General features: G+C 70.7%; 47 protein-coding genes, 1 tRNA gene and 1 other RNA gene (1 of these 49 running past the window's edge). 36 read left to right on the plus strand and 13 right to left on the minus strand.

The features are described from left to right. Window positions 1-246: 246 nt before the first annotated feature. On the plus strand, window positions 247-615 hold the full coding sequence (locus tag HNR28_RS08620) for a DUF4870 family protein (protein WP_052355966.1): 369 nt from the start codon (window positions 247-249) through the stop codon (window positions 613-615). Between the two features lie 39 nt (window positions 616-654). Here the strand turns inward: HNR28_RS08620 and HNR28_RS08625 are convergent, their stop codons facing one another. Then, complete coding sequence (locus HNR28_RS08625) at window positions 655-927, minus strand: SWIB/MDM2 domain-containing protein (RefSeq protein WP_043684703.1); 273 nt, start codon at window positions 925-927, stop codon at window positions 655-657. Window positions 928-1,094: 167 nt separating this feature from the next. Here HNR28_RS08625 and pyrC point away from each other — a divergent pair, with 167 nt between their 5' ends. Further along, window positions 1,095-2,177: a dihydroorotase gene (gene pyrC, locus HNR28_RS08630; RefSeq protein ID WP_151024904.1), complete on the plus strand. Its 1,083-nt coding sequence runs from the start codon at window positions 1,095-1,097 to the stop codon at window positions 2,175-2,177. A gap of 70 nt (window positions 2,178-2,247) precedes the next feature. On the opposite strand, the gene HNR28_RS08635 is transcribed toward pyrC, so the two are convergent. Continuing rightward, complete coding sequence (locus tag HNR28_RS08635; protein ID WP_043687824.1) at window positions 2,248-4,152, minus strand: ATP-binding cassette domain-containing protein; 1,905 nt, start codon at window positions 4,150-4,152, stop codon at window positions 2,248-2,250. A gap of 232 nt (window positions 4,153-4,384) precedes the next feature. On the opposite strand from HNR28_RS08635, the gene rnpB reads away from it, so the two are divergent. From rnpB to HNR28_RS08660, 5 genes are all read left to right on the plus strand, one after another. Next, window positions 4,385-4,788: RNase P RNA component class A (gene rnpB / locus HNR28_RS08640), an RNA gene on the plus strand. Between the two features lie 198 nt (window positions 4,789-4,986). Continuing rightward, a complete protein-coding gene (locus HNR28_RS08645) occupies window positions 4,987-5,838 on the plus strand; it encodes an ABC transporter ATP-binding protein (RefSeq protein ID WP_242404219.1) in 852 nt (283 codons plus the stop codon). Next, entirely contained in the window at window positions 5,819-6,526 is a 708-nt protein-coding gene (locus tag HNR28_RS08650) for an ABC transporter ATP-binding protein (protein WP_043684700.1), read from the plus strand. Before HNR28_RS08645 ends, HNR28_RS08650 begins: the two co-directional genes overlap by 20 nt. Window positions 6,527-6,530: 4 nt before the next feature. Next, the gene (locus tag HNR28_RS08655) at window positions 6,531-7,664 is read left to right on the plus strand and encodes a branched-chain amino acid ABC transporter permease (protein WP_084330741.1); all 1,134 of its coding nucleotides are present in this window, start codon (window positions 6,531-6,533) and stop codon (window positions 7,662-7,664) included. Between the two features lie 33 nt (window positions 7,665-7,697). Beyond that, entirely contained in the window at window positions 7,698-8,903 is a 1,206-nt protein-coding gene (locus HNR28_RS08660) for a branched-chain amino acid ABC transporter permease (protein WP_052355965.1), read from the plus strand. 55 nt (window positions 8,904-8,958) lie between these two features. Here the strand turns inward: HNR28_RS08660 and HNR28_RS08665 are convergent, their stop codons facing one another. Next, entirely contained in the window at window positions 8,959-10,308 is a 1,350-nt protein-coding gene (locus HNR28_RS08665) for an ABC transporter substrate-binding protein (RefSeq protein WP_151024903.1), read from the minus strand. 620 nt (window positions 10,309-10,928) lie between these two features. On the opposite strand from HNR28_RS08665, the gene mraZ reads away from it, so the two are divergent. The 15 genes from mraZ (at window position 10,929) to lpxC (ending at window position 29,026) form a co-directional block, all read left to right on the plus strand. Continuing rightward, a complete protein-coding gene (gene mraZ / locus HNR28_RS08670; RefSeq protein WP_043684694.1) occupies window positions 10,929-11,357 on the plus strand; it encodes a division/cell wall cluster transcriptional repressor MraZ in 429 nt (142 codons plus the stop codon). Between the two features lie 8 nt (window positions 11,358-11,365). Next, the gene (gene rsmH / locus HNR28_RS08675; protein WP_043684691.1) at window positions 11,366-12,424 is read left to right on the plus strand and encodes a 16S rRNA (cytosine(1402)-N(4))-methyltransferase RsmH; all 1,059 of its coding nucleotides are present in this window, start codon (window positions 11,366-11,368) and stop codon (window positions 12,422-12,424) included. Then, the gene (ftsL, locus tag HNR28_RS08680; protein WP_043684688.1) at window positions 12,421-12,711 is read left to right on the plus strand and encodes a cell division protein FtsL; all 291 of its coding nucleotides are present in this window, start codon (window positions 12,421-12,423) and stop codon (window positions 12,709-12,711) included. Before rsmH ends, ftsL begins: the two co-directional genes overlap by 4 nt. Then, window positions 12,708-14,444: a peptidoglycan D,D-transpeptidase FtsI family protein gene (locus HNR28_RS08685; protein WP_043684685.1), complete on the plus strand. Its 1,737-nt coding sequence runs from the start codon at window positions 12,708-12,710 to the stop codon at window positions 14,442-14,444. Before ftsL ends, HNR28_RS08685 begins: the two co-directional genes overlap by 4 nt. Then, on the plus strand, window positions 14,441-17,227 hold the full coding sequence (murF, locus tag HNR28_RS08690) for a bifunctional UDP-N-acetylmuramoyl-L-alanyl-D-glutamate--2,6-diaminopimelate ligase MurE/UDP-N-acetylmuramoyl-tripeptide--D-alanyl-D-alanine ligase MurF (protein ID WP_043684682.1): 2,787 nt from the start codon (window positions 14,441-14,443) through the stop codon (window positions 17,225-17,227). Before HNR28_RS08685 ends, murF begins: the two co-directional genes overlap by 4 nt. Next, window positions 17,217-18,389, plus strand: a complete 1,173-nt coding sequence (gene mraY, locus HNR28_RS08695) for a phospho-N-acetylmuramoyl-pentapeptide-transferase (RefSeq protein WP_043684679.1) — start codon at window positions 17,217-17,219, stop codon at window positions 18,387-18,389. Before murF ends, mraY begins: the two co-directional genes overlap by 11 nt. Beyond that, on the plus strand, window positions 18,386-19,924 hold the full coding sequence (gene murD / locus HNR28_RS08700; protein ID WP_052355964.1) for a UDP-N-acetylmuramoyl-L-alanine--D-glutamate ligase: 1,539 nt from the start codon (window positions 18,386-18,388) through the stop codon (window positions 19,922-19,924). The genes mraY and murD overlap by 4 nt, the downstream gene beginning before the upstream one ends. Next, window positions 19,921-21,147: a putative lipid II flippase FtsW gene (ftsW, locus tag HNR28_RS08705; RefSeq protein WP_052355963.1), complete on the plus strand. Its 1,227-nt coding sequence runs from the start codon at window positions 19,921-19,923 to the stop codon at window positions 21,145-21,147. The genes murD and ftsW overlap by 4 nt, the downstream gene beginning before the upstream one ends. Further along, a complete protein-coding gene (gene murG / locus HNR28_RS08710; protein WP_151024899.1) occupies window positions 21,144-22,217 on the plus strand; it encodes an undecaprenyldiphospho-muramoylpentapeptide beta-N-acetylglucosaminyltransferase in 1,074 nt (357 codons plus the stop codon). Before ftsW ends, murG begins: the two co-directional genes overlap by 4 nt. Beyond that, window positions 22,214-23,620, plus strand: a complete 1,407-nt coding sequence (gene murC, locus HNR28_RS08715; protein ID WP_151024900.1) for a UDP-N-acetylmuramate--L-alanine ligase — start codon at window positions 22,214-22,216, stop codon at window positions 23,618-23,620. The genes murG and murC overlap by 4 nt, the downstream gene beginning before the upstream one ends. After that, window positions 23,617-24,558, plus strand: coding sequence for a D-alanine--D-alanine ligase (locus HNR28_RS08720; protein ID WP_151024901.1), 942 nt, complete (start codon window positions 23,617-23,619; stop codon window positions 24,556-24,558). Before murC ends, HNR28_RS08720 begins: the two co-directional genes overlap by 4 nt. 15 nt (window positions 24,559-24,573) lie before the next feature. Beyond that, entirely contained in the window at window positions 24,574-25,377 is an 804-nt protein-coding gene (locus HNR28_RS08725; RefSeq protein WP_043684670.1) for a cell division protein FtsQ/DivIB, read from the plus strand. Further along, on the plus strand, window positions 25,374-26,600 hold the full coding sequence (ftsA, locus tag HNR28_RS08730) for a cell division protein FtsA (protein WP_043684668.1): 1,227 nt from the start codon (window positions 25,374-25,376) through the stop codon (window positions 26,598-26,600). The genes HNR28_RS08725 and ftsA overlap by 4 nt, the downstream gene beginning before the upstream one ends. A gap of 76 nt (window positions 26,601-26,676) precedes the next feature. Beyond that, window positions 26,677-27,846, plus strand: coding sequence for a cell division protein FtsZ (ftsZ, locus tag HNR28_RS08735; protein WP_043684665.1), 1,170 nt, complete (start codon window positions 26,677-26,679; stop codon window positions 27,844-27,846). A gap of 256 nt (window positions 27,847-28,102) precedes the next feature. Next, window positions 28,103-29,026, plus strand: a complete 924-nt coding sequence (gene lpxC, locus HNR28_RS08740) for a UDP-3-O-acyl-N-acetylglucosamine deacetylase (protein ID WP_043684662.1) — start codon at window positions 28,103-28,105, stop codon at window positions 29,024-29,026. Between the two features lie 107 nt (window positions 29,027-29,133). On the opposite strand, the gene HNR28_RS08745 is transcribed toward lpxC, so the two are convergent. After that, window positions 29,134-29,604, minus strand: coding sequence for a DciA family protein (locus HNR28_RS08745; protein WP_043684659.1), 471 nt, complete (start codon window positions 29,602-29,604; stop codon window positions 29,134-29,136). Window positions 29,605-29,625: 21 nt separating this feature from the next. Between HNR28_RS08745 and HNR28_RS08750 the strand changes: the two genes are divergently transcribed. Then, on the plus strand, window positions 29,626-30,792 hold the full coding sequence (locus tag HNR28_RS08750) for a M23 family metallopeptidase (protein ID WP_242404218.1): 1,167 nt from the start codon (window positions 29,626-29,628) through the stop codon (window positions 30,790-30,792). Window positions 30,793-30,885: 93 nt separating this feature from the next. Further along, window positions 30,886-33,645, plus strand: coding sequence for a preprotein translocase subunit SecA (gene secA / locus HNR28_RS08755; protein WP_043684657.1), 2,760 nt, complete (start codon window positions 30,886-30,888; stop codon window positions 33,643-33,645). A 94-nt stretch (window positions 33,646-33,739) separates the two neighbouring features. On the opposite strand, the gene mgtE is transcribed toward secA, so the two are convergent. The 4 genes from mgtE to HNR28_RS08775 all read right to left on the minus strand — a co-directional run bounded on the left by mgtE (window position 33,740) and on the right by HNR28_RS08775 (window position 37,815). Then, window positions 33,740-35,227: a magnesium transporter gene (gene mgtE, locus HNR28_RS08760; RefSeq protein WP_052355961.1), complete on the minus strand. Its 1,488-nt coding sequence runs from the start codon at window positions 35,225-35,227 to the stop codon at window positions 33,740-33,742. A 13-nt stretch (window positions 35,228-35,240) separates the two neighbouring features. Further along, window positions 35,241-35,633: an acyl-CoA thioesterase gene (locus tag HNR28_RS08765; protein WP_043687809.1), complete on the minus strand. Its 393-nt coding sequence runs from the start codon at window positions 35,631-35,633 to the stop codon at window positions 35,241-35,243. A gap of 123 nt (window positions 35,634-35,756) precedes the next feature. After that, a complete protein-coding gene (locus HNR28_RS08770) occupies window positions 35,757-36,950 on the minus strand; it encodes a M20 aminoacylase family protein (protein WP_043684654.1) in 1,194 nt (397 codons plus the stop codon). 13 nt (window positions 36,951-36,963) lie between these two features. Next, window positions 36,964-37,815, minus strand: a complete 852-nt coding sequence (locus HNR28_RS08775; RefSeq protein ID WP_043684651.1) for an inositol monophosphatase family protein — start codon at window positions 37,813-37,815, stop codon at window positions 36,964-36,966. A 116-nt stretch (window positions 37,816-37,931) separates the two neighbouring features. On the opposite strand from HNR28_RS08775, the gene mnmC reads away from it, so the two are divergent. Then, on the plus strand, window positions 37,932-39,770 hold the full coding sequence (mnmC, locus tag HNR28_RS08780) for an FAD-dependent 5-carboxymethylaminomethyl-2-thiouridine(34) oxidoreductase MnmC (protein ID WP_244978246.1): 1,839 nt from the start codon (window positions 37,932-37,934) through the stop codon (window positions 39,768-39,770). 177 nt (window positions 39,771-39,947) lie between these two features. After that, window positions 39,948-42,083, plus strand: coding sequence for a glycoside hydrolase family 31 protein (locus HNR28_RS08785; RefSeq protein ID WP_043687807.1), 2,136 nt, complete (start codon window positions 39,948-39,950; stop codon window positions 42,081-42,083). Window positions 42,084-42,227: 144 nt separating this feature from the next. On the opposite strand, the gene HNR28_RS08790 is transcribed toward HNR28_RS08785, so the two are convergent. Continuing rightward, window positions 42,228-43,028: a metallophosphoesterase gene (locus HNR28_RS08790; protein WP_242404217.1), complete on the minus strand. Its 801-nt coding sequence runs from the start codon at window positions 43,026-43,028 to the stop codon at window positions 42,228-42,230. A 69-nt stretch (window positions 43,029-43,097) separates the two neighbouring features. Here HNR28_RS08790 and HNR28_RS08795 point away from each other — a divergent pair. Continuing rightward, window positions 43,098-43,173 (plus strand) — tRNA-Lys (locus HNR28_RS08795). A gap of 369 nt (window positions 43,174-43,542) precedes the next feature. Here HNR28_RS08795 and HNR28_RS08800 read toward each other — a convergent pair. Beyond that, on the minus strand, window positions 43,543-45,084 hold the full coding sequence (locus tag HNR28_RS08800; protein ID WP_052355959.1) for a bifunctional aminoglycoside phosphotransferase/ATP-binding protein: 1,542 nt from the start codon (window positions 45,082-45,084) through the stop codon (window positions 43,543-43,545). 222 nt (window positions 45,085-45,306) lie between these two features. On the opposite strand from HNR28_RS08800, the gene HNR28_RS08805 reads away from it, so the two are divergent. The 6 genes from HNR28_RS08805 to glnQ all read left to right on the plus strand — a co-directional run bounded on the left by HNR28_RS08805 (window position 45,307) and on the right by glnQ (window position 50,425). Continuing rightward, on the plus strand, window positions 45,307-46,320 hold the full coding sequence (locus tag HNR28_RS08805) for a methionine ABC transporter ATP-binding protein (protein WP_043684648.1): 1,014 nt from the start codon (window positions 45,307-45,309) through the stop codon (window positions 46,318-46,320). Continuing rightward, the gene (locus tag HNR28_RS08810) at window positions 46,317-46,973 is read left to right on the plus strand and encodes a methionine ABC transporter permease (protein ID WP_043684645.1); all 657 of its coding nucleotides are present in this window, start codon (window positions 46,317-46,319) and stop codon (window positions 46,971-46,973) included. Before HNR28_RS08805 ends, HNR28_RS08810 begins: the two co-directional genes overlap by 4 nt. Window positions 46,974-46,995: 22 nt before the next feature. Then, window positions 46,996-47,781: a MetQ/NlpA family ABC transporter substrate-binding protein gene (locus tag HNR28_RS08815; protein WP_052355958.1), complete on the plus strand. Its 786-nt coding sequence runs from the start codon at window positions 46,996-46,998 to the stop codon at window positions 47,779-47,781. Window positions 47,782-47,922: 141 nt separating this feature from the next. After that, window positions 47,923-48,678, plus strand: coding sequence for a glutamine ABC transporter substrate-binding protein GlnH (glnH, locus tag HNR28_RS08820; protein ID WP_043687796.1), 756 nt, complete (start codon window positions 47,923-47,925; stop codon window positions 48,676-48,678). Window positions 48,679-48,860: 182 nt separating this feature from the next. Beyond that, window positions 48,861-49,700 (plus strand): ABC transporter permease subunit, encoded by an 840-nt coding sequence (locus HNR28_RS08825; protein WP_043684642.1) that lies wholly within the window; start codon window positions 48,861-48,863, stop codon window positions 49,698-49,700. Continuing rightward, on the plus strand, window positions 49,697-50,425 hold the full coding sequence (gene glnQ / locus HNR28_RS08830) for a glutamine ABC transporter ATP-binding protein GlnQ (RefSeq protein ID WP_043684639.1): 729 nt from the start codon (window positions 49,697-49,699) through the stop codon (window positions 50,423-50,425). Before HNR28_RS08825 ends, glnQ begins: the two co-directional genes overlap by 4 nt. Window positions 50,426-50,560: 135 nt before the next feature. Here glnQ and HNR28_RS08835 read toward each other — a convergent pair whose 3' ends face one another. The 3 genes from HNR28_RS08835 to HNR28_RS08845 form a co-directional block, all read right to left on the minus strand. Next, complete coding sequence (locus HNR28_RS08835) at window positions 50,561-51,283, minus strand: hypothetical protein (protein WP_043684635.1); 723 nt, start codon at window positions 51,281-51,283, stop codon at window positions 50,561-50,563. 121 nt (window positions 51,284-51,404) lie between these two features. Then, window positions 51,405-52,247 carry a nucleotidyltransferase family protein gene (locus tag HNR28_RS08840; RefSeq protein ID WP_184142785.1) on the minus strand — a complete coding sequence of 281 codons (843 nt, stop codon included), beginning with the start codon at window positions 52,245-52,247 and terminating at the stop codon, window positions 51,405-51,407. Then, entirely contained in the window at window positions 52,247-53,296 is a 1,050-nt protein-coding gene (locus HNR28_RS08845; protein ID WP_151025404.1) for an aminoglycoside phosphotransferase family protein, read from the minus strand. The genes HNR28_RS08840 and HNR28_RS08845 overlap by 1 nt, the downstream gene beginning before the upstream one ends. Before the next feature lie 161 nt (window positions 53,297-53,457). On the opposite strand from HNR28_RS08845, the gene HNR28_RS08850 reads away from it, so the two are divergent. The 3 genes from HNR28_RS08850 to rsmA all read left to right on the plus strand — a co-directional run. Next, window positions 53,458-55,824, plus strand: a complete 2,367-nt coding sequence (locus HNR28_RS08850; RefSeq protein WP_244978247.1) for an LPS-assembly protein LptD — start codon at window positions 53,458-53,460, stop codon at window positions 55,822-55,824. Next, a complete protein-coding gene (locus HNR28_RS08855) occupies window positions 55,821-57,368 on the plus strand; it encodes a peptidylprolyl isomerase (RefSeq protein WP_043684625.1) in 1,548 nt (515 codons plus the stop codon). The genes HNR28_RS08850 and HNR28_RS08855 overlap by 4 nt, the downstream gene beginning before the upstream one ends. A gap of 64 nt (window positions 57,369-57,432) precedes the next feature. Beyond that, window positions 57,433-57,671, plus strand: the beginning of a protein-coding gene (rsmA, locus tag HNR28_RS08860) for a 16S rRNA (adenine(1518)-N(6)/adenine(1519)-N(6))-dimethyltransferase RsmA (protein WP_043684623.1). The gene runs 613 nt beyond the window's last position; only the first 239 of its 852 coding nucleotides appear in the window; the start codon lies at window positions 57,433-57,435; its stop codon lies off the right edge, out of view.

Genomic DNA, 57,671 nt, shown 5'->3' on the forward strand with positions numbered 1-57,671 from the left:
CTTGAGTTCCTGGCTATAGGTGGACATGAATTCATTCCGATCGCTCCCTCAACTTCTGTTTTCAGAGGACCGGACATCTATTGTGACCGAGGGGGCCACGGCGCGTCTCCGGACCTGGCACGGGCGGCCAGACCGGCCTCCCGGCCACCCACGAGCGAGCGGCCCTCCACGGCGTGGCGGGCCGCATCCCTGCTAGAATGAACTTTTCAAACGCCGGCGCCCGCCCGCGCCTACGCAGGAGACTTCATGATCCAAGGCGACGACACTCCCGACATGGACAAGGGCCTGAATCAGCGGCAGCTCGTCCACCTGATGTATGCCCTGTTCGCCGTGGGCATCCTGTCCGCGGGGATCTTCGGTGCGGCCGTCCTGGCCGCCGTGGTGCTGGCCTATCTGAAGCGCGGCGACATGGTCGGCACCGTGTATGCCGGCCACATCGACTGGATCATCCGGACGTTCTGGTGGGGTCTGCTGTGGCTGGCGCTGAGCGCACTGGCCAGCCTGATCTTCGTCGGCTTCGTCACGGGTCTGGTGGCCGTGATCTGGATCATCTACCGCATCGCCAAGGGCTGGCTGGCGCATTGGGCCGGGGAAACGCCGCTTCCGGGCCTGTGATCCCGGCGGGGCTGCCGCGACAGCCCGCCGCAACCCCGTTTATTTCAGGTGTTGGCTGACCAGCTTGGTCAATTCAAACATCGAAACCTGGTCCTTGCCGAACAGGGGGCGCAGCTTGGCATCCGCATTGATGTTGCGGCGATTGGCGGGATCCTGGAGATCGTGCTTCTTGATATAGTCCCAGACGCGCTTGGTGACTTCGGTACGGGGCACGGCTTCGTTGCCGATCACGGCCGCCAGGGTGGCGCTGGGGGTCAGGGGCTTCATGAATGCCGCATTGGGTTTGCGACCTGATTTTTCGGTGGTTGCCATGTATGCAGGCTCCTATACAGTGCAGTGTTGAGTGAATTGCCCTCGCAGCATACCGCGTGTTTCCCCGAAAGACAAAACAGGATTGTCAGACCGTGTCACAGAGTTCTCCACTTGCTTCTCCGAATGTCGATGCGCCGCAGGCCGGGGTTTCCCCCGCGCCGGCGCGCATCCGCCTGACCCGTCCCGACGACTGGCATCTGCATCTGCGCGACGGCGCGGTGCTGCGCAGCGTGGTGATGGATTCGGCGCGGCAGTTCGGGCGCGCCATCATCATGCCCAACCTGAAGCCGCCGGTGCTGACGACCGAGGACGCGCGCGCCTACCGCGACCGCATCCTGGCCGCCCTGCGCCAGGCGCATGAACAGGCGGATGGACGGGGGCGGGCGGACGGGGGCGAGGCGTTGTCCTTCGAGCCCCTGATGACCCTGTACCTGACCGACCGGACCGCGCCCGACGAGATCCGCCGGGCGCGCGACAGCGGCTTCGTGCACGGGGTGAAGCTCTATCCGGCCGGGGCGACGACCCATTCCGACGCCGGCGTGACGGATCTGCTGGGCCAGTGCGCGGCCACGCTCGCCGCCATGCAGGACTGCGGCATGCCGCTGCTGGTCCATGGCGAGGTCACCGATCCCGCGGTCGACGTGTTCGACCGCGAGGCGGTCTTCATCGAGCGGGTCATGGTGCCCTTGCGGCGGGCCTTTTCCGCACTGAAGGTGGTGTTCGAGCACCTGACCACGGCCGACGGCGCGGCCTACGTCGCCGAGGCCGACGGCCCCATCGGCGCGACGCTCACGCCGCAGCACCTGCTGTACAACCGCAACGCCCTGTTCAAGGGCGGGCTGCGGCCCCACTGGTACTGCCTGCCGATCCTGAAGCGGGAAACCCACCGCCAGGCCCTGCTCGCGGCGGCCACCAGCGGCAATCCGCGCTTCTTCCTCGGGACGGACAGCGCGCCGCATCCGCGCGGCGCCAAGGAACAGGACTGCGGCTGTGCGGGCTGCTACACGGCCCGCCACGCCATGGCGCTGTACGCGGCGGCCTTCGAGTCCGTCGGCCGCCTGGACCGCCTGGAGGCCTTCGCCAGCCTGCACGGCCCGGCGTTCTACGGCCTGGCGCCCAATGCCGGCACCTTGACGCTGGAACGGGTCGCGGACCCGGTTCCCCGCGACCTGCCGCTGGGCGACGACGTGGTCGTGCCGCTGGCCGCCGGGGAGTCCCTGGCGTGGCGGGTGAGTCGGGACGCGGAATAGTCCCTGCGGGCGATTCCACGCCCGACGGATCGGAGACGCGGCTCAGTCGCCGACAGTCGGTCGTCGACACTCAGTCGCCGCGCTTGTCCTCCAGCAGGGTCCAGCGCTCGAACAGGGCTTCCAGCCTGCCTTCCAGCTCGCCCAGGGCCTGCTGGACGCGCTGCGCCTCGTCGGCGCCCTGGCTGTACAGGCCGGGGTCGGACAGGCGGGCGGCGAGGGCCGCCTGTTCCGCTTCCAGGGCGGAGATCCGGTCGGGCAGCCCGGCCAGTTCCTCGGCTTCCCAGGGGGCCAGGCGGTTCTTGCGCGGCTTGTCGGCGGCCCCGGCCGGGGCCGAAGCCGGGGCCGGGGTCTGGGTCGAAGTCTGGGCCGAAGTCGGGAGCCGGTCCGGGGCCTGGGCCGGTTGGCCCGCCGGCCGCTCCTTCGCGGTATCGGCCGCGCCGGCGCGGGCGGTCCGGGCCGGGGGCGCTTCCGCTGCGGCGGGACGCGGCCGCTGGGCCTCCCAGTCGTCGTAGCCGCCCACGTATTCCTGCCAGCGGCCGTCGCCCTCGGCGGCGATGGTCTGCGTGACCACGTTGTCCAGGAAGGTGCGGTCGTGGCTGACCAGCAGGACGGTGCCCTGGTAGTCCTGCAGCAGGCCTTCGAGCAGCTCCAGGGTGTCGATGTCCAGGTCGTTGGTGGGCTCGTCCAGCACCAATACGTTGTGGGGCTGGGCGAACATGCGCGCCAGCGCCAGGCGGGCGCGCTCGCCGCCGGACAGGCTGGAGACGGGGGAATGGGCGCGCGCCGCCGGGAAGAGGAAGTCCTCCAGGTAGCTCATGACGTGCTTGCGCTGGCCGCCGATCTCCACCCATTCGCTGCCCGGGCTGATGGTGTCGGCCAGGGTGGCGGATTCGTCGAGCCGGTCGCGCATCTGGTCGAAGTAGCCGATCGACAGGTTGGTGCCCAGGCGCACGCTGCCCTGCAGAGGCTGGAGCTCGCCCAGCAGGATGCGCAGCAGCGTCGTCTTGCCGGCGCCGTTGGGGCCGATCAGGCCGATGCGGTCGCCGCGCTGGATCAGGGTGCTGAAATCCCGGATCAGGATGCGGTCGTCGTAGCCGTGGGTGACGTTCTTCAGTTCGGCCACGAGCTTGCCGGAGCGCTGGCCGTCGGCCAGGGAGAACCGCACCTGGCCCTGCTGGTCGCGCCGCGCGGCGCGTTCGCGGCGCAGGGCCTCCAGGCGGCGCACCCGGCCTTCGTTGCGCGTGCGGCGCGCCTCGATGCCCTTGCGGATCCAGACTTCCTCCTGGGACAGCAGCTTGTCGAAGCGGGCGTTGGCCTGCTGCTCGGCGTCGAGCCACTGGGCCTTGCGCGCCTGCCAGGCGGAGAAATTGCCGGGGAAGCTGAGCAGCCGTCCGCGGTCGAGCTCGACGATGCGGGTGGCCACGGCGTCCAGGAAGCGGCGGTCGTGGGTGATCAGCACCACCGCCGCGCGTGTGGCGCGCAGCAGATTTTCCAGCCAGGCGATGCCGGCGAAGTCCAGATGGTTGGTCGGCTCGTCGAGCAGCAGCAGGTCGGGCTCCTGGACCAGAGCGTGGGCCAGGGCCACGCGCTTGCGCGTGCCGCCGGACAGGCCGCGGATGGGCAGGCCGGGATCGAGCCCCAGCGCGTCGATCAGCGCCCCGGCGCGGGCCGAGCGCTGCCAGTCCTCGGTCGCCAGCGGATCGCCGGACAGGTAGCCGAGCACGGTCTCGTCCTCCGGCAGCGCGGGCTCCTGCTCGACGGTGGCGATGCGCAGGCCGCCGCGCCGCCGGATCTCGCCGTCGTCGAGGCGCACGCGGCCGTCCAGGACGCGCAGCAGGGAGGACTTGCCGGCGCCGTTGCGGCCGATCAGGCCGATGCGCTCGCCGGCCAGCAGGGTCAGGTCGGCGTGGTCGAGCAGGGGATGGTGGCCGTAGGCGAGCTGGGCCTGGGCGAGGGAGAGCAGGATGTCGGACATGATGCGGGCAACGGTGGTGCGGCCGGTGGAGCGGCCGCCGGCGTCGCGGGCGGCCGGGGCCAAAAGGCTATTGTCGCAGGTTGGCCGGGGGCGTGCCCGGCGGACCGCCCGCAGCGGCGGATGCGCGTGGTGCGGCGCTCGGGCCGCCCGGGGCGGCCGGCCCCGCGATCCGGATCGGCGGATGCGCGTGGACGCCTCCGGCGGCTCCCCCGCTGTCGTACAATGCCGACGCGGGGCAGATCGGGCGATCGCGGTGCCGTCAGGCATCGAGGAAGGTCCGGACTCCATCGGGCGCGATAGCGGCTAACGGCCGTCCGGCGATCCTTTCGGGGAAAGCCGAGGAACAGGGCCACAGAGACGAGTCTGCCGCGGGGGTGCGCCGCGAGGTGCACACCGGTACGGCCATCTCCGTACCGTCCGTCCGGCCCGTCCGGGCGGTCCGCGGCAGGGTGAAACGCGGCAACCTCTATCGGGAGCAACATCAAATAGGCATGCGCCGGCTTCGTGCCGACAGGGCGGCCCGTCCGAGCATGCGGGTAGATGGCTAGAGCGGTCCAGCAATGGCCCGCCCAGAGGAATGATCGCCCGCCGGGGCAACCCGGCGTACAGAATCCGGCCTACAGATCTGTTCCGCTTCTTTCTCCGCTTTTCCGGCCCGGCCTGGCGCGACCTGGCGCGGCCTGTTCCGGCCCTCCGCGGACGCGGCCGCGGGGCGGCGGCCATAGGGACTTATGCGCATTCGGCCGCCGGGGCGGCTGTGATACCCTGAATCCTCATATCCAACCGACGGCCCGCCGCGCGCAGGCGCGGGGGTACGCCGGCCGGATTCCCGTCGTGGAAATCCAGGAGGCATCGGTGGCGGATTCGGCAGCATCGTCCCTGTCGGAAACGGATGTCGGCCAGCGGCATCCGCTGCTCGAGGTCCGGGACCTGAGCAAGAGCTTCGGCGGCCTGCGCGCCGTGGACCAGTGCTCGTTCCAGGTGGAACGCGGCACCATCACCGGCCTGATCGGCCCCAACGGCGCCGGCAAGACCACGGTGTTCAATCTCATTACCGGCTTCATCCCCCCCGATTCGGGGCGCATCCTGCTGGACGGCCAGGACATCGGCCACCAGCGTCCGGACCAGGTCTTCGCCCGCGGCCTGTGCCGCACCTTCCAGATCCCCCGCGAGCACGGCACCATGAGCGTCCTGGAAAACCTCATGCTGGTGCCGCCCGGGCAATCGGGCGAGCGCTGGTGGAACGCCCTGCTGCGCCCGGGCCGCGTCCGCGCCGAGGAAGCCGGCCACCTGCGCAAGGCGCGGGAAGTCCTGGAATACCTGCAGCTTGGCCACGTCCAGCACGAGTACGCGGCCAACCTGTCGGGCGGGCAGAAGAAGCTACTGGAAATGGGCCGCATGCTGATGGCGGACCCGCGGATCATCCTGCTGGACGAGCCGGCGGCCGGGGTCAACCGCACGCTGCTGCAGAGCATCGTGCGCAACATCCAGACCCTGTCACGCGAACGCGGGATCACTTTCCTGCTGATCGAGCACGACATGAACATGGTCATGAGCCTGTGCGATCCGGTCATCGTCATGAGCGAAGGACGCAAGCTGGCCGAAGGCGCGCCCGAGGCGGTGCGCAGCGACCCGGCGGTGCTGGAGGCCTACCTGGGAGGGCAGTATGCCGCTGCTGCAGGTTGACGCCGTCACGGCGGGCTATGGCGACACCGAGATCCTGCGCGCGGTGTCCATCCGGGTCGAGGCCGGCGAGATCGTCGCCATCATCGGCCCCAACGGGGCGGGCAAGTCCACCCTGATGAAGACGATCTTCGGCCTGCTGCATCCGCGCCAGGGCTCGATCGCCTTCGACGGCCACGACATCGCGCGCGAGGCGCCGCACCGCATCGTGCGGCTGGGCATGTGCTACGTGCCGCAGGTGGCCAACGTCTTCACCTCGCTGACGGTCGAGGAAAACCTGGAGATGGGCGCCTTCCCGATGGGCAGGATCGATCTGTCGGACAACAAGGAGCGCGTCTACGCGATGTTTCCCAAGCTGCGCCAGCGCCGCCGCCAGCTGGCGGGCCGGATGTCCGGCGGCGAGCGGCAGATGGTCGCGATGGGCAGCGCGCTGATGATGAGCCCCCGGCTGCTGCTGCTGGACGAGCCCACGGCCGCCCTGTCCCCCAAGCTGGTGGACGAGATCTTCGAGCGCATCGCCCGGATCAACGAGAGCGGCGTGGGCATCCTGATGGTCGAGCAGAACGCCCGCCAGTCGCTGGGGATGGCCCACCGCGGCTACGTGCTGGCCAACGGCGAGAACCGCCACGAGGGCACGGGCCGGGACCTGCTCGACGATCCGAACGTCGGGCGCCTCTACCTGGGAGGATGACGCGATGAGCGATACGGCGCGGCCCGCGGCGGACGAGGGCATGCCTCCGGATGTTCCAGGCATTTCGACGGCACCGGGCGCCCCGGCGGTCCGGGCGGCCGCGCCGCCCGCCGCGGATGCCGATGCGGTGGACGCCCGCGATGCGGGCGGGGCGCGCAGCAGCCGCTTCGTCGGCGGCGTGCTGCTGCTGGTGCTGGCCGGCATGTGGCTGGCGGGCTGGCTCTCGGGCACCAGCGTCGAGGACATGCTGTCCCTGACCGCGTGGGGCGTGATGCTGGGCGGCATCATCGCGCTGGGCGGCATCGGCCTGACGCTCTGCTACGGCGTGCTGAAATTCCCCAATTTCGCCCACGGCGAATTCCTCACCCTGGGGGCGTACGTGACCTACGGCATGGTGCTCGTCCTGCCGCAGTCCAATCCCATCTGGCGGTTTTCCTTCGGCTGGGAACTCCTCGTCGGCCTGCTGGTGGCGGCGGCGGTCACCGCCGTGGTGGCGATCGTGATCGACCGGCTGCTGTACCGGCCGCTGCGCCGGCACCAGTCGCCGCTGGTGCTGCTGGCCATGGCCTCGCTGGGCATGGAGTTCCTGCTGCGGGGCATCGTCTATCTCGTCTGGGGATCGGACTTCCATTTCTATTATTCGGGGCGCTCCAATCCGGCGCTGGCCCTGCCCTTCGGCCTGCGCCTGCAGGCGGACCAATTCTTCGTCTTCGCCCTGGCCGTCGTCCTGGTGGCGCTGCTGTACTGGATGCTGACCCGCACGCGCATCGGCAAGGCCATGCGCGCGACGGCCGACAACCCCGACCTGGCCCAGGTGCGCGGCATCGACACCGAGCAGGTCGTCGCCTGGACCTGGGCCATCGGCGCGGGACTGGCCGCCATCGGCGGGGTCATGTACGGGCTGGCGTCGCAGATGCGCCCGGACATGGGCTTCGTGCTGCTGCTGCCGCTGTTCGCGGCGGTGATCATGGGCGGGATCGGCAGCGCCTGGGGGGCGCTGGTCGGCTCGGTCATCATCGGCATCGCCATGCAGCTCACTTCCGCCTTCCTGAACCCGGCCTACGGGCCGGCGGTCGCCTTCGTCCTGATGGTGCTGGTGCTGCTGATGCGGCCCCAGGGGCTGTTCGCCCAGCGCTAGGGCCGTCACACACACGCATCGAGGAGCCGGACCATGGACCCCCTGCATCTGCTCAAAGCCTGCTTCCTGCTGGTGCCGGCCTTCCTGCTGGGCTGCCTGCTGTTTTCCGCCCTGCGCTGGCGCGCGCGCCTGCCGGCGGCCCTCGTCCTGGCGTGCGTCCTGGCCTTCGGCATCGCGGGCCTGCTGCCCGGCAGCATGGATTACCTGGTGTCCTTCAGCATCATGGCGATCATCTACTCGATCCTGTCGCTGGGCCTGAACGCGCAATGGGGCTACAACGGCCACCTGAACTTCGGCGTGGCCGGCTTCTTCGCCGTGGGGGCGTTCATCATGGCGCTGTTCGTCACCGCGCCGCCCTCGGGGATGATGGCGGCCTACGCCCAGCAGTGGTTCGGCCTGGAGGCGCCCTATCTGCTCGGGGTGGCGGCCGCGGGCGTCATGGCGGGCGTGGTGGCCTGGCTGATCGCCCAGCCCATCCTGCACCTGCGGGCGGATTTCCTGGCGATCGCCACGCTGGGGATCGCCGAGATCATCCGCCTCGTCTTCCAGAACGAGCGCTGGCTGGCCAACGGGCCGCAGCCCATGTCCGGCATCCCGCAGCCCCTGTCCTGCGTCTTCGACCGCGAAGGCTGCGGCTGGCTGCCCGACGCCCTGCAGACCGTGCTGTCCATCATGCAGCCGCGGGACTACGGCTACCTGTACCTGGTGATCGTCGCGCTCGCGCTGGCCCTGACCTACGCCGTGCTGGAAGCCATGGTGCGCTCGCCCTGGGGCCGCGCGCTGCGCGCCGTGCGCGACGAGGAGGATTCGGCCGCCATGAGCGGCAAGCCCGTCAAGTCCCTGCGCGTGCAGTCCTTCGTGCTGGGCGCCGTCGTCATCGGCGTGGCTGGCGCGCTGTACGCGCCGTACATGGTCACGATCGACTACAGCCACTTCAAGCCGCTGTTCGCCACTTTCCTCGTCTGGGTGATGCTGATGCTGGGCGGCAGCGGCAACAACAAGGGCGCCATCCTGGGGGCCTTCGTGATCTGGGCCGTCTGGAGCGGCACGGGCTTCGTCACCGACTCTCTGCAGGTCGCCCTGCAGGGGGTGGCCCCCGACGTGGCTTCCCGCATGTCCTTCCTGCGCTGGGCCTTCGTCGGGCTGCTGCTGGCGCTGATCGTGCTGTATCGCCCGCAGGGCATCCTGCCCGAGAAAAAGCGCGTGTCCCGCTTCCTGGACGGAGAGCCGGAGGATTAGCCGCGCGGTTCCCGGCGGGGCGCGCGGAGATCCGGCGGCCCCGCAGCCTTGCGCCTCAGCCGGCCGGGATGTCCTTGGCGGCGACCATCTTCACCGTCTCGATCTGGCCGCCCGCGTACTTCCAGATGTTGACGGGCGTGATGACGTCGCCGTTCTTGTCGAAGTCGCACGGGCCGGCGACCCCGTTGTAGTTGATCTTCTTCTTGTCCTTCAGGGCCTGGAGCATCCGGGTGACGCGCTCCTGGCTGCCGCCGTCGATCATCTCGCCCGGCGGATTGGCGACCTTGCGCAGCTCGTCGCGCAGCATCGTGCCCGTGATCTTCGAGGCGTCGGTGGCCCCGCCGGCCACGACGGCGGCCATGGCCAGGCCCGCCACCAGGCCGGCGTCGTACGAGCAGGTGGTGAAGGGCGGGAAGTGGTCGTATTTGTAGGTGGACAGGTAGGTCTTGGCGAAATCGCGGTAGGACTGCGTGCTGGTGTCCTCGCCCGGCGCCGTGCCGTAGAGGCCGTCCATGTCCTTGGCGCCGACTTCCTTGATGATGTCGATGCTGGCGTTGCCGTCGGTGAACTGCCAGCGGGTGAAGTTGAAGGTGTCGCGGGATTCCTTGCAGATGGCGATGGTGTGCGCCGGGTAGCTGACGATGAGGAGCAGGTCGGGCTTGTCCTTCAGGGCCTGGGACAGCATGGACTTGTAGGTGGGCTGGACTTCCTCGGGGTGCGGGACTTCCGCCAGGACGGTGCCGCCGCGCTTCTTGAAGGCGGCGGCGAAGGCGTTGGACAGGCCCTGCCCGTAGGGATTGTTGATATAGATGGTGGCCACGCGCTTGAACTTGTAGGCCGGGTCGAGCTCGCCGTTGACGAACTGGGCGGCCACCACGCCCTGCATGGCGTCCGACGCGCTGGTGCGGAACAGCAGGTCGGCCTTGGCGTCGGCGGGCAGCACGCTGACCAGCGGGGACGTGGTGCCGTTGCCGATCTGCAGGACGCCGGACGGGATGGTGACCGAAGTCGCCACGGCGACCGTGACGCCGCTGGACCAGCCGTTGATGATGACCGGCGTGTGCTGGGTGTCGATCATCTGGCGGGCCGCCTGCACGCCGACCGTCGGCAGGGTCGCGCTGTCGGCCGTGACGTGGTGGGCGATGAGGGGGCCGCCGAAGACCTCCTTGGCGGCGGTGTTGATCTGGTCGACGGCCAGCCGCACCGCGTCGCGGTAGTAGGGACCGAACTCGGCCGCGGAGCCCGTCATGGGCAGGACCTGGCCGAGGTTGATGGCGGGCGGGGCGCCGGCGGCCAGGGCGCGTCGCAGCGGCAGGATGCCGCCGAGCATCATCACGCCGCCCGCGGTCCCGACGGACTGCAGGAAATGACGGCGCGACGAGGGGGAATGGGCTTGATCCGACATGCGAAATCTCCTTTCTGGTGACTGACGAGACGACAGGCAAACGCAAAAATGGCCCCTGCGCTACGCAGCCTGCGGCCGCTTGCATCCACCTCGCGGCCTGCATGCCGCTCGGATTCGTCAGGCACGGAATGGTCCGCAGGGACTATCCCGTGTCCTGACTCATCCCCCCGAGGGGGGCGCTTTTTGCCTTGGGGCGGCCCGGCGGCAAAGAAGGCTCGGATGCTTTCGAGTCCGGCGCCCGGGGACATGCCGGTGCTGTGGCCGGTGTTTCGGCCCGGGAGGTGAAAGTTCATTACATCGGCTGGCCCGGGGCCTGTCAATCGGGAATTGATGCAGGTGGGGACCGGCGGCCGCGCCCGTCCGCCGCGGGGAGCACGCGGGAGGCGTCCCCGGGGCCGTCCGGAGGCCCCGGGCAAAGGCCCCGACCTGATAAAGGACTTTCAGTTTGGTTTCCAATATATTGATTTTTCAGGCGTTTGTTTATCGGTGAATTCTCCGGAACAGTTGTAAGTGCTTGTTGTCATTGAAGAAAATTCAATTTTTGCCTTGACCGGTGCCGATCCATCCCGTAGAGTGGGACAAAGTAGATTTTTGTGTCATGAAGTGGGAGGAACCCCCTCGTGTTTCAGGGAAGCAGCGCGCTCACGCTGGATGCCAAGGGTCGGATGTCCATTCCGGCCCGGTATCGCGACGCCCTGCTGGCCCAGGAACAGGGGCGCCTGACCCTGACACGGCATCCGGACGGCTGCCTGATGATCTATCCCCGCTCCACCTGGGAGGCCAAGCGCGAGCAGATCGCCGCGCTGCCGGCCTCGGCGCGGCCGCTGCAGCGCCTGCTGCTGGGCAACGCCCAGGACGTGGAGATGGACGGGGCGAGCCGCATCCTGGTGGCGCCCGAATTGCGCACGGCGGCCGGCCTGAACCGCGACGTCATGCTGCTCGGGCTCGGGTCCAACTTTGAACTGTGGGATCGCGCCCAATGGGAGGCGCGTTGCATGGCGGACGTGGGCAACCTCGATCCGGCCATTCTTGAACAGATCTCTTTCTGAACCCGCACATGGCGTATTCCCATCGCACCGTTCTGCTGGAACCGGCCATCGACGCATTGTTGAGCCCGGCGTTCGGCCGCCGGTCGGCGGTGCCCGCGGCGGACGCCCCGCCGCCGGACGGCATCTACGTGGACGGCACCTTCGGGCGCGGAGGCCATAGCCGCCTGCTGCTGAGCCGGCTGGGCCCGCGCGCGCGCCTGCTGGTGTTCGACAAGGATCCGGCGGCCATCGCCGAGGCGCAGGCGCTGCGCGCCGCCGACGGGCGGGTCGAGGTCGTGCACGACGGTTTCGCCACCCTGGACGCGCAGCTGGACCGCCTGGGCATCGACCGGGTGGACGGCGTGCTGCTGGACCTGGGCGTGTCCTCGCCCCAGATCGACGAGGCGGAACGCGGGTTCTCGTTCATGCGGGACGGCCCGCTGGACATGCGCATGGACACCAGCCGGGGTCAGACGGCGGCGCAATGGCTGGCCGAGGCCGACCAGGAACAGATCAAGGAGGTCATCGCAGATTATGGCGAAGAACGGTTTGCTTTCCAGATTGCAAAGGCGATTGCTGTGCGCCGCCAATCCGGGCCGCTGCGCACCACGGGCGAACTTGCCCAGCTCGTCGCCGGTGCCGTCCGTACGCGCGAAAAGGGCCAGCACCCGGCCACCCGCACCTTTCAAGCTATACGGATTCACATCAATGAAGAGCTCGCGCAGCTCGCGCACGCCCTCCCGGCAGCGCTGACGCGCCTGCGCGCGGGCGGGCGCCTGGCCGTGATCAGCTTCCACTCGCTGGAAGACCGCATGGTCAAGCAGTGCTTCGCCGCCGCCGCCCACCCGGGCCGCGACCGGGCGCGGCTGCCGATCCCCGAGCGCGACATGCCGCAGCCCTATGTCACCCTGCTGGGCCGCGTCCTGGCGGACGAGGCCGAGGTGGCGGACAACGTGCGCGCGCGCTCGGCCGTGCTGCGGGTGGCCGAGCGCACCGGCGCGCCCCTGTCGCCGGAGCAGGCCGCGGGCTTCGTGCGCCTGCCGGGCCGTCCGTCCGCGCCGCGCCGGGCGGGGAGGGCCGCGCGATGATCCGGCTGAACCTCTTCCTGGCGTTCCTGCTCATGGCCTCGGCCATTTCGCTGGTCACGGTGCGCTTCCAGACGCGCGAACTGTTCGTCGCGTCCGAGCGGCTGAAGTCCCACGCGCACGAGCTGGACGCGGAATGGCGCCGCCTGCAGCTCGAACGGGCGGAACTGGCGCGCAACGCGCGCATCGATTCGATCGCCCGCGCCGACCTGCATCTGGTGTCGGTGACGCCCGACCGCACGATCTACCTGCAGCAGCCGGCTCCCGCCGCGCAGGAGAGCCGTCCGTGAAGCGCTTCGGTTTCCACGAAAGCCCCGTGCTGGCGGGCCGCCCGGCCTTCTGGCGGGCGCGGCTGGTGGTGATCGTGCTCATGCTGGGTTTCGCCGCGCTGGCGGCCAAGGCGCTGAACCTGCAGATCCTGTCCAACGAATTCCTCCAGCGCCAGGGCGAGCGCCGCTACGAGCGCACCCTGGTGCTGCCGGCTTCGCGCGGCAAGATCCTGGACCGCAGCGGCTCGGTGGTGCTGGCCTCCAGCGTGCCGGCCAAGGCCATCTGGGCGATCCCCGAGGACTTCCACAAGGCCTCCGAGGCTCAGGTCGCCGAACTGGCGCGCCTGCTGGACATCGCCCCGGCCGAACTGCGCCAGCGCACCCAGGACGAGGACAAGAATTTCGTCTACCTGCAGCGGCAGGTGGCCGCCGACAAGGCCAAGGCCATCCATCAGCTGAAGATCCCCGGGGTCCAGCAGCTCGCCGAGACGCGCCGCTTCTATCCGGAAGGCGAGGTCATGGCGCACATCGTCGGCTTCACCAACATCGAGGACCGCGGCATCGAAGGCATCGAGCTGGCGTTCAACGACCGGCTGTCGGGCCAGCCGGGCTCCCGGCGCGTGATCCGGGACCGCCTGGGCCGCGTGGTCGAGGACGTCCAGGCCGTGGTGCCGCCGGTCGACGGCCAGAACCTGCAGCTGTCCATCGACGCCGGCATCCAGTTCGACACCTACGCCGCGCTCAAGACCGCCATGAAGGAGCACCAGGCGCGCGCGGCGGCGGCCATCGTGCTGGATGCCCGCTCGGGCGAGATCCTGGCGATGGTCAATCTGCCGTCCTACGACCCGAACGACAACTCGGCGCGCACGGGCGAGGCGCTGCGCAACCGCGTCGTGACTGACACCTTCGAGCCCGGCTCCATCATGAAGCCGTTCACGGCCGCGCTGGCCCTGGACGAGGGCAAGATCACGACCCGCACGCTGTTCGACACCGGCAACGGCCGCTACAGCTACCAGGGCGCCGTGATTTCCGACGTCAGCCGCAACGGCGTGCTGGACGTGGGCGGCATCATCCAGCGCTCCAGCAACATCGGCATGACCATGATCTCGGAGCGCCTGACGTCCCAGTCGATGTGGGAAAAGTTCTCGGCGCTGGGGTTCGGGCGCGTGCCCCAGACGCATTTCCCCGGCATGGCCTCGGGGCGGTTGCGGCCCTGGCAGCGCTGGCGGCCGATCGAGCGCGCCACCATGGCCTACGGCTACGGCCTGTCCGTCTCCCTGCTCCAGGTCGCGCACGCCTACACCGTCTTCGCCCGCAACGGCGACATGGTGTCGCTGTCCCTGCTGCGCCGCGAGGGCCAGCCCACCAGCGTCCAGGTCTACACGCCCGAGATCGCCCAGCTGATGCGCGGCATGCTGGAGGCCGCCGCCGGCCCGGACGGCGCCAAGCTCGCCCGCGTCCAGGGCTACCGGGTGGCCGGCAAGAGCGGCACCGCGCGCAAGATCGTCAACGGCCAGTACAGCAAGACCAAGTACCGCGGCTCCTTCGTCGGACTGGCGCCGGTGTCCGATCCGCGCATCGTCGTGGCCGTGTCCATCGATGAGCCGGGCGCCGGGGGGTATTATGGCGGCCGCGTGGCCGCACCCGTCTTTTCCGACATCGTTTCAAGCACCCTGCGCCGCCTCGGCGTGCGGCCCGACGCCCCCGTGGATTCCCTGGTGGCGGTGGCGGCGCAGGGGGGACGCACACAATGATCATGTTAGACATCATGGCCTGGCTGGACGAGCGGGTCGATCGCAGGGCGGATCTCTGCCTGGATTCGCGCCAGCTGCGGCCGGGCGACGTGTTTTTCGCCTGCCCCGGGATCGCCGCGGACGGCCGCGCCTATATGGAAGCGGCCGTGGCGGCCGGCGCGGCCGCCATCGTCCGGCAGGCCGGCGGCGGCCATCCTTCGCCCGCCGCCGTGCCGGTCCTGGAAGTCGAGGGTCTGGCCGCGCTGCTGGGCCAGGTCGCCCACCTGTGGTATGGCCGGCCGTCGGACGCGCTGACCGTGATCGCCGTCACCGGCACCAACGGCAAGACCTCCACCACGCAGTGGATCGCGGCGGCGCTCAATGCCGAGGGCATGCCCTGCGGCACCGTCGGGACGCTGGGCGTGACGCTGCCCGACGGCGGCAACCTGGGCGGCGCGCTGACCACGCCGGACGTGCTGACGCTGCACCGCAGCCTGGCCGCCATCGTGCGCGCGGGCGGCGTGGCGGCCGCCATCGAGGCGTCCTCGATCGGCATCGAGCAGGGCCGCCTGGACGGGGTCAGCATCCAGGTGGCGGGCTTCACCAACCTGACGCGCGACCATCTGGATTACCACGGCACGGAAGAACGCTACAAGCAGGCGAAGTTCGCCCTGTTCGCCCGGCCCGGCCTGCGCGGCGCGGTCATCAACGCCGACGACGCGGCGGGGCGGGAATTGCTGGCGGGCGCTGCGCCCTCGGGCCACCGGGTGGGCTACAGCCTGCGGCGCGACGGCGGCGCGGCCTTCCGGGCCGAGGACATCCAGCATGGCGCCACCGGCCTGGTCTTCAATCTGGTGGTGCCCGACGGCAGCGCCCAGATCCTGACCCACCTGGTCGGGGAACACAACATCTCCAACCTGCTGCTGGTGGCCGGCGTGCTGCGCGAGCTGGGCTGGGGGCTGAGCCGCATCGCCCGCGCCCTGGCCGTGCTGCATCCGGTGCCGGGCCGCCTGCAGGTGGTCACGGCGCTGGGCGGCGCCAGCGCGGCGCGGCCCCAGCCGCTGGTCGTGGTGGATTACGCGCACACGCCGGACGCGCTGGAGCGGGCGCTGACGGCCCTGCGGCCGCTGGCCCGGGACCGCGGCGGCCGGCTGCGCTGCGTGTTCGGCTGCGGCGGCGACCGCGACGCCGGCAAGCGGCCCCTGATGGGCGCCGTGGCGGCCCGCCTGGCCGACGAGGTCGTGGTTACCACCGACAATCCGCGCAGCGAGCCGCCCGAGGCCATCATCGAAGAGATCGTGGCGGGCATGCCGCGCCGCCCGGACGTCCGGGTCGATCGGGCCGACGCCATCCTGGAGGGCATCTGGGGCGCCGAGGAACGCGACGTGGTGCTGCTGGCCGGCAAGGGCCACGAGACCTACCAGGAAGTCCGGCACGTGCGCAGCCCCTTCGACGACCGGGAATGGGCGCGCTTCGCGCTGACCTGGCGGCAGGGGGCGGAGCTGTCCACCGACACCCGCGCGCTGCCGGCCGGCGCCCTGTTCCTGGCGCTCGAAGGCGAGCGCTTCGACGGCCACGACTACCTGGACGCGGCCGCCCGGGCCGGTGCGCGTGCGGCCCTCGTCGCCCGCCCGGTCCCCGGCGCCGGCCTGCCCCAGATCGTGCTGGGCGACACCCGCCTGGCCCTGCGGCGCGCGGCCACCGCCTGGCGGCGCCAGTTCCGCATCCCCGTCATCGCGGTGACCGGCAGCAACGGCAAGACCACGACCAAGGAAATGATCGCCGCCATCCTGGCGGCCTGGTGCGGCGAGGAGGGCCGTCTGGCGACGCGCGGCAACCTCAACAACGACATCGGCCTGCCGCTGACGGTGCTGCGCCTGCGTCCGGCGCACCGCGCCGCCGTGCTGGAACTGGGCATGAACCACCCGGGCGAGATCGCCGTGCTGGCCGCCATCGCCCAGCCGACGGTGGCGCTGGTGAACAACGCGCAGCGCGAGCACCAGGAATTCATGAGCACGGTCGAGGCCGTGGCGCGCGAGAACGGCGCCGTGCTGCAGGCGCTGCCGGCCGACGGCGTGGCGGTGTTTCCGGCCGACGAGGAATACAGCGGCCTGTGGCGGGAGCTGGCCGGCGACCGCCGGATGCGGCGCTTCGGCTTCGCCGACACGGCCGATGCGCATGCCTCGCAGATCCGCGCCGGGACGGCGCAGACGGAATTCCGCCTGCACCTGGGCGCGGAGACCGTGCCGGTCGTCCTGCATGCGCCGGGCCGGCACAATCTGCGCAACGCCCTGGCGGCGGCGGCCTGCGCCTGGGCGGCCGGCGCGCCGGCGGCGGCCATCGCGGCCGGCCTGGCGGCCTTCTCCCCGGTGGGCGGCCGGATGCAGCCGCGGCCCCTGTCCGACGGCTTCCAGCTGATCGACGACAGCTACAACGCCAATCCGGATTCCGTGCGCGCCGCCATCGACGTGCTGGCCGGGCTGGACGGCCGGCGCATCCTGGTGCTGGGCGACATGGCCGAAGTCGGCGACCAGGGGCCGGCGATGCACGCCGAGGTCGGCGCCTATGCCCGCCAGTGCGGCGTGGACGCGCTGCTGACGCTGGGGCCGGCGGCCCGCGGGGCCGCGCAGGCCTTCGGCGCGCAGGCCCAGGCCTTCGACGCGTTCGAGGAGCTGCTGCCGCACCTGCTGGCGGCGCGCCCCGGCCACATCCTGGTCAAGGGCTCGCGCAGCATGCGCATGGAGCGCGTGGTGCAGGCGCTCGACATGGACGCGTCCGCGCAGGGGGGCGATCATGCTGCTTGAACTGGCGCGCTGGCTGTCCGACGAGCATTTCCGCGCCTTCGGCGTGGTGGAATACATCACCTTCCGCGCGCTGCTGGCCTGCGCCACGGCGCTGGCCATCGGCCTGCTGGCCGGCCCCTGGCTGATCCGCCGCCTGACGGCGCTGAAGATCGGCCAGGCGGTGCGCAGCTACGGCCCCCAGACCCACCTGCAGAAGAACGGCACCCCCACCATGGGCGGCGCGCTGATCCTGATCGGCATCGGCATCAGCACCCTGCTGTGGGCCGACTGGACCAACCGCTTCGTCTGGGTGGTGCTGCTGGTGACCTTCGGCTTCGGCTGGATCGGCTGGGCCGACGACTACCGCAAGGTCGTGCACCACGATCCCGAAGGCATGCCGGCGCGGCAGAAGTTCTTCTGGCAGGCCCTGATCGGCGCCGTGGCCGCCGTCTACCTCAGCTTCGCCGTGTCGGTGCCGGCCAACACGGAGCTCTGGCCGCTGTTCCGCGGCTGGGTCCTGAGCGGCTTTTCCATGCCGCTGCCGGCGCGCGCCGACCTGATCGTGCCGTTCTTCAAGACCGTCAGCTACCCGCTGGGCGTGTTCGGTTTCGGCGCGCTGACCTGGCTGGTGATCGTGGGCACGAGCAACGCCGTCAACCTGACCGACGGGCTGGACGGGCTGGCGATCATGCCCACCGTGATGATCGGCTCGGCCCTGGGCATCTTCGCCTACGTGGTCGGGCGGGTGGACTATTCCAGGTACCTGCTGTTCCCCTACATCCCGGGCGCCTCCGAGCTGATGGTGCTGTGCGCCGCCATCGCCGGCGCGGGCCTGGCCTTCCTCTGGTTCAACACCTATCCCGCCCAGGTCTTCATGGGCGACGTGGGCGCCCTGGCGCTGGGCGGCGCGCTGGGCACGATCGCCGTCATCGTGCGCCAGGAGATCGTCCTGTTCATCATGGGCGGGGTGTTCGTGGTCGAGACCCTGTCGGTGATGCTGCAGGTCACCTGGTTCAAGTACACCAAGAAGCGCTATGGGGAAGGCCGGCGGATCTTCCGCATGGCGCCGCTGCACCACCATTTCGAGGTGGGCGGCTGGAAGGAAACCCAGGTGGTGGTCCGCTTCTGGATCATCACCATGATGCTGGTCCTGGTGGGCCTGTCGAGCCTGAAGCTGCGATGACGAGCGCCTGCGACTTCCCCTCCCTGCGCCGCGACGGCCTGACCCTGATCCTGGGATTGGGGGAGACGGGCGTGGCCGCGGCGCGCTGGTGCGCCGCGCGCGGCGCCCGCCTGCGGGTGCTGGACACGCGCGCGCAGCCGGGCGGGCTGGACGCTCTGGCGGCGGACGGCATCGCCGCCGACCTGCGCCTGGGCCCCGATGCCCTGGCGGAAGCGGCGCTCGACGAGGTCCATACGCTGGTGCTCAGCCCGGGACTGAATCCGCACGAGGCCCCCGTCGCGCCCCTGCTGGCGGCGGCGCGCGCGCGCGGCATCGAGGTGCTGGGCGAGATCGAGCTGTTCGCCCGCGCCCTGGCCGACCTGCGCGCGCAGGGCTATGCGCCCGCGCTGCTGGCGGTGACGGGCACCAACGGCAAGACCACGGTCACGTCGCTGACGCGCCACCTGGCCGAGGCGGCCGGCCGCCGCGTGCGCGCCGCCGGCAACATCGGGCCGGCCGCGCTCGCCAGCCTGCAGGACGCGCTGGAGCGCGACGAGCTGCCCGAGGTCTGGGTGCTGGAGCTCTCCAGCTTCCAGCTGGAAGCCACGCACTCCCTGGCGCCGGACGCGGCCACGGTGCTCAACGTCACGCAGGACCACCTGGACTGGCACGGCACGATGCAGGCCTACGCGGCGGCCAAGGCGCGCCTGCTGGAGATGGCGCGGATCGCCGTCGTCAACCGCGACGACCCGCTGGTGCGGGACATGGTGCGCGACCCGGCCGGCGAGCGGGTGCGCGGCTTCGGCTCGGACGCCCCGGCTCTGGCCGGGGATCTGGGCCTGCTGACGCAGCAGGGCCTGGCCTGGCTGGCGGCCGCGCCCGAGGTCGAGGCCGACCCCGCCGCCCAGGCGCCGGCCCGCCGCCGCCGCGCGGCGGCGGACGCGGGCCCCGTCCGGCGGCCCGCCGCCGCGGCCCAGCCGTTGATGCCGGCCGAGGCGCTGCGCATCCGCGGCGCCCACAACGCGCTCAATGCGCTGGCGGCCCTGGCCCTGGGCCGCGCCATCGGCCTGGACTGGGCGCCGATGCTGCACGCGCTGCGCTCCTACCAGGGCGAGGCGCACCGCACGGAATTCGTGCGCGCGATCGCGGGCGTCGATTTCATCGACGACAGCAAGGGCACCAACGTGGGCGCCACGCTGGCCGCCCTGAAGGGACTGGGCCGGCCGGTGGTGCTGATCGCCGGCGGCCTGGGCAAGGGCCAGGATTTCACGCCCCTGGCGCCGGCCGTGCGCGCCCACGCGCGCGCCGTGCTGCTGATCGGCCAGGACGGGCCCCTGATCGGCCAGGCCCTGGCGGACTGCGGCGTGCCGTTGCAGCCCTGCGCGACGCTGGAGGAAGCCGTCGCGCGCGGCCTGGAACTGGCGCGGCCGGGCGACGCCGTGCTGCTGTCGCCCGCCTGCGCCAGCATGGACATGTTCCGCAACTACGCCCACCGCAGCGCCTGCTTCGTCGCGGCCGTGCGCGAGCTCGCGGCCGAACGCGGAGAAGTGGCATGAGCGCGCCGGGGCGTACGACGGGCATGCCCGGGTCCCTGGGCGGCGGCGTGAACACGGTGCGCCCGGGGCGCACGGCCATGCCCAGCGTGGACGTGGGCCTGATCGTGGCGGTCAGCGCCCTGGTCCTGTTCGGCCTGCTGATGGTGTATTCGGCCTCGATCGCCCTGGCCGACGGGCCGCGCTACGAGAGCTACGGCCGCTTCTATTTCGTCGGCCGCCATGCCGCCTTCATCGTCATCGGCCTGCTGGCCGCGCTGTTCACCGCCAGCGTGCCGATGCGCATCTGGCAGAAGGTGTCCGTGCCGCTGTTCGTGCTGGCGCTGCTCCTGCTGATGGTGGTGCTGGTTCCCGGCATCGGCCGCGAGGTCAACGGCGCGCGCCGCTGGCTGTCGCTCGGGCCGGTGAACTTCCAGCCCTCGGAGCTGATGAAGGCCGCCATCCTGCTGTACGCGGCCGATTACGTGGTGCGCAAGCAGGCCCACCTGCAGGGCTTCGTGCGCGGCTTCGTGCGCGGCTTCACGCCCATGGCGCTGGCGCTGATGCTGGTCGGGGTGCTGCTGCTGCTGGAACCCGACCTGGGCGCCTTCATCGTCATCGGCGCCATCGCCGTCGGCATCCTCTTCATCGGCGGCATCAACCTCAAGCTGTTCACCCTGCTGCTGGGCGGGGTGATGTCCAGCTTCCTGATGCTGATCTGGCTGTCGCCCTGGCGCCGCGAGCGCCTGTTCGTCTACCTCGATCCCTGGAATCCGGACAACGCCTACGGCAGCGCCTACCAGCTGTCCCATTCCCTGATCGCCCTGGGGCGGGGCGAATGGTTCGGCGTCGGCCTGGGCGCCAGCATCGAGAAGCTGCATTACCTGCCCGAGGCGCACACCGACTTCATCGTCGCCGTGATCGGCGAGGAACTCGGCCTGGTCGGCGTGCTGTGCCTGATCGCCGTGTTCGTCTACATCGTCATGCGCGGTTTCGACATCGCCCGCCAGGCCATGGTGCTGGAGCGGGTCTTCGACGGCCTGGTCGCGCAGGGCGTGGCCCTGTGGATGGGCGTGCAGACCTTCATCAACATCGGCGTCTGCCTGGGCCTGCTGCCCACCAAGGGGCTGACCCTGCCGCTGGTGAGCTACGGCGGCTCGGGCATCGTCATGAACCTGGTGGCCATCGCGCTGCTGCTGCGGGTGGATTACGAGACCCGCTGCATGATGCGGGGGAAACGGCGATGAGCGCGCGCACGATCCTCATCATGGCGGGCGGCACGGGCGGGCACATCATGCCGGGACTGGCCGTGGCCGAAGTCCTGCGCGCCGCCGGCTGGCGGGTGCTGTGGCTGGGCGATCCGGACCGCATGGAAGGCCGCCTGGTGCCGGCGCGCGGCATCGAGCTGCTGCCGCTGCGCTTCGGTGGCGTGCGCGGCAAGGGCGCCGCGGCCCTGCTGAAGCTGCCCTTCACCCTGGGCGCGGCCTGCCTGCGGGCGCGCCGGCTGCTGCGCGCGCACCGCCCCGACGTCGTGCTCGGCATGGGCGGCTACGCGGCCTTCCCGGGCGGCCTGATGGCGCGCCTGGCGGGCATCCCCCTGGTCGTGCACGAGCAGAACGCCGTGGCGGGCACCGCCAACCGCGTCCTGGCCCGCTTCGCCAGCCGCGTGCTGTGCGGCTTTCCGGGGGCGCTGCCCGATGCCCTGATGGTGGGCAATCCGGTGCGCGCCGCGCTGGAATCGGTCGCCCCCGCGGGCGAGCGCTACGCCGGCCGCGAGGGGCCGCTGCGCCTGCTGGTGGTGGGCGGCAGCCTGGGGGCGGCGCGCCTGAACGAACTGGTGCCCGAGGCGCTGGCGCTGCTGCCGGCGCCGTCGCGGCCGCGCGTGCGCCACCAGGCGGGCGAGCGCCACGCCGAGGGCGTGCGCCGCACTTACGAACGCCTGGGCGTCGAAGGCGAGGTCACGGCCTTCATCGACGACATGGCCGAGGCCCTGGGCTGGGCCGACCTGGTCGTCTGCCGGGCCGGCGCCATGACCGTGGCCGAGGTCGCGGCCGTGGGCGTGGCGGCCCTGTTCATCCCGCTGCCGCACGCCATCGACGACCACCAGACGGCCAACGCCCGCTACCTGTCGGAATGCGGCGGCGGCTGGATGATGCGCCAGGCCGAGCTGGACGCGGCCGGGCTGTCGGCCTGGCTGGCGGCGCGCCAGCGGCCGGAACTGGCCGCCGTGGCCGCCCACGCCCGCGAACACGCAAGTCTGAACGCCGCGCAGCTGATTGCCGATGCCTGCGTCCACAGCCTGGAGGAATCGGCATGAAGCATCGCATCCGCAACATCCACTTCGTCGGCATCGGCGGCTCGGGCATGAGCGGCATCGCCGAGGTCCTGCTGAACCTGGGCTATTCCATCAGCGGCTCCGACGTCCAGGAAACCGCCGTGACGCGGCGGCTGGCGTCGCTGGGCGCGCGCATCCTGATCGGCCATGCCGCCGAGCACGTCCGGGGCGCCGGCGCCCTGGTCACGTCCACCGCCATCCATGCGGACAATCCGGAAGTCCTGGCGGCCCGCGCCGCGCACATCCCGGTGGTGCCCCGCGCCCTGATGCTGGCCGAGCTGATGCGCCTGAAGCGCGGCATCGCCATCGCCGGCACGCACGGCAAGACCACCACCACCAGCCTCGTGGCCAGCGTGCTGGCGGCCGGCGGGCTGGACCCCACCTTCGTCATCGGCGGGCGGCTGAACGCGGCCGACGCCAACGCGCGGCTGGGCCAGGGCGACTACATCGTCGTCGAGGCCGACGAGTCCGACGCCTCGTTCCTGAACCTGCTGCCGGTGATGGCGATCATCACCAACATCGATCTCGACCACATGGACACCTACGGGCACGATGTGGCGCGCCTGAAGAGCGCCTTCGTCGAGTTCACCCAGCGCCTGCCCTTCTACGGCAGCGCGGTGCTGTGCGTGGACGACGCCAACGTGCGCGAGATCATCCCCTTCGTGTCGCGGCCGGTGACGACCTACGGCATCGACATGCCGGCCCAGGTGCGCGCGCGCGACCTGCGCGCCGACGGCACCGTCATGTGCTTCGAGGTCGAGCGCGACAGCGGCCAGGACCGGCTCCCGCCCCTGTCCGTGCGGCTGAACCTGCCGGGCCGGCACAACGTGCTCAACGCCCTGGCCACCATCGCCGTCGCCACCGAGCTGGGCGTGCCCGACGCGGTCATCGCCGAGGCGCTGGCCCAGTTCCGCGGCGTGGGGCGCCGCTTCACCCAGGTCGGCCGCTTCCCCGTGGCGGAGAAGAACGGCGGCGGCACGTACGCCGTGGTCGACGACTACGGCCATCATCCGGTCGAGATGGCGGCGACCCTGGCGGCCGCGCGCGGCGCCTGGCCGGACCGCCGCATCGTGCTCGCCTTCCAGCCGCACCGCTACACGCGCACGCGCGACTGCTTCGAGGACTTCGTGCGCGTGCTCGGTTCGGCCGACGCGGTGCTGCTGACCGAGGTCTATCCGGCCGGCGAGACGCCCCTGGTGGCCGCCGACGGCCGCGCCCTGGCGCGCGCCCTGCGGGTGGCCGGCAAGGTCGAGCCGGTGTTCGTCGAGGACGTGGCCGACATGGCGGCCGCGATCGGGGATTTCGCCCGCGACGGGGACGTCGTCATCATCATGGGGGCGGGCTCCATCAGCCGCGTCCCCGCGCAACTGGGGAGCCCGCTATGAGCCAGGCATTCGGCCGCGTGGGCGTGCTGTACGGCGGCAGTTCGGCCGAGCGGGAAGTCTCGCTGATGTCGGGTGCCGGCGTCTGCGCCGCGCTGCGCGAGGAAGGCGTGGACGCCCATCTGTTCGACACCGGCGAGCGCAGCCTGGCGGAGCTGGCGGCGGCGGGCTTCGACCGCGTCTTCATCGCCCTGCACGGCCGCTATGGCGAGGACGGCACGCTGCAGGGCGCGCTGGAGCTGCTGCGCATCCCCTATACCGGCAGCGGCCCGCTGGCCTCCTGCCTGGCGATGGACAAGATCGCCACCAAGCGGCTGTGGCTGCAGCACGGGCTGCCCACGCCGCGCTTCGCCGAGCTCGCCTGCGACGCCGATCCCTCCGGGCTGGCCGATACCCTGGGCCTGCCGCTGATCGTCAAGCCGCCGCACGAGGGCTCGACGCTGGGCCTGACCCGCGTCGAGACGGCGGAGCAGCTGCGCGAGGCGCAGGCGCTGGCCTGCCGCTTCGACGACCTGGCGCTGGCCGAGCAGTTCATCCGCGGACGCGAGCTGACCGTGCCGGTCCTGGGCTCGGGGGCGGACGCGCGGGCGCTGCCGATCATCGAAATCATCGCGCCCCAGGGCAACTACGACTACGAGCACAAGTACGTGTCCAACGACACCCGCTACGAATGCCCGGCCCGCCTGCCCGACGCGCTGACGCGGCACATCCAGGACCTGGCCGTGCGCGCCTACCGGGCGCTGGGCTGCGAAGGCTGGGGCCGGGCCGACGTGATGCTCGACGGGCAGGACCGGCCCTGGCTGCTCGAAATGAACACCTCGCCGGGCATGACGAGCCATTCGCTCGTGCCCATGGGCGCGCGCGCCGCCGGCATGAGCTACGGCCGCCTGTGCGTGGAAATCCTGTCCACGGCGCGCTGCAAGCTGCGCCCGGCGGGCTGAGGGGAGGATCCGGACGTGTTCGCCGAAGCCCGACTGACCAACCTGATCGCCAACCTGCTGGCCCTGCTGGCGGTGTTGGCGATCGTGGCCGGCGTCGTGCTCTGGACCATCCGCAGGCCCTATTTTTCGATTTCCCGGATCGAGCTGGCCCCGGTGGCCGGCGCGTCCCTGCAGTACGTGACGCCGCTGAACCTGCAGACCGCCCTGGCGGGCCAGGTGCGCGGCAACTTCTTCCTGATGGACCTGGACGCGGCCCGGCGCCGCATCGAAGCCGCGCCCTGGGTGCGCCACGCCGTCGTCCGGCGGGTGTGGCCGGCCACCCTGCAGGTGCGCATCGAGGAGCAGCAGCCGCTGGCCTTCTGGAACGAGAACCAGATGATCAACACCTGGGGCGAGGCCTTCACGGCCAACCAGGGCGAGCTGCCCGACGAGCTGGACCTGCCCCAGTTGAACGGCCCGGTGAATTCCGAGCGGCTGGTGGTGCAGCGCTATGCCGAGATCGCCCGCTGGTTCGCCCCGCTGGGCCTGAGCGTGCGCGAGGCCACGCTGACCCCGCGCTACGCCTGGGAAGTCACGCTGTCCGACGACGTGCGCCTGACGCTGGGCCGGGATCCGGCCGCCGACGTCGCCGATCCCCACGGCCGCTCCGGCGCCCTGCCGTTCGCCGCCCGCATCGAACGCTTCGTCCAGGCCTGGCCGGAACTGACCCGGCGCCTGGGCGGCCGCATGATCGCCAGCGCCGATCTGCGCTATCCGAACGGATTCGCCATCACGCTGGCCCCCGAAACCTCCGCATCCTCCCGATCGACCCGACCATGACCCGTGACATCAAAGATCTGATCGTTGCACTCGACATCGGCACCAGCAAGGTGGCCGCCGTCGTTGCCGAAATCCTGCCCGACGGCGGGTTCGAGGTGCTGGGCCTGGGACAGCACGAGTCCGAGGGCATGCGCAAGGGCGTGGTGGTCAACATCGAGTCCACCGTGAATTCCATCCAGCGCGCGCTGGAAGAGGCCGAGCTGATGGCCGACTGCAAGATCCGCGAGGTCTACACCGGCATCGCGGGCAGCCACATCACCAGCTTCAACTCCAGCGGCATGGTCGCGGTCAAGGACAAGGAAGTCACCGCCACCGACGTGGCGCGCGTGATCGAGACGGCCAAGGCGGTCAACATCCCGACCGACCAGCAGGTGCTGCACGTGCTGACGCAGGAGTTCATCGTCGATGCGCAGGAGGACATCCGCGAGCCGATCGGCATGAGCGGCATGCGCCTGGAAGTGCGCGTGCACATCGTCACGGGCGCGGTCAGCGCGGCCCAGAACATCGTCAAGTGCGTGCGCCGCTGCGGCCTGGAGGTCCAGGACCTGATCCTGCAGCCGCTCGCCTCCAGCCTGGCCTGCCTGACGGCCGACGAAAAGGAGCTGGGCGTGGTGCTGGTGGACATCGGCGGGGGCACCACCGACATCGCCATCTACACCGGCGGCGCGATCCGCCACACCTCGGTGATCCCCATCGCGGGCGACCAGGTCACCAGCGACATCGCGGCCATGCTGCGCACGCCCACGCCGGATGCCGAGGAGATCAAGCTGCGCCACGGCGTGGCCAAGCAGGCGCTGGTGGACGCCGAGGAAATGATCGAGGTGCCGGGCCTGGGGGACCGCCCCAACCGCAGCGTCAAGCGCCAGGCCCTGGGCGCGGTGATCGAGCCGCGCATGGAAGAACTGTTCGGCTTCGTGCAGCAGGTGGTGCGCGAATCCGGTTACGAGGAATTGCTGTCGTCCGGGGTCGTGCTGACCGGGGGGACGGCGCTCATGCCGGGCATGGTGGAGCTGGCCGAGGACGTGTTCCTCAAGCCGGTGCGCGTCGCCGTGCCCATGTACGAGGGAAGTCTGGCCGACGTGATGCGCAATCCGCGCTTCTCGACGGTGATGGGCTTGCTGACCGAGGCGCGCATGCAGCGCGCCCGCGGCCGCAAGGTGGCGCAGCAGAAGGGAACGGTCAAATCCATTCTGGCGCGCATGAAGGAGTGGTTCATGAATTGAGGCGGCGCCAAGGCCGCACCGGACATGGGCTTTTCAGGGGAAGTTGTTCGTTTTTCCGTATGTGAGGGAGTCAACCATGATGAATTTTGAAATGCTGGATACCAGCAGGAACGGCACCGTGATCAAGGTCGTGGGTGTCGGCGGGGCGGGCGGCAACGCCGTGGCCCACATGATCCGTTCGGGCGTGCAGGGGGTGGAATTCGTCTGCGCGAATACCGATGCCCAGGCGCTGGTCACCAGCGAGGCGCCGGTCCAGATCCGCCTGGGCCGCACCGGCCTGGGCGCCGGCGCCAAGCCCGAGCAGGGCCGCGCCGCCGCCGAGACCGCGCGCGAGGAGATCCGCGCGGCGCTGAACGGCGCCCACATGGTGTTCATCACCGCCGGCATGGGCGGCGGCACCGGGACCGGAGCCGGCCCCGTGGTGGCCGAGGTCGCCAAGGAACTGGGCATCCTGACGGTGGGCGTGGTCACCAAGCCCTTCGTCTTCGAGGGCAGCAAGCGCATGCGCATGGCCGAGGAAGGCATCCGCGAACTGTCGCGCCACGTCCATTCGCTGGTGGTGGTGCTCAACGAGAACCTGTACGAACTGATGGACGAGGACGCCACGCAGGAGGACTGCTTCCGCGCGGCCGACGACGTGCTGCACAACGCCTGCGCCGGGATCGCCGAGATCATCAACGTCGAGGGCAACGTCAACGTCGACTTCGAGGACGTCAAGACCATCATGGGCGAACAGGGCCAGGCCATGATGGGCACGGCCGTGGCTTCCGGCCCCGACCGGGCCCGCATCGCGGCCGAGCAGGCGATCGCCTGCCCGCTGCTGGAAGGCGTGGACCTGCACGGCGCGCGCGGCGTCCTGGTGAACATCACCGCCAGCCGTTCGCTCAAGATGCGCGAGACCCGCGAGATCATGGACACCATCGGCAGCTACGCCTCGGCCGACGCCACGGTGATCTTCGGCACGGCCTACGACGAGTCCATGGGCGAGGACCTGCGCGTCACGGTGGTCGCCACCGGCCTGGGCTCGGCCGCGGCCCGCCCGCAGCTGGTGTCCAACAACGTCGAGGCCCAGCGCACCGGCACGGACAACATGCCGGTGAACGTCAGCCACGACTTTTCCGGTACGGACGTGCCCTCGGTGATCCGCAATCCGCGCAGCCACGCCTCGGCCCAGGTCCGGGCCCTGGAGACGGCCGGCATGGATCACTTCGACATTCCGGCTTTCCTGCGCAAGCAGGCCGACTGACCCGGCCCGCTGCGGCGCATCACCTCACATCGCGGCTGTCGTACAGCAGTTCGCGGCGCCTGGCGCGTCTTCCCCTGCCCCTGGGGGAGGGCGCGCCTTCGCTTTGCTTTTTTCCGCCGGGTTCCGCGTTTCGCCTCTGTTGCGTTCGGCTCTGTTGCATTCGGATATCGTGGAAAACCCGGATATTGATTACAATTGCCCGATCGGCCGATGCGGGCGCGCCTCGCATGGCCATTTTCCGTAGATGAAGACTCCCATGCTCCTGCAGCGCACCATCAAGCAAGCCGTCTCCACCACCGGGGTGGGCCTGCATTCCGGCCGTCGCGTGGAAATCACCCTGCGTCCGGCCGAGCCCAATACCGGCATCGTGTTCCATCGCGTGGACCTGCCCGAGATCGTGGACCTGCCCGCGCGCGCCGACGCGGTGGGCGACACCCGCATGGCTTCGGTCCTGCAGCAGGGTTCCGTGCGCGTGTCCACCGTCGAGCACCTGATGTCGGCCCTGGCCGGCCTGGGCGTGGACAATCTGCACGTCGATCTCGACGCCGAGGAAGTCCCCATCATGGACGGCAGCGCGGGCACGTTCGTCTATCTGCTGCGCAGCGCCGGCCTGCTGGAGCAGGCCGCGCCCAAGCGCTTCCTGCGGGTGCTGAAACCCGTCGAGGTCCGCGAGGGCGAAGGCCCGGCCGCCAAATGGGCGCGGCTGGAGCCCTACGACGGCTTCGCCCTGTCCTTTTCCATCGATTTCCGGCATCCCGCCATCGACTCCACGGCCAACACGGCCGAAATCGACTTCGCCCGGGATTCCTACGTCAAGACCATCGCCCGCGCGCGCACCTTCGGCTTCGCCAGCGAGGTCGAGGCCCTGCGCTCCATGGGCCTGGCGCGCGGCGGCAGCCTGGACAACGCCATCGTCATGGACGAATACCGCGTCCTGAACGCCGACGGGCTGCGCTACGACGACGAATTCGTCAAGCACAAGATCCTCGACGCCATCGGCGACCTGTACCTGGCCGGCAAGCCCCTGGTGGCGCGCTACGTCGCCTGCAAGTCCGGCCATGGCCTGAACAACCAGCTGGTGCGCGCGCTGCTGGCGCGCCAGGATTGCTGGGAACTGGTCAGCTACGAATCGCGCGACACCGCGCCGGCCGCCTTCACCCGCGACTGGCAGCTCGCCTGATCTCGGTCGGTCCGCTCCGTGGCTCGTCCACGTCGCGGCTTGCAAGCCGCTCCGATTCGTCAGGCACGGGGCGGTCCGCGGGGACTGCCCTGTGTCCGGACCCATCCTCACGAACGATGATGGCGCAGCAGCCGGCCGATGGCGTCGGCCAGCGGGCCCGGCGCTACCCGGCGCCCCAGGTCCTCGAAGGATCGCAGGGCGCCTTCCCCCAGGGGCTCGGCTTCCCGGTGGGGCTTTTCCGTCCAGGTGCGGCCCATGGCGGCGTCGATCCGGACGACAATCCGTTCCACGGGCCAGCCGGCGTCCCGCAGGCGGGCGGCGGCGGCCTCGGTCGACTGGCGCAGCCGGGCGGCATGCGCGGGTCCGGGAACCATCACGGTGATTTGCGGTCCATCGATGCGGGCCACCCGGATCCGGCGCGCCAGGGCGGCCGGCAGCGTGCCGGCCAGCACGGCCTGGATGGCCAGCAGCTCGCGCGCCGTGCGCATCAGCTGCGCGCCCTGGGGGTGGCGGTCCAGCCATTCCAGGGCCGGAGTGCCGGAGGATCGCTGCCGCCGCGGCGGCGTCGCCATGGACATGAGGAATTTCGAGTGACGAGAGTGACGAGATCGAAACACAGCGCTCGTGCAGCGCTCTGGCTGCATTCTAACGCGCGCCTCCTGCGCAGTCTGGGCGGAGTCTGCGCCCTGGCGCTGGCCGCCTGGGGCGGGGCCCAGTGGCAGGCCTGGCGCACGCCCGCCATGGATCCCGGCCAGCGCGAGGCGATCGACTTGCGCCTGCGCCAGGATTCGGCGGCGCTGCAGGGCAGCATCGCCGGCCTGGCGGGCAAGCTGGGCGAGCTGCAGGGCCGCGTGCTGGCCATGGAGTCCGTGCGCGCCCGCGTGGCCCAGGCGGCCGGCCTGAGCTACACGGCGCCGGAACTCGACCCGGGTGTGGGCGCCGTCCGGGAGGCCTCCGCTTCCGGCGGCGCCCCGGCCCCGGCCCCTGTCTCTGCGTCTGTCGGCGGCGGTGTCGGCGCCTCCGTCCGTGCCGATGTCGGTGCCGCTGCCTCCGCCGGCGTCGCCCCCGCCGGCCGGCTGGCCGGCCTGGCGCAGGACGAGGGCGGCGACGCCCCGGTGATGGATGACATTCCCGGCCAGTCGCTGCCGGCCACCGGCGTCGGCGCCGCGGAACTGCTGGGCCGGCACATCGACGCGCTGGGCCGGCGCCTGGAGACCCAGGAGGACGCCTACGCCCTGGTGGACGCGGCCCTGTCGCGCCAGGCGGGCTTCCAGGCCAGCCTGCCCACGCTCTCGCCGGTCGATTATCCGGCGCTCAGCTCGTCCTTCGGCTGGCGCCGCAATCCGGTCAGCGGCCGCCACACCATGCACGAGGGCCTGGATTTCGTCGCCCCGCGCGGCGCGCCGATCCGGGCGGCGTCCGGCGGGCTGGTGACGCGGGCGGGCACCTGGCACGGCTACGGCCGGATGGTGGAGATCGACCACGGCAACGGCCTGCGCACCCGCTACGCCCATGCCTCCAGCGTGCTGGTGAAGGCGGGCGACATCGTCCGCCAGGGCCAGCTGATCGCGCGGGTGGGCAGCACCGGCCGGTCCACCGGCTCGCACCTGCACTTCGAGGTGCGGATGGCGGACTACCCCCTGGACCCGACCCTGTTCATCCAGGACGATGCCCGTACGCGCCTGGCGCTGGCTGCGGATCGGGTGGCGCAGGCAGAGCCCGCCGCGGCGTCCGCCGCCGATGCGGGGGCTTCCGCCCTGCGTTAAACTGCAGCGTTTACCTGCGGTCACCATTCGGCGGCCGCGCCTCACAATCTTCCGGCGTCCGATCACCCTTCGGGCCCGCAGCGACGACACGATATGGTTTCTCTGCTCAAAAAGATCATCGGCAGCCGCAACGACCGGCTGTTGAAGCAGTACCGCAAGCAGGTCGCGCAGATCAATGCGCTCGAACCTTCCATGCAGGCCCTGTCCGACGACGCGCTGAAGGCCAAGACCGGCGAATTCCGCCAGCGGATCGCGGAAGGCAAGTCCCTCAATTCCCTGTTGCCCGAAGCCTTCGCCGTGGTGCGCGAGGCCAGCCGGCGCGTGTTCGGCATGCGCCACTTCGACGTCCAGATGCTGGGCGCCATCGCCCTGCACAACGGCAAGATCGCCGAAATGCGCACCGGCGAAGGCAAGACCCTGATGGCGACGCTGGCGGTCTACCTGAACGCCCTGAACGGCCGCGGGGTCCACGTGGTGACGGTCAACGACTACCTCGCCCGCCGGGACGCCGAATGGATGGGCCGGCTCTACGGCTTCCTGGGCATGACGGTCGGCGTGGTGGTGCCGCAGCAGGACAACGAGGAAAAGCGCGCCGCCTACCGCGCCGACATCACCTACGGCACGAACAACGAATACGGCTTCGACTACCTGCGCGACAACATGGAATTCCGCCCGGAAGACCGCCGTCAGCGCAGCCTGGCCTACGCCATCGTCGACGAGGTGGACTCGATCCTGATCGACGAGGCGCGCACGCCGCTGATCATCTCCGGCCAGGCCGAGGACAACACCGAGCTCTACATCCGCATGAACGCGGTGCCGCCCCTGCTGACGCGCATGACGGAAGAGCCCAAGCCCCACGAGCCCGAGCCCGAGGGCGACTTCTGGGTGGACGAAAAGGCCCAGCAGGTGCACCTGTCGGAAGCCGGCCAGATCAAGGCCGAGCAGATCATGGCGCGCCAGGGCATCCTGCCCGAGGGCGAGTCCCTGTACGACCCGCGCCACATCTCGCTGATGCACCATCTGCTGGTGGCCCTGCGCGCGCACAACCTGTTCCACCGCGACCAGCAGTACGTGGTCCAGGACGGCGAGGTGGTCATCGTCGATGAATTCACCGGCCGCCTGATGGCGGGCCGGCGCTGGTCCGACGGCCTGCACCAGGCGGTCGAGGCCAAGGAAGGCGTGCGCATCCAGAACGAGAACCAGACGCTGGCCTCGATCACGTTCCAGAATTATTTCCGCATGTACGACAAGCTGGCGGGCATGACGGGGACGGCCGACACCGAGGCCTACGAATTCCAGGAAATCTACGGCCTGGAGACGGTCATCATCCCGACCAACCGGCCGATGGCGCGCCAGGACCAGAACGACCAGGTCTTCAAGACCGACGCGGAAAAGTACCGCGCGATCCTGGCCGACATCGTCGATTGCCACAAGCGCGGCCAGCCGGTGCTGGTGGGCACCACCAGCATCGAGAATTCCGAGTTGCTGTCCAACGCGCTGAAAAAGGAAGGCCTGCCGCACGAGGTGCTGAACGCCAAGCAGCACGCGCGCGAGGCCGAGATCGTGGCCGAGGCCGGCAAGCCGGGCCACATCACCATCGCCACCAACATGGCCGGCCGGGGCACGGACATCGTGCTGGGCGGCAGCGTGGACAAGCAGATCGACCTGGTGCGCGCCGATCCGGACCTGTCCCCGGAAGAAAAAGAGGCTCGCATCGCGGCCATCCGCGCCGAATGGGCGCCGGCCAACGAGGCCGTGAAGAAGGCCGGCGGCCTGCGCATCATCGGCACCGAGCGCCACGAGTCGCGGCGCATCGACAACCAGCTGCGCGGCCGCGCCGGCCGCCAGGGCGATCCGGGCTCCTCACGCTTCTACCTGTCGCTGGACGATTCGCTGATGCGGATCTTCGCCGGGGACCGCGTGCGCGCCATCATGGAGCGCCTGCGCCTGCCCGAAGGCGAGCCGATCGAGGCGCGCATGGTGTCGCGCTCGATCGAGTCGGCGCAGCGCAAGGTCGAGGGCCGCAACTTCGACATCCGCAAGCAGCTGCTGGAATACGACGACGTGGCCAACGACCAGCGCAAGGTGCTCTACGCCCAGCGCAACGAGGTCCTGGAAGCGGAATCGGTGGCCGACACGATCGCCAACCTGCGCGACGCGGAGATCACGGCGGTGTTCCGCCGCTACGTGCCGGAAGAGACGATGGAAGAGCAGTGGGACGTCCCGGGCCTGCAGTCGTGCCTGGAGTCCGACTGGTCGATCGCGCTGCCGCTCACGGAGATGCTGGAAAAGGAACCCAACCTGACGGACGACGATCTGCTGGAGCGGGTGCTGGCCGAGGCCCGGCGGCTGTACGACGAGAAGGTCGCGCTGGTCGGCGAGGCCGGCTGGCGGCCGTTCGAGCGCTCGGTGCTGCTGCAGTCGCTGGACACGAACTGGCGCGCCCACCTGGCGTCGCTGGACCACCTGCGCCAGGGCATCCATCTGCGCGGCTATGCGCAGGTGGACCCGAAACAGGCCTACAAGCGCGAGGCGTTCACGCTGTTCTCGGACATGCTGGACCGCGTCCGCAACGAGACGATCCGCGTGCTGATGACGGTGCGCATCCAGTCGCGCGAGCAGGTCGCGGTCGAAGAGCCCGCCTCGCCGGCGCTGGAAAACGTGCGCTACCACCACGCCGACTACGACGCGGCGCTGCGCGGCGAGGATCTGGGCCTGGACGAGACGCCGGCCGGGGCCACCGGCCAGAAGGCGGCGACGCCGGCCGGCGCGGTCCCGCGCGTGGGGCGCAACGATCCCTGCCCGTGCGGCAGCGGGAAGAAGTACAAGCACTGCCATGGGCAGCTGAAGTAAGCCGCCAGGGGCGGTTGAGATCCGTCTTCCTGGGGCGTGTGAAAAGGCCGGGCATCGCGTCCCGGCCTTTTTCTTCCGAGCCGGTGCGACGCAACTACAGCAAAAACAGCGTCGCCAGCCCCAGGAACAGGAAGAAGCCCAGCGAATCCGTGGCGAAGGTCAGCAGCACCGACGAGCCCACGGCGGGGTCCTTGCCGAAGCGGTCGCGCAGCAGCGGGATCAGCACCCCCAGCGCCGCGCCGATCAGCATGTTGCCGACCATGGCCGCCATCATCACGCCGGCCACCGCGTAGGAACCCGAGATCATCCAGGCGAAGGTCGCCGCCACCAGGCTGCCGCAGGCGCCGACCAGGAAGGTCACCTGCAGCTCGCGCTTGACCAGCTGGGTGATGTTGGCGCCGGTGACGCGGCCCGTGGCCATGGCGCGGATGATCATGGTCATGGTCTGGTTGCCGGAATTGCCGCCGATCCCGGCCACGATGGACATCAGGAAGGCCAGGATCACGATGTGGCTGACCGTGTCCTCGAAGCGGGAGGCCACGAAGGACGCGATCGAGGCCGTGCACAGGTTCACCAGCAGCCAGGGCGCGCGGTTGCGCAGGGCGGCCAGGACGGGCGCGAAGATGTCCTCTTCCTGCAGGCCGGCGCGCGACAGCTCCTGCTCGTGGGAGTCTTCCTGCAGCACGTCCACCACCTCGTCGATGGTGACGCGGCCGATCAGGCGGCCCTGCTCGTCCACCACCGGGGCCGACACCAGGTCGTAGCGCTCGAAGGCATTGGCGGCGTCGATGTCGGGGTCCATCGGGTTCAGGCTGAGGACGTCGGGCTCCATCACCGCGCTGACCAGGGTGTCGGGTTCGCTCAGCAGCAGGCGCGACAGCGAGAGGGTGCCGCGCAGCTGGTCGGCGCGGTCCACCACGAAGATCTGGTCGGTGTGGTCGGGCAGTTCGTGCAGCCGGCGCAGGTAGCGCAGCACGACTTCCAGGGTCACGTCCTCGCGCACCCGCACCATGTCGAAGTCCATGATGGCGCCGACGGTGTCCTCCGGGTAGCCCATGGCGGCGATCAGCTGCGCGCGCTCGGCATCGGTCAGGCCTTTCTGGACCTCGGCGATGACGTCGGGCGGCAGGTCGGGGGCGAGATCGGCGATCTCGTCGGCGTCCATGGCGCCCGTGGCCGCGATCAGGTCCTCGTGGTCCATGGACTCGATCAGCGATTCGCGGACCCAGTCCTCGACTTCCAGGAGCACGTCGGCGTCGTGTTCCTGGCTGACCAGCTGCCAGACCGCCTGGCGCTGCTGCACCGGCAGGGATTCCAGGATGAAGGCGATGTCGGCCGGATGCAGCGCATTGACGATCTGGCGGATCTCGTCCTCGTGCTGGCGCTGCAGCATGCCTTCGAGCAGGTTCGAGCCGTCCTCGTCCTCGTCTTCGTGCTGGCGCTGGGCGAGCGCGTCCACGACCTCCTGGCGCTTCAGGATGGCCTGCAGTTCCTGCAGCGCCAGCTGGGCGTCTTCCGGGTCCAGGCGGCGCGGAATGACGACCGGGATGGCGGTCTCGTCGGCAACGGGCTGATCGGCCATCGATGCGCGCTCCTCAGATCGGGGGCAGGGGCCGGCTGTGGCGTTCCTCGTCGGTGGCGACGTAGGTCAGGGTGGCTTCGGTGACCTTGACGACTTCGGCCTCCAGGCGCTGGCGCTCGGCGTAGACTTCGACCGAGACCGTGATGGAGGTCCGGCCGGTGCGGATGATTTCCGCGTAGAAGCTGAGCAGGTCGCCCACGAAGACGGGCTGCTTGAAGGTGAAGGCGTTGACGGCCACGGTGGCGACCCGCCCGCCCGCGCGCCGCGTGGCGGGGATCGAGCCGGCGATGTCCACCTGGGACATGATCCAGCCCCCGAACACGTCGCCATGGATGTTGGCGTCGGCCGGCTGGGGCATGACGCGCAGGGTGACCGGGCGATCGGAGGAGGGCAGGGCAGTGGTCATGGCGGCCTCGGGATGGATGCCGGGCGCCGCGTCCGGATCGGAGGGCGCGCGTGTCGGCAAAGCGCGTATTTTAACTGTTTGTCCGGGTCGGTTTCCTGACGGCCGCGGGCCGGGGCCGCGCGCTCAGCCGGCCAGGAACCGGTGCGCCAGCAGCACCCAGTAGGCGGCGCCCAGCGGGATGATGGCGTCGTTGAAATCGTAGCTGCCGTTGTGCAGGGTGCAGGGCCCCAGGCCGTGGCCCGGCGTGCGGTGGTCGCCCATGCCGTTGCCGATCCAGACGTAGCATCCGGGGCGGGCCTGCAGCATGAAGGCGAAGTCCTCCGCCCCCATCGAGGGCCGCACCTGGGGATCGACCTGGTCGGCGCCGACCAGGTCGGCCAGCACCTGGGCGCAGAGGGCGGCCTGTTCGGGGTGGTTGACGGTGGCCGGGTATTCGCGCTGGAAGCGGAAGTCCGCCTCGCAGCGCAGCGCCTGGGCGAGCGGCCCGGTCAGCTCGCGCATGCGGGTTTCGATCAGGTCCAGCGCGCCGTGCGTCAGCGTGCGCACCGTGCCGCGCATCACGGCCTGGTCGGGGATGACGTTGTCGGCCGAGCCGGCGTGGATCTGGGTCACGCTGATGACGCCCGATTCCAGCGGGTCCAGGTCGCGGGTCAGGATGGTCTGGAAGGCCAGGGTGAGCTGGGCGGCCGCGACCACCGGGTCCACGCCCAGATGGGGCATGGCGCCGTGGGCGCCGCGGCCGCGCAGCGTGATCTCGAAGGTGCTGCTGGAGGCCATGATGGGGCCGTCGGTCAGGCCGAACGAGCCGGCGGGCAGGCCGGGCCAGTTGTGCATGCCGAACACCGCGTCCATGGGGAATTGATCGAACAGGCCGTCCTCGATCATGCGGCGCGCGCCGCCCCCGCCTTCCTCGGCGGGCTGGAAGATCACGTGCACCGTGCCGTCGAAGTCGCGCTGCCCGGCCAGGTAGCGGGCGGCGGCCAGCAGCATGGTGGTGTGGCCGTCGTGGCCGCAGGCGTGCATCGTCCCCGGGTTGCGGCTGGCATGCGGAAAGGTGTTGGCCTCGGGCATGGGCAGGGCGTCCATGTCGGCCCGCAGGCCAATGGAGCGGCCCGGCCCGCGCCCGGCGATGCGGCCGACCACGCCGGTCTCGCCCAGGCCGCGATGGACCTCGATGCCCCAGGATTCCAGCAGGCGCGCCACCGTGTCGGCCGTGCGTACTTCCTGGAAGGCGAGTTCGGGCCAGGCGTGGATGGCGCGGCGGATGTCGGTCAGGTCGGGCAGCCAGCCGCCCAGCGTGTCGAGGATCTCTTTCATGATGCCCCCTTTGTCATGGCGCCCCCTTTGCGCGCCGATTGATCAGGCCATCCAGCGCGGCGGCGATGTGCGGGTTGGCGGCGTAGACGTAGCCGCTCTCGGGCCAGGGCTCCTGGTGGCGGATGTCCTCGCAGACGCCGCCCGCCGCGCGCACCAGCGCCGTGCCGGCGGCCACGTCCCAGGGCGCCAGGCCCATTTCCCAGTAGCCATCGTAGCGCCCGCAGGCCGTCCAGGCCAGGTCCAGGGCGGCCGAGCCCTGGCGGCGGATGCCCCGCGTGGCGTGCATCGCGTCGCGCAGCGTCGGCATGTAGAGGGATTCAAAGGAGAAGTCGCGGAAGGGGAAGCCCGTGGCCAGCACCGACTGGTCCAGCGTCGGCGTGGGGGAGCACTGGATGCGGCGGCCGTTGAGCCAGGCGCCCAGGCCGTGCAGCGCGGAGAACAGTTCTTCCCGGTTCGGGTCGTAGACCACGCCGATCAGCGGCGTGTCCTGGGGCAGCGGGGTGCGGCCGTCCAGGCGGCAGCCGGCGTGGCCGATCAGGCCGATGGAGACGGCGTAATGGGGAATGCCGCTGATGAAGTTGGTGGTGCCGTCCAGCGGGTCGATGCACCAGGTGGCCTGTGCGCCCGGCTCGCCGCCGGATTCCTCGGCGACGATGCCGATGCCGGGGGTGCGGGCGCGCAGGATGTCGATGATGGCCCGTTCGGCTTCGCGGTCGGCCTGGGACACCAGGTCGTTGCGCATCTTGTGGTCGACCACGAGATCCGCGCGGTGCAGGGCGTGGGTTTGTAGAATGGCGGCTGCGGCATGCGCCGCCGTGACGGCGGCATCCAGGCAGTCTGCCGACAGGAAGTGCGAACTGGACATGAAGCGCTGATTCCCGTGATGCGTCCGCAGGCCGCCAGCCGGCCCGCGTGGCGTGTTCATCCCATTGTACGTGACCACCGGACGAGTGTCCCCGCATGTCGGACAAGCATGAAATTTTGAAGCCTGCCTCATGGCGGGAGGACGAGCAGGGCGTGCCGCGCAGCCTGGAATACGGCGACGTCTACCACGGCGCCGCCGGGGCGCTGCCGCAGGCGCGCCACGTCTTCCTGGCGGGCAACGGCCTGCCCGGGCGCTGGCGCGGGCGGGCGGCGTTCACGATCGCCGAGACCGGCTTCGGCCTGGGGCACAATTTCCTGGCCGCCTGGCGGGCCTGGCTGGACGATCCCGCGCGCAGCGGCCGGCTGCATTACCTGGCGTTCGAGGCGCATCCCTTCGCCGCGGAAGACCTGCTGCGGGCCTGGCGCCGGCTGCCCGACGAATGCCGGCCGCTGGCCCATGAGCTGGCCGGGCGCTGGCCCGCCCTGCTGCCGGGCGTCCACCGGCTGGAACTGCAGGACGGGCGGGTCGTCCTGACCCTGATGTTCGGCGACATCCGCCGCCTGGCGCGCCAGGCGCAGGCGCGCGTCGACGCCTTCTTCCTGGACGGCTTCGCGCCGCGGGTCAATCCCGACATGTGGTCGCCCGCCGTCTTCGGCCAGCTGCGGCGCCTGGCGGTGGCCGGGGCCACGGCCGCCACCTGGTGCGCGGCCGGCCAGGTGCGGCGCGACCTGCGCGACGCCGGCTTCCTGGTCGAGAAGGCACCCGGCCTCGCCGGCAAGCGCGAGATGACGGTGGCCGTCCTGCGCCCCGGCCTGGGCGCCGCGCCGCCCGAGCCGGACCGCCGCCGCGTGGCGGTGGTGGGCGGCGGCCTGGCGGGCGCCGGAGTGGCGCAGGCCCTGGCCGCGCGCGGCCACGAGGTCGAGGTCTGGGATCCCCTGTGCGCCCTGGACGTCGATCCGGCCCTGCGCCGCCGGGGCGCCGCCGCCCTGGTGCCCGCCCTCAGTCCGGACGACGACACGCGCTCGCGCCTGAGCCGCGCCGGCCTGGCGCGGGCGCGCGCCCGCTGGCTGGACCTGGACGGCCCGGCCCGGCCGCAGGCCTGCGGCGCGCTGGTCTGCGCGCAGTCGGAGGCGCAGGCGGATCTGCAGCGCCGGGCGCTGGCGCGGCTGGGCTTCCCGGCGGACTGGGTGCGCTGGCTCGATCCGGCGCAGGCGGGGCTGCGGGCCGGGGTCGGCGTGCCCTGGGGCGGCCTCTGGTTCGCCGAGGCCTTGCGCGCATGCCCGGGCGAGCTGATCGCCGCGCTGCTGAGCCTGCCGGGCGTGACGCGCCGGGCCTGCGCCGTCGGCGCGCTGGCCGCGGCGCCCGGCGGCGGCTGGTCTTTGCGGGACGCCGAGGGGCGGGAACTGGGGCGCGCGGACCATCTCGTGCTGGCCAACGCCCTGCATGCGCCGGCGCTGCTGGCCGGCGTGGTCCCGGTCGAGCCCCTGGCCGTGCTGTCGCGGCTCGCGCCCCTCGCCGGCCAGGTGAGCCTGTATCCGGCGGGGGATGCCGCGGTGCCGCGCTGCGTCCTGTCGGGGCGCGGCTACTGCCTGCCGCCCCGCGACGGCTGGGGCGTGGCCGGCAGCACCTACCGGCCCGATGCGTCCGAGGCGGTCGCGGACGAAGCCGGCCACCAGGACATCCTGGCGCGCGTGCGGGACTGGGTCGATGCGCGCGACATCCCCTGGCTGGGACGCGGCGCGGCCGTGGGATGGGCCGGCTGGCGGGCCGCCACGCGCGACCATCTGCCCGTGATTGGCCCGGTGCCGGATCGGCCGGGCCTGTGGCTTGCCTGCGCCTACGGATCGCGCGGCCTGAGCTGGTCCGCCCTGGCGGGCGACCTGATCGGCGCATGGATGGACGGCGAGCCCGTGCCCGCCGAGCGCGAACTGGTCCGGCGCATCGCCCCGCGCTGATCCCGCGCCGGCCGCGGATGGATCGCCGGGCATGCGCCGGCATTTTATTTTATGGCGCAAATCCGTCAGAATAACGTCTTTTATATAAGACTCATGCGGGTAGAGTGCCCAGAGGATCACGCTGTGTCGCCCACCATCGAATTGGCGGACCAAGTTTTCGAGACCGGCCCGGTCGTCATGACGCCCTCGTGCGTCGAATGGGCGCTGCACGCCGATGAGTGGCGCTTCCGGATCGAGGCGCACGCGCCCGGCGTCTTCCGGCTGCGCTGCGGGCCGCGCACCTGGCTGGAGCCGGCCAAGCCGACGCCGCGCGCGCAGCGCCAGGCCGACATGCTGCTGGTGCGCCAGGAGCCCGTCGGCGAAATGGAATGCCGGCCGCTGGAATCCGGCGGCTGGCGCCTGACGCAGGGCGACGCCGGCCTGGAGGTCGGCGGTCCCGATGCCGGCCTGCGGCTGTCCCGCGGCGACCAGTGCGTGGCCCGCGTCCGCCTGCCGGTGCGGCCGGCCGGCGGGGGCGATGCGGGCCTCTGGACGCTTGCCTGGACGCTTGAGCCCGACGAGGGCGTGTACGGCCTGGGCGAATCCCTCGCCAGCCTGGATCGGCGCGGCGTCCGCCTGGTGTCGGACGCGCCGGCCGACCGCGCCCTGCCGCTGGCCTGGAGCCCGCGCGGCTGGGGCATGCACGTCAATACGCTGGACCGCGTGGAACACGACCTGCGCGCCGAAGGCGCCTACGCCGTTCAGGCGCGGGGCGCGGGCCTGGACCTGTTCCTGTTCGTCGGCGAGCCGTCCGAAATCCTCAACCAGTACACGGCGCTCACGGGGCGCGCCGGCCAGCCCAATCTCTGGCCCATGGGGGTCTGGCTGGACCAGGCGCCGGGCCAGTCCGTCGAGGCCAGCCTGCAGCAGGTCCGCAGCCTGCGCGGCCAGGGCATGGCGCTCGATGCGCTGCTGCTGGCCGATCCGGCCATCCTGGGCTTCCAGGTCGACAAGCCGGTATTCGAGTGGGCTGCCGACCGCATTCCCGACTGGCGTGCTTGCGCGGCGGCGGCGTCCGCGCTCGACGTCCACCTGGCGGGCGCCTGCATTCCCGGCGTCCTGCAGGGCACGCCGCTGTTCGACGAATGGGCAGACCGGGGCTGGCTGCTGTGCGACGACGAAGGCGAGCCCTGGGTCTGCCCCGGCACGCCGGCCTCCGGCGGGCGGCCGTTCGGACTGCTGGACCTGACGCACCGGGACGCGGCCCGCCTGTGGACCGAACGCCATCTGCAAGCCGTGGAAGAAGGCCTGGACGCGCCGGCCTGCCAGGCGCAGTTCGACCTGCCCGACGGGATCGAGGCCCGCGGCGGCGAAACCGGCGCGGTGCTGCGCACGGCCTATCCCCACCTGGCGCGCCGCGCCCTGTTCGATGCCGTCGCCGGCCCGCGCACGCCCCAGGAAGGCGTGATGCTCAGCCGCGACCTGTTCCCCGGGGTGCAGCGCTTCGCCTGGCAGCAGGGGCCGGACGTGGACAACGACTGGGACGGCTACGCGGCCACGCTGCGGGCCGCGCTGGCGGTGGGCAACAGCGGCGTGGCGGTGCAGACCCATCGTCTGGGCAACGCCCAGCGCCCGGCCGACACCATGACGCCCGAGCTCTATCTGCGCTGGCTGGCGATGGGCGTGTTTTCCGCCAATTTCAGCTTCCAGGGGCTGCCGGCGCTGATGCCGGACGCCTTCGACGCCGACACGCGCGCCCTGGTGGCGCACTGGCTGCAGTGGCGCTACCGGCTGCTGCCCTACGTGGCCGGCATCATCGACGACGCCGTGCGCACCGGCCTGCCGGTGCAGCGTTCCATGGCCCAGGCCTATCCCGCCGACGCCGACGCGCATGCCTGGGACACGCAGTACCTGCTGGGGCCGGCGCTGCTGGTGGCGCCGGTGATGCGCCCCGGCGGCGCGACCGAGGTCTATCTGCCCCGCGGCGACGCCTGGTGGGACCTGAACACGGGCTGGCGCTACGAAGGCGGCACCCGCTGGACGGTGCGCCCCGGCCTGGACACGCTGCCGGTCTTCGGCCGCGAGGGCCACATGCTGTGCCTGGGGCCGGCGGCCCAGCACACCGGCGAGATCAATTCGGCCCGGATCCTGGAAGAAGTCTGGATGTTCGGCATGCCGGAGCACAATCCGGTGGTGATGCGCAACAAGATCCGCGTCATGCAGATGCAGGGCTCCAGCTACATCAAGGGCCTGGAAGGCCTGCGCATCCTGCCGTCCGAAGGTCTGGAGGTCAAGCGCCGCGGGGCCGAGGTGCGGATTTCCCGCGCGAGGTAGGGTCGTGGGCAAGAAGCCCGCGACTCTTCCGGTTGGCGTATTTTCCCGCCTCGCGGCTTGCGGGCCGCCCGGATTCGCCAGGCATGGGGCAGTCCATTGGGACCGCCCCATGTCCAGGCTCATCCCGGCGGCGAAAAGTGGACTCTACGCCTGCAGCGCCTCGGCGCGGCAGGGCACGTCGATGCACAGGCCGGGATCGAAATCGGGGTTCTCGTTCGTGCCGTTGAAGTAATAGCCGCGCGGGTTGCAGACGACGCGGGCGCCATACACCGAGTAGTCGAAGCTGTCGTGCGTGTGGCCGTGGATCCAGAGATCGGCCCGACCCAGCAGGCCGGCGCATTCGGACACGAAGCTCGCGCTGACCAGCGATTCGGCGAAGCGCGGATGCACGCTGCGCATGTTGGGCGCGTGGTGGGTGATGACCACCGTCGGCCCCGGGTGGGGCGCGTCCAGCTGGGCGTCCAGCCAGTCGTACTGCTCGCGGAACAGCGCGGCGGCGTCCCGCGGCGTGAAGCGCGTGCCGTCGCCGTTGCCGATGACCTGGAAGTCGCGCAGGTATTCCGCCGAGCGTTCCATGGCCAGGTCGCGCAGCTCGGCGCCGAACAGCTCGAAATCCGCCCACAGGGTGGCGCCCAGGAAGCGCACGCCGCCGATCACCACGGCCCGCTGGTCCAGCAGTTCGATGCCGCGGGCCTGCGCCTGCTCGGCCAGTTCCGCGCGCACGGCGGGGATGGTGCCGCCGTAGAATTCGTGGTTGCCCGGCACGTACAGCACGGGGCGGGGAATCCGGCCGGCCCATTCCATCGCCGCCCGGGGGCGGGCGATGTCGCCGGCGAGGATGGTGAGGTCCGCCTGGACGTCGGGCGGTTCCAGGCCCTGCAGGCTGAGGTGCAGGTCGGACAGGATGTGCAGCCGCAGGGGCGGTCTGGCGGTGGGGTGGGGCATGGAACGGTCTCTCGTGGACTCCGGGCGCTTGACGCTGTATTGATGCAATGTCAAAATAAAAGGCTTCGTGGGTCGTTAGCTCAGTCGGTAGAGCACCGGACTTTTAATCCGTTGGTCGCGCGTTCGAGCCGCGCACGACCCACCAGAATCCTCCTTGCGAATCCAGCGTCCGGCGCCTCCCTTCGGGGAGGCGCCGCGCTTTTCGGGGTGCGGTCCGGGCGGGCAGCGGGCGACAACACCCGGTGCGATGGTGTCATTGTGCGATCCAGGCCGCGGGTCCGTGAATCCGTATTTCCGCGCATGTGCCCCGAACGTGCCTCGCGCCCGTCCCGCGGGAGCGTCTCCCGGCCCGATCGGACCGCCCGATCGGACCGCCCGTCCGGCCAGCCCGCCCGCCTGGGCTCTCCGTCCCGCCGGCCTGGGCTCTCCGTCCCGTCAGCCCTCGTCCGATCAGCCTCCGCCGTCCCGTCAGCCCTCGTCCGATCAGCCTCCGCCGGCCCGGACGCCCGCCCCGTCAGCCTGCGCCGTCCGGGGCGATGCCCGGCGCAGCCAGCACCGCGGCTTGTGTCGCGGCGGCATCCTGGCCGGCCTGGACCGCGAGCCAGCCCTGGGGACGGGTGTGCCGCCGGAGCTGGGCGCGCACCACGTCCGCGGTGGCGTCGGACGGATCGTTCCTGCGTGCGCGCACGCGCGCGACCAGCGTGTCGGGGTCGGCTTCCAGCCAGATGCCCTGGAAGGGCGCGCCGGCCTCGGCGGCGCAGCGCTCGATGCGCTGGCGCTCCTCCTGGCGGGAGAACACGGCGTCGGCGATGCAGGCGTGGCCCAGGGCGAGCGTGCGGGCCGCCTCCGCCGCCAGCGCGGCGTAGACGCGGTCGGACGATTCCCGGGTGTAGCTGTCGGGCGGCAGGGGCGTTTCGGCCGGCACGCCCGCGAGGCGCTTGCGGATGCGGTCGCTGGCCAGGATGCGCGCGCCCGGCGCGGCGCCGATGCGGTGCGCGATGGCCGCGGCCACCGTGGACTTGCCCGTGCCGCTCAGGCCGCCGATGGCCAGCAGCCGCGCCGGGGCCGGCCGCAGCAGCGCCATGGCCAGGTCCAGGTAGGCGCGGGCCTGCGGGAGGATGTCCTGGCGCGCCGCGCCCGGCAGCGCCGCCTGGGTGGACAGCACCTGCGCGCGGATCGACGCGCGCAGCGCCATGAAGAAGGGCAGCAGCGGCAGGCCGCCGGCGTCGCCGCTCTCGTCCATGTAGCGGTTCATCACCCAGTTCGCCTCGGCGCGCAGGCCCGTCTGCCACAGGTCCATGAGCAGGAAGGCCAGGTCGTAGAGGACGTCGATCGTGGCGATCGCTTCGTTGAACTCGATGCAGTCGAACAGGGTGGGCTGGCCGTCGAGCAGGCAGAGGTTGCGCAGGTGCAGGTCGCCGTGGCAGCGGCGGACCTTGCCGGCGCGCGCCCGTGCGTCGAGCAGCGGCGCGTGCCGCGCCCAGGCCTTGCGCAGGGCGGCGCGCAGCGCGTCCACGGCCGCGGCGCCGAACGCGGGCGCCATGTCCGGGCACTGCTCGTTGAGTTCGAGCACGTCGAGGATGCGCTGCGCGCCGTCCCCGCCGGGCGCGCGTGGCGCCTGGGCATGGAAGCCGGCGATGGTGCGGGCCAGGGCGGTCAGCAGCGGGCGGTCCAGGCGGCCCGCCTGCGCCAGCCGGGTGAACAGGGTGTCCTCGGCGAAGCGCTTCATCTCGACCACGGCGTCCACCAGCTCGCCCTGGCCGTCGAAGGCCAGCGCGCCGCCGGCTTCGCGGGTGATGCGCCGCACGCCCAGGTACAGCGCCGGAGCCGTGCGCCGGTTGAGCGCCACTTCTTCGCGGCAGGCGTCCAGACGCAGGCCGGGTGTGGAAAAGTCCAGGTAGGGCAGGCGGATGGCGCGCTTGAGCTTGTAGACCCGGTCGCGGCCCAGCAGCAGGATGGAAATGTGCGTCTGGACGGTCTCGGGGGCCTCCGCGCCGGGGGCGCGCAGGCGTTCGGCCAGAAAGGCCAGGACTTCGGACGGCTCGTCTCGCGGCATGCGGCCCCTCTGGAACGGAATGCGGTGGGGATGCCGGAGATTCTAGCCCACCCGCGTCCGGGGATCGTTTTTATGATTCCAAGTAATATGTTATCGGCATAATCAGCCAAATCGGCATGGTAAATTCCTGTTTCGCATCCCGTTGATCCGGGAGCGTTTTTTTTCATCACCGGGCCGCTCCCAAGGCGGGCGGCGCGGGATGGCTTCCAGTGGCTCCGCATCTTGATCGATCTCGAGAACATCCGCAAGACGTACGAATCCGCCGGCCGGGCGGTGAACGCGCTCGTCGACGTCAACCTGAACATCCGCGAGGGCGAGGTCTTCGGCATCATCGGGCGTTCGGGCGCGGGCAAGAGCACCCTGATCCGCATGCTCAACCTGCTGGAGCGCCCCACCGAGGGCAGTGTGCGGGTGGACGGGCGCGACATCACGGCGTTCTCCGACGCCCAGCTGCGCGAATACCGGCGCTCGGTGGGCATGGTGTTCCAGCACTTCAACCTGCTGCGCTCGCGCACGGTGATGGACAACGTGTGCTTCCCGCTGCGCCTGTCGGGCCTGCCGCGCGCCGACCGCGAGGCGCGCGCCCGCGAGGTCCTGAACCTCGTCGGCCTGGCCGACCAGGCGCACAAATACCCGGGGCAGCTGTCCGGCGGCCAGCAGCAGCGCGTGGGCATCGCCCGCGCGCTCGCCAGCAAGCCGCGCCTGCTGCTGTGCGACGAGGCGACCTCGGCGCTGGACCCGGAGACCACCCAGTCCATCCTGCGCCTGCTGGGCGACATCAACCAGCGCCTGGGGCTGACCATCGTGCTGATCACGCACGGCATGGACGTGATCCGCGCGGTCTGCGACCGGGTGGCGGTGATCGAGGGCGGCCGCATCGTCGAGGCCGGCCAGGTGCTGGAAGTCTTCCTGCATCCGCGCCACGACGCCACGCGCGCGCTGCTGTCCGAAAGCGGCCTGGACGGCGGCGAAGGCTGGCGCGCGCTGGCGCAGGGCGTGCCGGGCCGCCTGCTGCGCCTGAGCTTCCGCGGCGACAGCACGGCCAGCCCGCTGCTGAGCCGCCTGAGCCGCGACCTGGGCCTGGACCTGAGCATCCTGCAGGGCTCCGTGGGGCGGATCAAGGACACGCCCTACGGCCAGCTGGTCGTGGCGGCCCAGGGGACCGCGGCCGGCCTGGACGCGCTCGTCCCCGCGCTGGACGCGGCGGGCGTCGATTACGAGGTATTGCGGCCATGATGGCGAACGTGGACTGGTGGATGATCGGCGAAGCCACGATCGACACCCTGCTGATGACCGGCTTTTCCCTGCTGTTCACCGTGCTGATCGGGCTGCCGGTGGGCGTGCTGCTGTTTCTGTCCAGCCCGGGGCAGGCCATGGACAACCGCGCCGTCTACCAGACGGTCGCCTTCGTCGTGAACGTGCTGCGTTCGGTGCCGTTCCTGATCCTGCTGATCGTGATGATCCCGTTTTCCCGCCTGGTGGTGGGGACGGCGCTGGGGGTGCAGGGCTCGATCCCGCCGCTGGTGGCCAGCGCGGCGCCTTTCTTCGCCCGGCTGGTGGAAAACGTGCTGCGCGAACTGGATCCCGGCGTGAGCGAAGCCTGCCGCGCCATGGGGGCGACATCCCGCCAGACGGTGCTGTGGGCGCTGCTGCCCGAGGCGACCACCGGCATCCTCGCGGCCATCGTGGTCACGGCCATCACCCTGGTGGGCTATTCGGCCATGTCGGGCGTGATCGGCGGCGGCGGCCTGGGCGACCTGGCGGTGCGCTACGGCTACCAGCGCTACCAGGGCGACGTCATGGCGGTCACGGTCGTGATCCTGGTGATCATGGTGCAGGTTTTTCAGGTGTTTGGCGACCGCTGGGTGGCCAGACTCAACAGACGGTAAATCCTCGTTTCAGGAGATTCTCATGTTCAAGAAATTCGCGCCGGTCCTGGCGCTGGCATTGCCCCTGGCCTTCGCCGTCCCGGCGCAGGCGGCCAAGCTGTCCGTGGCGGCCACCCCCGTACCGCACGCCGAACTGCTGGAATTCGTCAAGCCCGACCTGGCCAAGGAAGGCGTGGACCTGGACATCAAGGTGTTCACCGACTACGTCCAGCCGAACCTGCAGGTCTCCGACAAGCAGATCGACGCCAACTTCTTCCAGCACCAGCCCTACCTGGATTCCTTCAACAAGGAACACGACACCAAGCTGGTGCCGGTGGGCCTGGTCCACGTCGAGCCCTTCGGCGCCTACTCGCAGAAGATCAAGGACATCAAGGACCTGAAGGACGGCGCCCAGATCGCCATCCCGAACGACCCCTCGAACGGCGCGCGCGCGCTGCTGCTGCTGCAGAAGCAGGGCCTGATCAAGCTGAAGGACCCGAGCAACATCCTGGCGACCGCCCGCGACGTGTCGGAAAACCCCAAGCACCTGAAGTTCCGCGAACTGGAAGCCGCCACGCTGCCGCGCGTGCTGCCCGACGTGGACGTGGCCCTGATCAACACCAACTACGCGCTGGAAGCCGGCCTGAACCCGGTCAAGGACGCCCTGTTCATCGAGGACAAGGATTCCCCCTACGCCAACCTGGTGGTGACCCGCGCCGACCGCAAGGACGATCCCGCGATCCGCAAGCTGGTCGACGCTCTGCACACCGCCAAGGTGCGCGACTACATCCTGGAACACTACAAGGGCGCCATCGTCCCCGCGTTCTGATTTAGGGGATTTCCCCAAAATCGCGGCCCGTGCCCGCGATTCCGGCCCTCCGGGGCGCAGGAATCGCGGGCATTTCAGTTAACATTGGCGGGGACGCGGCGAATCGGCCGCAGCAGACGAATCCCACAAGGAGACTCCATGATGTTGTCCAAGACCCTCAAGGCCGCCCTGGCCGGACTGGCCCTGACCCTGGCGCTGCCGATGACCCAGGCCAGCGCCAAGGACCTGATCGTCGCCACCGACACCGCCTTCGTGCCCTTCGAGTTCAAGCAGAACGGCAAGTACACCGGCTTCGACATCCAGCTCTGGGAAGCCATCGCCAAGCAGGCCGGCCTGAAATACCGCCTGCAGCCGATGGATTTCAACGGCATCATCCCGGGCCTGCAGACGCGCAACGTGGACGTGGCCCTGGCCGGGATCACCATCCGCGAGGACCGCGCCAAGGTCATCGACTTCTCCGAGCCCTACTACGAGTCGGGCCTGGCCATCCTGGTCTCCAGCGACAGCCCCATCCAGACCGCCAAGGACCTCGAAGGCAAGACGGTGGCCGTGAAGATCGGCACCGCCACGGTGGACTACATGAAGGCCAACGTGCCCTCGGCCAAGCTCAAGCTCTTCCCGAACATCGACAACGCCTTCCTGGAGCTGGCCACGGGCCGCGTGGACGCCGTGGTGCACGACACGCCCAACGTCCAGTACTACGCCAAGACCGCCGGCAACGGCAAGGTCAAGGTCGTGGGCTCGCTCAAGAGCGGCGACTTCTACGGCATCGCCTTCCCCAAGGGCAGCGAGCTGGTGCCCGTGGTCAACAAGGCCCTGTCCGAGCTGAAATCCAACGGCACCTACGACAAGCTGTACGAAACCTGGTTCGGCCAGAAGGCCAGCGCCGTGAACTGAACGCGGCCGATCGATCCGACGGCGGCGGCCGGATGCATGCGTCCGTCCGCCGCTTTTTCATCGCCGGGCCGCCCCGGCTGAACAGCCTCTCCCGCCGGGCCGCCGGTCCGCCGGGCGCAGCGCCGGTGGCCCGTCTTTCCATGCGTCCGCCCTGCGGACGCCGATCTTCATGGGGATAGACCATGACTTTTGAATGGTCGGCCATCTGGGCCGCCTGGCCCGACCTGATGGCCGGTTCGTGGATGACGATCCAGATCACCCTGCTGGGCCTGGTCGGCGGCACGATCATCGGCGCCCTGTCCGGGGTGGTGGTGACCTACGTGCCGGTGCCCGTGACGCGCCGCACCCTGGCCTGGAGCGTCGTGGTGCTGGCGGCCGCCGTGGCCCTGCTGCGGCTGGCGGCCTGGCTGGATGCCGGCCCCCTGGCCGGCGTGCCCGACGCGGCCTGGTGGGCCCTGCGGCTGGCGGTGCTGGCCCTGCTGGCCTGGCGCTTCCTGTCCTGGATCCCGCTGGTGCTGTCCTTCCTCTCCCAGGTCTACATCCTGGTGATCCGGGGCACGCCGATCGTGGTGCAGGTGATGTTCATCTATTTCGCGCTGCCGCTGCTGGTGAACCTGCGCATCGACGGCTTCACCGCCGCGACCGTGACGCTGATGATCAATTCGGGCGCCTACATCGCCGAGATCGTGCGCGCCGGCCTGCAGTCGGTGCCCAAGGGTCTGTACGAGGCCGGCCAGGCCATGGGCCTGCCGTTCCACAAGATCCTCGCCCGCATCATCGGCCCGGTGGCGCTGCGGCGCATGATCCCGACCATGGGCAACCAGTGCATCATCAGCCTCAAGGACTCGTCCCTGTTCATCGTGATCGGGGTGGCCGAACTGACCCGCCAGGGCCAGGAGATCATCGCCGGCAACTTCCGCGCCGTGGAGATCTGGGGCGCGGTGGCGGTGATCTACCTGATCATGACGGGCTGCATCGCGCTGGCGCTGAAATACATCGAACACAGGACGCGCATCGTATGAGCATCGTCGAATTCAAGAACGTCACCAAGCGCTTCGGCGACAACGTCGTCCTGGACGGCATCGACCTGAGCATCGACGCGGGCGAGGTCGTGGTCGTGGTCGGACCCTCGGGCTCGGGCAAGTCCACGTTCCTGCGCTGCATCAACGTGCTGGAAACCATCCAGGGCGGCGACATCATCGTCAACGGCCACAGCGTCCTGGGCCCGCCGGCGCAGGTGCGCGAACTGCGCCGCGAGGCCGGCATGGTGTTCCAGCAGTTCAACCTGTTCCCCCAGCTGACGGCGCTGGAGAACGTCATGTTCGGCCCCCTCCACGCCCGCGGCACGCCGCGCGACCAGGCCCGCGCGCAGGCGCTGGAGCTGCTGACCAAGGTCGGGCTGGCCGAGCGCGCCGGCCACTACCCGGGGCAGCTGTCCGGCGGCCAGCAGCAGCGCGTGGCGATCGCCCGCGCGCTGGCCATCAAGCCGCTGCTGATGCTGTTCGACGAGCCGACCTCGGCGCTGGACCCGGAATTGCGCCACGAGGTCCTGAAGGTGATGCAGGACGTGGCCGAGGAAGGCATGACCATGATCGTGGTCACCCACGAAATGGAATTCGCCCGCAAGGTCGGCAGCCGGCTGATCTTCATGGACGCGGGCAAGATCGCCGAGGACGGCGATCCCGCGACCCTGCTCAGCCAGCCGCCCAGCCAGCGCCTGAAGGACTTCCTGCAGCACGTGGCCTGACTGACCGCGCAGGGCGGCGGACGGGCCTCGCCCCCGGTTCGCGGCGGTGCCCGGCGGGGCGGCGTTCTTTGGCGGAGCGGTGTTCCGTGGCGGGGCGGCGTTCTTTTCCGGGGCGGGCGCTTCCCCGCCGCGGCGTCAGCGCGCCGCGGTGACGTGGAAGGTGCGCGTGGCGATGATCTTGTCGGATCCTTCCGCCATGACCTGGATGGTGACCTGGCGCGGGCGGAAGGCCTTGTTCGGCAGTTCGGCGCGGCCTTCGACGACGATGTAGCGGCCCATGTCCAGGGGCTGCGTGGCGAGCTCGACGTGGGCGGCGTTGCCGTTGGGGTAGGACCCCTGCGCGATCAGCCTGATCTGGCCGCGCAGGGTGGGGGCCTCGGTCTGGCCCTCGGGCAGGTCCTGGATCAGCAGGATGCGGTAGTCCACCCCGCCGTCGCGCGCGACCATGTCGGCGCCGCGGATGCCCGGCGAGGTGCCGCGCGGATCGGGGGGGATGGCCTGGATCAGGCTGGCGACGCCGGCTTCCATGTCGGCCGCCTGCTTGCGCAGCTGCTCGGCGCGCGCGGCCTGCTCCTGCTGGTCCTGGCGCGCCTGCTTGATCTGCGCGCGGATCTTCTCGGCTTCGGCGGACAGGCGCTGGCTTTCGAGGTTGGCGGTGTTCAGGTCCGTGCGCAGTTGTTCCGATTGCTCGACCGTGAGGCGCTGCGGGCCGTAGCTGCGCTGCAGGAACAGCACGCCCCCGGCACCCAGGATCACGCCGGTGATCAGCAGCAGCAGCCAGCGCGGGATCCCGCGGCTGCGCCGGGTGTAGCCGTAGGGGGTGGGCTTGAAGGTGGGGCGTTTGGGGCCGAGCGACATGACGAAATTCCTGGATTGCTTGAAGCTTGCGTAATGGCTTGCGTGATGCGTCGCGCCGCGTGGCGGCGCGGGTGCGAAACCAATTAGGATAAACGGTTTCGCGGTTTCGCTGGGAATGCGCCTACATCCGGTTGCGATTTTCCGCCCGCGGGCGGGCGCCGGGGCCGGCGGCGTGCCCGCCCAGCGCGGCGTCCAGCGCCGCCAGGCGCGCGGGTGTGCCGACGTCCACCCATCGCCCCGCGTGCCGTTCGCCGTCCACGGCGCGCGCCGCCATGGCCTGGCGCAGCAGCGGCGCGAGCGGCGCGGGCCGGTCCGGGTCGGTGCCGGCGAACAGGGCCGGGCGATACAGGCCGATGCCGGCGAAGGTCAGGACGGGCGCCGCGGCGGCCGGCGTCGGGGGAAGCGGGGCGGCCGCCGCCGGCGTGCGGCCGGGGCCGTCCGGATGATCCCGGCCCGTGTCGGGGCGGAGGTCGAGGCCGGGACCGGCGTCCGGGCGCGGCGCGACGAGGCCGTCGGCCTGCAGCACGAAATCGCCTTCCGGGTGGTGGGCGGGATTGTCCACCAGCACCAGGTGCGCCAGGCGGTCGGCCGGCCACGCGGCCGCGAGCCGCGCCGCCCGCGCGGGATCCCAGTCGCACCAGACGTCGCCGTTCAGGACCAGGAAGGGGCGGCCCTGGAAGAACGGCAGCGCGCGCGCGATGCCGCCCGCCGTTTCCAGGGCGGGGGACTCGGCCGAATAGCGCAGCCGCACGCCGTACGCCCGGCCGTCGCCCAGCGCGGCCTCGATGCGCTCGCCCAGCCAGGCGTGGTTCACCAGGATGTCGGCGATGCCGGCCCGCGCGAGGCGTTCCAGGTGCCAGGCGATCAGGGGGCGGCCGCCCACGGGCAGCAGGGGCTTGGGGCAGGCGTCCGTCAGCGGACGCATGCGCTCGCCGCGCCCCGCGGCCAGGATCATGGCGCGCATCAGAAGGAATACCCGTCGGCCTGCGGCACGCGCTCGGCCTGGTCCAGCAGGCGCAGCAGGGGGCGGAAGACGCCGTAGCGCCCCGCGACCTGGCGCACGTAGGTCCGCACCCGGGGCATGTGGTCCAGGTAGTGGTGCTTGCCGTCGCGGTGCGACAGGCGGGCGAAGACCCCCAGGATGCGCAGGTTGCGCTGCAGCCCCATCCATTCATAGTCGACGTGGAAGCGGGCGAAGTCGTCCGCCACGGGCAGGCCCTCCGCCCGGGCGTATTCCCAGTAGCGGATGGCCCAGTCGAGCTGGCGGGCCTCGTCCCAGGTGGTGCGGGCGTCCATGGCCAGCGAGGCGATGTCGTAGCTGATCGGGCCGTCCAGGGCGTCCTGGAAGTCGATGACGCCGGGCGCGGCGTCCGGCCCGTCCGGGCCGAGCATCAGGTTGGGCGAGTGGTAGTCGCGGTGCACGAGGACGCGCGGCTGCGCCGCCGCCCGCTGCGCCAGCAGGCCGAAGATGTCCGCCAGCGCGGTCTGGGCGGCGGCATCGGGCGCGTGGCCCAGATGGGTGCGCAGGTACCACTGCGGAAAGACGGCCAGCTCTTCGAGCAGGCGCGCCTCGTCGTAGGGCGGCAGGCCGCCGGCCGGGCAGCGCTGCAGCGCGACCAGGGCGCGCAGGGCGCCGCGGTAGTGCCGCTGCAGGGCGGCCTCGTCCTGGTCCAGGCCGTCGCGCAGCGCGTCGAGGAACGTGTGCCGCCCCAGGTCGGAGAGCAGCAGGAAGCCCTGGTCGAGATCCTGCGCCAGGACCTCGGGGACGCGCAGCCCGCCCGCGGCCAGCAGGGCGGCGATGCGCACGAAGGGGGCGCAGTCCTCGTGAGGCGGCGGGGCGTCCATGGCGATCAGGGTGCCGCCCGCGGCCTGCAGGCGGAAATAGCGGCGGAAGCTGGCGTCGCCGGAGACGGGGGCGAGGCTGTCCAGAACCAGGCCCAGGCGATCGGCGTGCCGGCCCAGCCAGTGGCGCAGGGCGTCCAGGCGGGGGTCCTGAGTGGGGGTAGGGATCATGCGCGGGATTCGGGGAAAATTCGGAAAAAGGGATGGGCGCGGATCGGCCGGCCGGGAGGCCGGGACACGATGCGGTCCGGCTTCTCTATAATACTGGGTCGCTGGTCGTCGCGGGTGGGCCGATCGGCCGTCGTCTTTCAACCATTTCGGGGAACCGGGTCTTGGCGCATTGGATCGGTCGCATCATCTTCCTGGGCCTGTGCCTGCCGGCGCCGGTCCTCGCGGCGCAGCCCTCGCCGGATGCGGACGGTATGCGGATGGTCGGCAGCCTGCGGCTGCATCCGGGCCTGAAGGACGACGCCCTGCCGTCGTTCCTGATCGGCGACGACATCAGCCGCGACGCCGAAGGGCGGGTGGTCCTGCGCGGCAACGCCCAGGTCCGCCGGCTGGATTCCGTGATCAAGGGCGACCGCATCGAATACCTGCAGTCCACCGGCGAGGCCGACGTCCGCGGCAACGGCCTGATGATGCGCGACGGCAACGTCGTGCGCGGGCCGCACCTGCGCTACAACGTCGATACCGAAAAGGGCCTGATCGAGCAGCCGCGCTTCTGGCTGGGCGGCACGGCCGGCGCCGGCACGGCCGACCAGGCGGAAATCCTCAGCCGCCAGCACATGCGCCTGAAGAACGTGCGCTACAGCGGCTGGACGGGGCCCGATCCGGCCTGGACCATCGATTCCAGCCGCGTCGATCTGTATCTGGACGAAAATGAGGGCGCGGCGCGCAACGGCGTGCTGTACTTCAAGGGCGCGCCGATCCTGTATTCGCCCTACCTGACGTTCCCGCTGGGCAAGGACCGCAAGTCCGGCTTCCTGCTGCCGACCTACGGCACGTCCAGCAACGGTGGGATCGAGATCACCGTCCCGTACTACCTGAACCTGGCGCCCGACTACGACGCCACGCTGTATCCCCGCTACCTCAGCAAGCGCGGCCTGCTGCTGGGCACGGAATTCCGCCACCTGAGCGCCAATTCCCATTCCGAACTGTTCGGCACCTACATCATGCGCGACCGCGAGACGGGCGACAAGCGCTGGATGTATTCGGTACAGCACACGCAGGCGCTGGGCAATGGCTTCAGCGCCTACCTGGATGCGCGCAAGGTCTCCGACGACAATTATTTCCGCGATTTCTCGTCCTTCGGGCTGACGGACGCGGCCATCACCTACATGCCCAGCCAGGCGCTGCTGTCCTGGACGGACCACCGCTACCTGTCGGGCTCCCTGCAGTTCTACCGCTACCAGACCCTGCAGGACAGCACGGGTTCCTTCCTGGCGCCGCCCTACGACATCCTGCCCCAGCTCAACTTCACCGCGCAGCGCTACGGCTGGCACGGCCTGGACGTGGTCTCCACCAACACGGCTTCGCGCTTCGTCGCGCCGATCTACCGCGGCGACGCCTTCCCGGAGCAGGCCGGCCGGCGCCTGATGCCCAACGGCACGCGCCTGACGTCCTACACCTCGATCTCGCGGCCCTTCGTGCTGCCCGGCGCCTACCTGACGCCGAAGGTCGGCCTGCACATGAGCCAGTACGAGACCGAATGGTTCTCCGGCACGCCGGGCATGGAACGGTTCGCCGGCCGCCCCGCCAGCCAGTCGCGGGTGCTGCCGATCGCCTCGGTGGACACCGGCCTGACGCTGGAGCGTGACGCCTCGCTGTTCGGCAACGCGGCCATCCAGACCCTGGAGCCGCGGCTGTACTACCTGTACGTGCCGTACCGCGATCAGTCCGACCTGCCGGTGTTCGACACGGCGCTGGCCACCTTCAACTACCAGCAGGCCTTCGACGAGAACATCTTCAGCGGCGGCTGGGACCGCATCGCCAACGCCAACCAGCTCACCTTCGGCCTGACCAGCCGCTGGCTGGACGCCGACACCGGCTTCGAGCGCCTGTCCCTGTCGCTCGCCCAGCGCTTCTATTTCGACAACCAGCGGGTGACGCTGTCCAGCGAGGCGCCCCGCATCGACACCGAATCGGACTATCTGGTCGGGGCCAGGGCGGCGCTGACCGACAAGTTCTCGGTGTATTTCGACGGCCAGTTCGACCACGAGACGCAGAAGCGCAACCGGCTCAGCGGCGGCGTGCGCTGGACGCCCAAGCGCCTGGCGACGGTGTCCCTGTCCTACCGCTACGAGCGCGACGTCAACAGCTATGCCGACCCCTATGGCGTGCTGCCCTCGGATGCCGTCCCGGCCACCCGCGAGCAGGTCAGCCTCAGCTCCCAGTGGCCGCTGTCCATGCGCTGGTACGGGGTGGGCCGTTATGATTATTCCCTGGCCGAAAAACGCAACACGCAGTCCATCGTCGGCCTGGAATACCGCGGCGACGGCGGCTGGGCCGCGCGCGTGGTGATGCAGCGCTACGCGGTGTCGGCCCAGAAGACCAACACGGCGCTGTTCCTGCAGCTCGAGCTCACCGGGCTGGGCTCGCTGGGCACCGATCCCATGTCCCTGCTGACCGATCGGGTCATCGGCTACCAGCCCGTCACTCCCCCCACGCCTGAAAAAACCGTTTTCGAGAGGTACGAATGATGTCTGGCTTGCGTCATCCCGCCTGCGCCCTGTCGCTGGCCATCGTGCTGGGCGCCGGGGCATCGGCCCCCGCCCTGGCGGCCGGCAAGCCGGCGCCCCGTCCGGCCGCGCCGGCCGCGTCCGAGCAGTTCGTGGACGGCATCGCCGCCGTCGTCGACAAGGAAGTCATCACCCTGGCCCAGGTGGACGCCAAGGCGGTCCAGGTGCGCCGCCAGATGGAGCAGCAGCGCATCCCGGTGCCCGAGGCGCCCGTGCTGCGGCGCCAGGTGCTGCAGCAGATGATCAACGCGACCCTCCAGGATCACGAGGCCAGGCGCGTCGGCATCCGGGTGTCCGACGCCCAGGTCGATCAGGCGGTGCAGACCATCGCCCAGCGCAACCGCATCACGGTCGACCAGTTGCGGCGCGAGATCGCCGCCAGCGGCATGAGCTGGGACGACTACCGCACCGATCTGCGCTCCCAGATCCAGGACGACATCCTGCGCCAGCGCTTCGTCGAGGACCGCATTGCCATCAGCGACAGCGACATCGACGCCTTCCTGTCCATGAACGCCGGCAAGCCGCTGGCCGCCCCGCCCGCGGCGGAGCCCGCGCCCGCGCCCGCGGAGCCCGAACCGGCGCCGGTCCCGACCGGCCCGGAACTGGTCGAACTGGCGCAGATCCTGATCGAAGTGCCCGATTACGCCAGCGAGAGCATCGTCCAGGAAAAGCGCAAGCAGGCCGAGGACCTCCTGCGCAAGCTGCGCAGCGGCGCCGACTTCGCCGGCGTCGCCGCCGCCTCGTCGAACGGCCCGCAGGCCCTGGAAGGCGGCAACATGGGCATCCGGCCCCTGCACGACTGGCCCGACCTGTTCGCCCGGGCCATTGCGAACACGCCGCCCGGCGGCCTGAGCGGGATCGTGCAGAGCGGCCGAGGCTTCCACATCCTGAAGGTCCTGCGCCGCGGCTATGCCCAGCGCCCGGCGCCCAAGGCCGCCAGGTCCGCTGCCGCCGCCCAGGCCCAGGCCCAAGCAGCCCAGGCCCAGGCCCGCGCCCAGGCGCAGGCCGCCGCGTCCCGCTCGCCGGCGCCCTCGGGCCCCATGATGGTGACGCAGACCCATGCCCGCCACATCCTGATCAAGACTTCCAAGGTGGTGGACGACGCCAAGGCCCGCGCCACCCTCGAAAGCCTGCGCAACCGCATCGCGCACGGCGAATCCTTCGCCGAACTGGCCCGGCGCTATTCCGAGGACGCCTCCGCGCCGCAGGGCGGCGACCTGGGTTGGCTCAATCCCGGCGAGACCGTGCCCGCTTTCGAGCAGGCCATGAACGCGCTGCAGGACGGCCAGGTCAGCGAGCCGGTCAAGTCGCCGTTCGGCTGGCACCTGATCCAGGTCGAGGGCCGCCAGACCAAGAACATGGAACAGGAATTCCGCCGCATGCAGGCGCGCCGCGAGCTGATGGAACGCCGCGTCGGGCCGGCCTACGAGGATTGGCTCGACCAGCTGCGCAGCCAGGCCTACATCGACAACCGCCTGGAAAAGGCCGCGGCCGGCGGCCGCTGAGATGGCACACCGGAAAACGCCGGGCCGCCCCAGGTTTTCTGATGCCCCCCGGGGGGATGGCGGGGTGCAGCCCCGTCCAGGGGGCGCGCATTCGGCCCGCAAACGCTTCGGCCAGCACTTCCTGGCCGACGAAGCGGTGGTGGACGCCATCGTGCGCGCCATCGATCCGCAGCCCGGCGACGCCATGGTCGAGATCGGCCCGGGCCTGTCGGCATTGACGGCGCCGCTGCTGGACCGGCTGGAGCGGCTGACCGTGGTCGAACTGGACCGCGACCTGGCTCGGCGGCTGCGCGGCCGCTGGGG

This window comes from Castellaniella defragrans (genome assembly GCF_014203015.1).
In the GTDB taxonomy this organism is placed as follows: Bacteria; Pseudomonadota; Gammaproteobacteria; order Burkholderiales; family Burkholderiaceae_B; genus Castellaniella; species Castellaniella defragrans.

Coding starts and splice junctions, on each gene's coding strand:
- HNR28_RS08660 (WP_052355965.1), top strand. CDS start 7,698: ATGGACCCCCTGCATCTGCTCAAAGCCTGCTTCCTGCTGGTGCCGGCC.
- ftsZ (WP_043684665.1), top strand. CDS start 26,677: ATGATGAATTTTGAAATGCTGGATACCAGCAGGAACGGCACCGTGATC.
- HNR28_RS08650 (WP_043684700.1), top strand. CDS start 5,819: ATGCCGCTGCTGCAGGTTGACGCCGTCACGGCGGGCTATGGCGACACC.
- murG (WP_151024899.1), top strand. CDS start 21,144: ATGAGCGCGCGCACGATCCTCATCATGGCGGGCGGCACGGGCGGGCAC.
- ftsW (WP_052355963.1), top strand. CDS start 19,921: ATGAGCGCGCCGGGGCGTACGACGGGCATGCCCGGGTCCCTGGGCGGC.
- HNR28_RS08770 (WP_043684654.1), bottom strand. CDS start 36,950: ATGAAAGAGATCCTCGACACGCTGGGCGGCTGGCTGCCCGACCTGACC.
- HNR28_RS08825 (WP_043684642.1), top strand. CDS start 48,861: ATGACTTTTGAATGGTCGGCCATCTGGGCCGCCTGGCCCGACCTGATG.
- HNR28_RS08800 (WP_052355959.1), bottom strand. CDS start 45,084: ATGCCGCGAGACGAGCCGTCCGAAGTCCTGGCCTTTCTGGCCGAACGC.
- ftsA (WP_043684668.1), top strand. CDS start 25,374: ATGACCCGTGACATCAAAGATCTGATCGTTGCACTCGACATCGGCACC.
- HNR28_RS08845 (WP_151025404.1), bottom strand. CDS start 53,296: ATGATCCCTACCCCCACTCAGGACCCCCGCCTGGACGCCCTGCGCCAC.
- HNR28_RS08620 (WP_052355966.1), top strand. CDS start 247: ATGATCCAAGGCGACGACACTCCCGACATGGACAAGGGCCTGAATCAG.
- HNR28_RS08785 (WP_043687807.1), top strand. CDS start 39,948: ATGACGCCCTCGTGCGTCGAATGGGCGCTGCACGCCGATGAGTGGCGC.
- glnH (WP_043687796.1), top strand. CDS start 47,923: ATGTTGTCCAAGACCCTCAAGGCCGCCCTGGCCGGACTGGCCCTGACC.
- glnQ (WP_043684639.1), top strand. CDS start 49,697: ATGAGCATCGTCGAATTCAAGAACGTCACCAAGCGCTTCGGCGACAAC.
- HNR28_RS08720 (WP_151024901.1), top strand. CDS start 23,617: ATGAGCCAGGCATTCGGCCGCGTGGGCGTGCTGTACGGCGGCAGTTCG.
- HNR28_RS08815 (WP_052355958.1), top strand. CDS start 46,996: ATGTTCAAGAAATTCGCGCCGGTCCTGGCGCTGGCATTGCCCCTGGCC.
- HNR28_RS08665 (WP_151024903.1), bottom strand. CDS start 10,308: ATGTCGGATCAAGCCCATTCCCCCTCGTCGCGCCGTCATTTCCTGCAG.
- HNR28_RS08775 (WP_043684651.1), bottom strand. CDS start 37,815: ATGTCCAGTTCGCACTTCCTGTCGGCAGACTGCCTGGATGCCGCCGTC.
- HNR28_RS08790 (WP_242404217.1), bottom strand. CDS start 43,028: ATGCCCCACCCCACCGCCAGACCGCCCCTGCGGCTGCACATCCTGTCC.
- rsmH (WP_043684691.1), top strand. CDS start 11,366: ATGGCGTATTCCCATCGCACCGTTCTGCTGGAACCGGCCATCGACGCA.
- mraY (WP_043684679.1), top strand. CDS start 17,217: ATGCTGCTTGAACTGGCGCGCTGGCTGTCCGACGAGCATTTCCGCGCC.
- murD (WP_052355964.1), top strand. CDS start 18,386: ATGACGAGCGCCTGCGACTTCCCCTCCCTGCGCCGCGACGGCCTGACC.
- HNR28_RS08855 (WP_043684625.1), top strand. CDS start 55,821: ATGATGTCTGGCTTGCGTCATCCCGCCTGCGCCCTGTCGCTGGCCATC.
- HNR28_RS08655 (WP_084330741.1), top strand. CDS start 6,531: ATGAGCGATACGGCGCGGCCCGCGGCGGACGAGGGCATGCCTCCGGAT.
- HNR28_RS08625 (WP_043684703.1), bottom strand. CDS start 927: ATGGCAACCACCGAAAAATCAGGTCGCAAACCCAATGCGGCATTCATG.
- ftsL (WP_043684688.1), top strand. CDS start 12,421: ATGATCCGGCTGAACCTCTTCCTGGCGTTCCTGCTCATGGCCTCGGCC.
- secA (WP_043684657.1), top strand. CDS start 30,886: ATGGTTTCTCTGCTCAAAAAGATCATCGGCAGCCGCAACGACCGGCTG.
- HNR28_RS08765 (WP_043687809.1), bottom strand. CDS start 35,633: ATGACCACTGCCCTGCCCTCCTCCGATCGCCCGGTCACCCTGCGCGTC.
- murC (WP_151024900.1), top strand. CDS start 22,214: ATGAAGCATCGCATCCGCAACATCCACTTCGTCGGCATCGGCGGCTCG.
- HNR28_RS08835 (WP_043684635.1), bottom strand. CDS start 51,283: ATGTCGCTCGGCCCCAAACGCCCCACCTTCAAGCCCACCCCCTACGGC.
- HNR28_RS08745 (WP_043684659.1), bottom strand. CDS start 29,604: ATGTCCATGGCGACGCCGCCGCGGCGGCAGCGATCCTCCGGCACTCCG.
- murF (WP_043684682.1), top strand. CDS start 14,441: ATGATCATGTTAGACATCATGGCCTGGCTGGACGAGCGGGTCGATCGC.
- HNR28_RS08635 (WP_043687824.1), bottom strand. CDS start 4,152: ATGTCCGACATCCTGCTCTCCCTCGCCCAGGCCCAGCTCGCCTACGGC.
- mgtE (WP_052355961.1), bottom strand. CDS start 35,227: ATGGCCGATCAGCCCGTTGCCGACGAGACCGCCATCCCGGTCGTCATT.
- HNR28_RS08810 (WP_043684645.1), top strand. CDS start 46,317: ATGATGGCGAACGTGGACTGGTGGATGATCGGCGAAGCCACGATCGAC.
- HNR28_RS08840 (WP_184142785.1), bottom strand. CDS start 52,247: ATGCGCGCCATGATCCTGGCCGCGGGGCGCGGCGAGCGCATGCGTCCG.
- lpxC (WP_043684662.1), top strand. CDS start 28,103: ATGCTCCTGCAGCGCACCATCAAGCAAGCCGTCTCCACCACCGGGGTG.